Source organism: Legionella feeleii (genome assembly GCF_001467625.1).
GTDB lineage: Bacteria > Pseudomonadota > Gammaproteobacteria > Legionellales > Legionellaceae > Tatlockia > Tatlockia feeleii.
The window spans coordinates 1-51,813 of sequence record NZ_LNYB01000032.1; the positions used below are offsets into that span (position 1 = coordinate 1).

Here is a 51,813-nt window from a genome sequence, read left to right on the forward strand (position 1 = left end):
GCATTTGACTACTATTCCCTTGAAATTGTGAAAAATAACAGTTTACGGATTTTTTTATTGTATTCAATTTAAATGGTGATTGAGCCTAGCGTAGCCTGGTTGCTTGCACCCAGGATTAACCAGAGTATTGCGCCCAGATTTTTGCCCCCCGATGTAAAAATGTTAATTGATTGGGTGCAAGTATCCGCTGGCGAGCCGTTATTAAAAGAACAGCGAAATGAGTACAATTTATGGCAGCATCGTATACGAGATGAATCAGATTTTTGTACACATGTGAATTACATTCATTTTAACCCCGTGAAACACGGATTGGTAAAAGAGGTTATCGATTGGCCTTTCTTAATCCTGGTTGCAAGCAACCAGGATTTACCAAAAATCGCCGGGCGGCATGTATACGAGATGAATCAGATTTTTGTACTCATGTGAGTTACATTCATTTTAATCGGGTGAAGCACGGATTGGTAAAAGAAGTTATCGATTGGCCTTTCTTAATCCTGGTTGTAAGCAACCAGGCTACGCTAGCTTGCTGGTTAAATCTTATTTAATTGGTCTAGGATATCTTGTGCTGTGTTGATTGCATCAACACAATTCTGATGTGATATAGTTTTATTTAGATAATAGTCCGCATCTACCCTAGAATCCTTGAGTTGTCTTAATAAACCAGCAATTTGAAAATATGTTCTTGTTGCAGGAGTGGGTACACCAGTTGGAGCAGTATATTTCTGATCATTGAGAAAATTAATAACAGTTTTATGACTAAAATTATTATTGTTGTTAGGTACTATTCCCATTTCATCTATTATTTTTTTATTACACTGCAGATATGCACAATAGTATGCTGCTTAAGACTGGCAATGCGTTTTCACAAAAATGGTATCATAACAAGTATAATTATTTAATGCATAGCCATTTTAGAAGCAATGCTTTGATTAAACTATTCTTTTTTATCGTTCGTTCAATAGACAAACTGTAGCCTGGTTGCTTGCAACCAGGATTTACCAGAGTATTGTACTCATATGAGTTACATTCATTTTAATCCGGTGAAACACGGATTGGTAAAAGAAGCTATCGATTGGCCTCACTCAAGTTTCCATAGGTATGTCAGGGAAGGTTTGTTACCGAAAAATTGGAGTAGAACGTTCTCGGGGTGTGGTTTTGGTGAATGAGGTATAGGGAATTATGTTGAAATCCTGGTTGCAAGCAACCAGGCTACGCTTGCTGCGAGTTTTTAATTCATCATATGGTTCAATGATAATTGGAGAATAATTCGATTTTGTATATACTTTATGTATATACTTTTTGTGAAAGGGTACTAATATGACTGCTACAAAAGTGTTTAAATCAGGTAATTCTCAAGCAGTCAGAATTCCTAAAAAATACCATATCAACAGCGATAGGGTTGAAATCTTCAAAAGAAATAATGAGCTCATTATAAGAGAGGTGCCAGATAATCTTAAACAGGCATTTCAACTAATGACGCAAATGCCAGAAGATTTCTTTGCAGAAGGGCGTGTGGATGAAAAACCGCAGGATAGGGAGTTTTAGGAATGTCTTTAAAGTATCTTCTTGATACCAATATTTGCATCCATATCATGAAGCAAAAGCCTAAATCCGTGCTTGAAAAATTTGAGCAATTAGAAGTGGGGATGGTTGGCATGTCAGCAATTACTTATGGCGAGTTGATGTATGGTGCCCAAAAAAGTAATCAGGCAAAAAAAGCAATGGAGTTGGTTCATCAGGTGTGTAATTACATTCTACCTTTATCCCTCTCATTGAAAGTTCCAGAATATTACGCAGTTATTCGAGCAGGATTAGAAAAACAAGGTCGAGTGATAGGTAATAATGACTTGTGGATAGCTGCTCATTGTTTAGAGTTGGGCATTACTCTGGTGACTAATAATGAGAAAGAGTTTTCTCGGGTGGATAAGCTAAAAATTGAGAATTGGGTTTAACCTGAATATTAAGTTTTTATTATTTCTGCCCCACAAAATCCCCACAATGGATTTTAGGGTATTAGGAAAATCAATTGTAACTTATCGATTTAATTGGTGGGCCCACTAGGACTTGAACCTAGGACCAACGGATTATGAGTCCGCTGCTCTAACCAACTGAGCTATGGGCCCGAAGAGTTGCCATTGTAATGGTAATAACGCTTTAATACCACAAGATTTTTAATTTTTTAGCCTGATTGTTGAGGAATACAGGCGTATTCCCCAACAATCAGGATACCATTAGCTTTCATCACCCTCGAGGAAGCTACGGAGCTTCTCTGAGCGGGAGGGGTGGCGCAATTTACGTAAGGCTTTTGCTTCAATCTGGCGGATCCGCTCGCGGGTTACGTCAAATTGTTTACCAACTTCTTCCAGGGTATGATCCGTATTCATCTCGATACCAAAACGCATACGCAATACTTTCGCTTCGCGTGGAGTCAGGGTTTCCAGAATTTCGAGCGTCGCTTCGCGTAAGCCTTCAGCGGTTGCGCAATCAATCGGCGATTCAATATTATTATCCTCAATGAAATCACCCAAGTGCGAATCGTCATCGTCACCGACCGGGGTTTCCATTGAAATAGGTTCTTTCGCGATTTTTAATACTTTATGTATTTTATCTTCGCTCAGATCCATTTTTTCTGCCAGCTCTTCCGGTGTTGCCTCGCGCCCTGTTTCTTGCAAAATCTGGCGTGAAATGCGATTGAGCTTGTTAATCGTCTCAATCATATGTACTGGAATACGAATCGTACGTGCCTGGTCTGCAATCGAACGCGTAATGGCCTGACGAATCCACCAGGTCGCATAGGTTGAGAACTTATAGCCACGGCGGTATTCGAATTTATCAACGGCCTTCATCAAGCCAATGTTGCCTTCCTGAATCAAATCAAGGAACTGTAAGCCGCGGTTGGTGTACTTCTTGGCAATTGAAATAACCAGACGCAAGTTGGCTTCCACCATTTCTTTCTTGGCACGGCGGGCTTTTGCTTCGCCAATAGACATCTTGCGGTTAATATCTTTAATTTCAGCAATGGTTAAACCATATTCTTCTTCAAAGGCGACCAGTCTTGATTGGAGGCGTTTGATTTCTTCGCTATATTCTTCAATGCGCACTAAATCCAGCTTTTTCCCTTGCTTGCTAACCAGCGTTTCAAGCCAGCTCATATCCGTTTCCTGGCCAGGGAAGGTGTCAATAAAGAGTTTGCGGGGAATGCGCGCTTTTTCAATACAAAGCCGCATGATGCTGCGCTCAAACTCACGAATGTGATTACGTAATTGACGGAAATGACGAGTTAACCGATCAACTTGCCTTGACGTTAATTTTAACTTCAAGAACGATTCCGACATCACATCCAACAGTTCGATGGTTTTTTTAGCGGTACGGCCATTGGCTTGCAGCGCTACCATCGCTTTATCAAAATTCTCACGTAATTCATCGAAATAAATCTTGGCTTGCTCAGGATTGGGGCCATCGTCAGCTTCTGCCAGGCCGCCTTCACCTTCTTCATCTTCAACATCGACATCACCAACAATCAGCTCTTCCTGTTGCGATTCGTCGAGCATGGAACCGATACTGGCTGCCGGTGCTTCTTCATCGTCATCGGCAAAGCCACTAATCACTTCACTAAGGCGTATTTCTTCAACCAGAACCCGCTCATAATCTTCAAGGATGAGTTGTATCGTTTCTGGATAATGCGCCAACGATTTCAATACTTGATAGATGCCTTCCTCAATGCGCTTGGCAATCCGTATTTCACCTTCGCGGGTCAAGAGTTCGACAGTACCCATTTCACGCATATACATCCGTACGGGATCAGTGGTACGTCCTGTCTCTTTATCCACAGAAGCAAGAACAGCCGCAGCTTCTTCGACATCCTCGGGTATTTCTTCAGTGTTACCCAGCAGCGCCAACTCATCATCACTGGGAGGGAGTTCGAATACTTTAATATTCATGCCTTCCAACATAGAGATGATCACATCAAAATGTTCCGTATCAACGATATTGGGTAGCAGGTCGTTGATCTGGGCATAAGTTAGGTAATTCTGCTCTCTACCTAAGCTGATGACTTTAGTGATTTGCGAGCGCTGTTGTTCTTGGTCATTCATGGTCATAGGCACTTATCGGGTGAGTGATTACAAAAAGGTTTTGATTATAAACCCCAGAGGACAAACATGCCAGTATATTCTGCGTTAATTTTTGTCATGGGCTGTTTGATGCCGTTGTTGCAGCATCTCTTGTAAAGCTAACCTCTCAGAAATAGTTAAGCCCTGATTTCTGGATTTTGCAATGTATTGGTTAATTTTATTTTCTAAGTTCTGTTTTTGTAAGAATAGAATGATATCAATAAATTCTTTCGTTAAAGCTTTTTCAGGGACCTGGTGGTCCCAGGCCGCTAATTTGCTAATTGGCTCAAAAAAAGCGGTATCACGCCACAGTTCTACAAGAGAGGCTGTATTGCTTTCAGGATATTGCGCAACATGATGGATTAATTTTTGCAGAATTTCCTGTTCTTTGCTGTCGACCCATTCAAAGCTTATTTGCGATTGGCATGCGGCGAAAATCTCCGGGTGCTGGATAAGAAGTGCAATGGCCAGCCGAAGAGGCGAGCGGGTAATGGTCTTGATATCGTTTATTTTTTCACTGCCCTGATCCTGAGTAAGTTGGCTAATACGATGATTTTCGATACGCGTCATGCGTGCTATTTCATCCACCAATAATTGTTTATAGGGACCTTCTGGCATTTTGAGCAGATAAGGTTTGGCGGCATTGATGAGCTGACTTTTACCAGCCGCACTGTTGGTATCAATAGCAGCAGCGATGGTATCAAGGAAAAAACGGTTTAAAGGCGTGGCTTTTTCCAGGCGTTCCCTAAAGGCATTTTGGCCTTCGGCTCGAACCAGACTATCGGGATCCTGGCCGTCGGGTAAAAAAATAAAACTGGCATCAAGTCCATTATTTAAGTGCGGCAAGCAGCTTTCCAAGGCTCGCCATGCAGCTTGTCGACCTGCGGCATCACCGTCAAAACAAAAAATCAGCTGTTTGGTATGCCTGCTCAGGAGTTGGATGTGGTAGGTACTGGTTGCGGTCCCCAAGGCAGCGACCGCATTGGTTATACCGTATTGGGCCAGGGCGATGACATCCATATAGCCTTCAACAACCAGGATGGCATCAATGGTAACCTGTTGTTGCAGTATTTGATGTAAGCCATAGAGCTCGCGGCTTTTTTGAAAAATGGTTGTTTCGGGTGAATTCAAGTATTTGGGTTTCTGGCTGGCTTCAATTGCCCGTCCACCAAAACCAATAATCCGGCCATGCCGATCATGAATGGGAAACATAATACGATGGCGATAGCGATCATAGGTTTTGCCATCATCTTTTTGAATAAGCATGCCCGTCGTAATCAGTTCGGCTTTATTGTTTTTAAATTGAGTTTCTAAAGTTTGCCATCCGGGTGGTGCATAGCCTAATTGGTATAATTTGGCTATTTCGCCGCTAAGGCCCCGTTGGCGCAGGTAGTCAATAGCAACTTGTCCCTGATTTTTCAAGGTTTTCTGATAAAATTGACTCACACGATTTAATAATTGGTAGAGGCTTAGCGATTGCTGATTTTTTTCGGAATCGCCTTCCCGGGGTACTTGCATCCCGAGTCGTGAAGCCAGCGTTTCAACGGCGTTCGTGAAGCCTTGATTGAGATAACTCATCACAAAACTAATGGCATTACCACTCGCACCACAACCAAAGCAGTGATAAAACTGTTTTTTCGCAACAACATTGAAGGAAGGGGTTTTTTCGCTATGAAAGGGACAACAGGCTACAAAGCTATGGCCACTCTTTTTAAGTGGCACATAACCATCAATCAACTCGACGATATCTGTTCGATGGAGGAGTTCGTCAATGAATGGCCGCGGGATTAAGCCAGACATGATAGCAGGCTAACTCAATCTAGCCTTTATCATCGCACTGACCTTGCTCATATCAGCCCGCCCTTGCAATTGCGGTTTAAGCTGTGCCATTACTTTACCCATGTCACTCATTTTTTCAGCGCCTACATCAGCAAGCGCTTGGGCGAGAAGCGCTTCAATATCGGCTTCAGACAAGGGTTCAGGTAAATACTGACTGATAAGATCCAATTCAAATTGTTCCTGCGCGACTAAATCATCACGTCCCGCAGCTTGGAATTGAGCAATTGATTCCTTGCGTTGCTTGGCGAGTTTATCGAGGATGACAAGCATTCGCTCTTCATCAACAACAATTCGCTCATCAACTTCAACTTGCTTGACTGCAGCAGTAACAAGACGCAAGGTATCCAGCGTCTTTTTGTCTCTGGCACGCATGGCGTCTTTCAGATCGTTACTAAGGCGGTCTTTAATAGTCATAATTACTTGCGTCTATGCTTAACGTTGCGACGAGCAGACGTATCACGAGAAATTTTCTTAAGATGACGTTTGACTGCAGCAGCTTGCTTGCGTTTACGCTCAGCAGTAGGTTTTTCATAAAACTCGCGACGACGTAACTCAGTAAGAATTCCAGCTTTTTCACAAGATCGCTTGAAACGACGTAGTGCGTATTCAGGATTTTCGCCTTCTTTCACACGAACGGTAGGCATTAATTTAGTCCTCTGATTTAATTGAACACAATAGGCTGGCAATTCTAGTGCCAGTTGATGCAATCGTCAAGTTTATTGTCACTTAGATTTGCAGAGTTATTTGTGAATTCGCTTATAATGGCTCTAAAAACTTGTTTTTTCGATCGTTTATACAGGATTTCCTGGTCTGAATCGAGTTGTCGATAGCAGATAAAAGTGGAATTTTTTAAAACTTGCCGGTTTGGACGTCTATTCTATTTGTTTTTGGCGTTAGCTGCATCTTTCCGTATAATTGATGGGCATTATTGAATTGATAGAGGTGTTGATGCGAGTACTGGGAATTGAGTCATCCTGCGATGAAACAGGCGTGGCGATTTATGATTCTGAAAAAGGCTTGGTAGCGCATGCACTTCATTCTCAAATTGCGACTCACCAGAGTTACGGTGGTGTCGTACCGGAATTAGCCTCCCGTGATCATGTCAAATATTTAGTACCTCTGGTTAACGAGGTTTTGCAGCAGGCGAAGCTCGATAAAACTGCTATTGATGCGATTGCCTATACGGCAGGGCCTGGCTTGATTGGCGCTTTGCTAACAGGCGCCTGTTTTGCCAAGAGTTTAGCCTTGGGCCTCAAAAAGCCTGCTTTGGCAATTCATCATCTCGAGGCGCATTTATTGGCAGCAAAACTTGATTCCCCTCAGCTTGATTTTCCGTTTTTAGTGTTGTTGGTTTCAGGTGGCCATACCCAACTAATAGAAGCACGGGGTTTGGGGGATTATCATTTATTAGGGGATACGGTTGATGATGCAGTGGGTGAGGCCTTCGACAAAACGGCAAAACTGATGGGCATTCCTTACCCGGGAGGCGCTATTTTGGCAGGATTGGCTGATCAAGTGGTACCAGAAACGGTCAGTTCATTGCCTCCTTTTCCACGCCCCATGACGGATAGGCCCGGCCTGGACTTTAGTTTTAGCGGCCTTAAAACACATGCACTGACGACCTGGAACAATAGTGCCAAAGATGATATTGCCAGGGTCTTGATAGCAAAAGCCTTTCAACAGGCCGTGGTAGAAACATTATTGATTAAATGTAAGCGAGCGTTGCAACAGACTGCAAGTCGTCGCCTGGTTGTTGCTGGCGGTGTGGGTGCCAATCAGGCATTGAGAGCTTCATTAAAAGCATTAATGCAAGGATTGCAGGGCGAGGTTTATTTTCCCCGCACAGAATATTGTACTGACAATGGTGCTATGGTGGCTTATGCCGGGTATTTGCATTTGGCACGTGGTGAAAGGGATAGTAGCCAGGCCATCGACGTAAAAGCGCGTTGGCCTTTGGCTGAACAGTAAAACCTCTTTGCCAGGAGTAATTTTTCGCAAGAAGGTTTTAGGCCTTGGGCTTTTTGGTTACTTTCTTCCTGGGGCTTTTAGGTTTTGCTTTCGGTGCTGCAGCAGACGTCTCATTTTCCAGGGTAGCCTGCATGTGCTTTAATTCCTTCTTGTGCTCCAATTCTTCAGCGTGTTCTATTTTCTCTTCTTCAACCTGTTCTTTCAAAGCGGCGCTGATTTCCTCATTGAGCGAATGGCTTTCAAAACGAATTTTTGGTTCTTCGCCATCGATTAAACGAGTAATATTCTCACGATGTTTATAAAGGATAAACATGGCAATAAACAATAATGGAGGCAAAGTCTCCACGCCGCTCATGGTGACTATGGCATAAACAGGAGCTAACACGACGGCAGCCATGGAAGCCAGGGACGAATAACGGCTAAAGTTGGCAACCAGAAGCCAGGTAGCAATGACCATGACTCCGAGAATAAAATGGAATCCTAATAAAGCACCAATCGCGGTAGCGACGCCTTTGCCGCCTTGAAAATTAAAAAAGACGGGATACATATGTCCCATTACTGCAGCAAAACAGGTAAAACTGATGGTAGCAGGTCCTGCTCCCAGGGCTTTGGCTAACACGACCGGTAGAAGGCCCTTTAGCATATCGGCTATCAAAACAATGAGCGCATATTTTTTGCCTGCCAGGCGTAATACATTGGTTGCCCCTGGATTTTGCGAACCTGTAACGCGTGGATCAGGGAGAGAAAAAATACGGCTGACAATGACTGCAGAACATACCGAGCCAGCTAAATAAGCAATAACAACGACAAAAATAAATAGCAGGGCGCTTAACATGATGCCTCCTAGCAAAAGAAAGAATTCATTATCGAGGAAAGCAATATACTTGTGAAGTTCTTATCACAACCTAAAGAATGAAATTATAGGGAAAGTAAGCCAAAGGGAAGGCGTGATGTTTATCCATTAAACAGATTGATTGCAAAAAATATTTTCCCTATTAATTAAAGAGTTTTTTGCCGCGCAGGCAGCGTACAAAATAAAACCGGCTACCAAGCCAAGCAATGACAAAACTGAAATGAAATGGTGCATTTGTCCGTTATTAACAATTTTTAGGTACAAACATAGAATTAAACCCCTGTTAGTCGGGCAGAAATAAGGCTTGTAAATCATTAGTATAACGGCGCCCGAAAGGGGTAATTTGCCAAAAGCGCTCATCAAGGGTGATCAGTCCCTTACTGGCTGCATGGACCAGAAGAGGGTGCAAGCGGTCAAAAGGGAGTCCCGTACGTTCGCTAAAGAGAGCGTGGGGGATGGCCTGTTCCAGGCGCGTCGCATTGAGCATGAATTCGAATAGCAAGGAATCAGGGGCAACCGTTTCTCGCTCAACGAGAAAGGCTTTATCTGACGCGAGATAATCGGCGGGTTGCCGTTGTTTTCTTGTACGATAGATGGTTTGGCCAAGCGATATTTTTCCATGTGCACCGGCACCAATGCCATAATAATCCCCGAAAAGCCAGTAATTTAAATTATGTCTGGCAAATTTTTCCTGTTGGCAAAAGGCTGAAATTTCATAGCGTTTAAAATCGTGGGCAGCCAATAATGCCAATCCCTGTTCTTCCAGCGTACAGGCTTCTTCCTCGTTAGGCAAAGGAGGGCGTTTCTTATAGAAGACAGTATTGGGTTCAATCGTCAACTGATACCACGACAAATGCTCGGGTTGATGGGCAAGTGCTGTTTGTAAATCCTCTAACCCCTCTGCAACGGATTGTCTCGGCAAGCTGTACATGATGTCGATGTTGATATTATCAAAGCCTGCCTGGCGCGCTGCTTCGATGGCTTTATGGGCTTGCAGGGCATCATGAATACGTCCTAAGGCTTGTAGATGAATGGGGTTAAAACTTTGTATTCCCAGAGATAATCGGTTGATACCTAATCGCCGATAGTCATTAAATCGTTGCTGTTCGACTGTACCGGGATTTGCTTCAAGAGTAATTTCAATGTCACTTGAGAATTTTACTAATTGCTGTAATTGGTTAAATAAAGACTCATAGGCATGGGCTGAAAATAAGCTTGGTGTCCCGCCTCCAATAAAAATACTATGAATTTCCCGGGCAGGAAAATGGGTAAGATCCGCTTTAAAATCAGCAACCAAAGCCTGTACATAAGATTCTTCAGGTAAGGATGCGGGGCTCTTATGGGAGTTAAAATCACAATAAGGGCATTTACGGATACACCAGGGGATATGGATATATAAAGAGGTAGGAAACATCGTTTTAAAAATCAGACTGGCTTGTTGAGAAAGGCAATAGTATCATGACGGAAATTTTACCACAAAATCCTGAGCTTTTGATTCTTACAGTAAATTTAGACGATTAGCTTTGGGATGGCGTGCGAAAGGTAATAGGTGAGAATGCGGGAAAAACCAGTCTGCACAAAGAGAACAGTGATTGCCAAGTCATCACTGTTTACTATCGAAGAAATGCATCTTCGTTTTGCTAATGGTGCAAAACGGGTGTATGAGCGTATACGCAGCCATGGCCATGGAGCGGTGTTGATTGTGCCAATTACGGCAGGAGAATCCTTGCTGTTAGTGCAGGAATATGCTGCAGGTACTGATTCTTATGAATTAGCCTTTCCTAAAGGTTTAATTGAAAAAGGGGAGTCTTCCCTTGATGCGGCGCATCGCGAATTGCAGGAAGAAGTGGGTATGGGAGCCAGACAATTGGACTGGCTTAAATCCATGACCTTAGCGCCAGGCTATTTTGGGGCGCGTCTTGAGCTGGTTGTGGCACGTGAATTGTACACGGCTCCCTTGCCTGGTGACGAACCTGAACCGCCAGTGGTAGTGGAGTGGCCCTTAAGCGCCTGGAAAGAATTGTTGGCGCGGCCCGATTTTTCTGAAGCCCGCAGCATCGCGGCGCTTTTATTAGTAAAACAATGGTTAAACGAGGAAAAAAATCATGAACAATCGCGTTAGAGTTGCTGTAACCGGGGCTGCGGGGCAAATTGGTTATGCTTTGCTATTTCGAATTGCCTCCGGTCAAATGTTTGGTCCCCACACAGACGTGGAATTACATTTACTCGAACTGGAACAGGCTTTACCTGCGCTGGAAGGAGTCGCAATGGAGTTGGATGATTGCGCCTTTCCTTTGTTGAAACGTATTGTTTGCACGTCTGATCTGAATGAAGCGATGCAAAACGTTAACTGGGCTTTACTGGTTGGTTCAGTACCACGCAAGCAAGGCATGGAGCGTTCTGATTTATTGCAAATTAATGGCGGCATTTTTACTAAACAAGGCCAGGCTATTAACGATTATGCTGCTGATGATGTGCGTGTCTTTGTTGTTGGTAACCCCTGTAATACCAATTGCCTGATTGCCATGCATCATGCGAGGGATATACCTAATGATAGATTTTACGCAATGACAACCCTGGATGAGTTACGTGCACGCACCCAGCTTGCCCAAAAAGCCGGGGTCGATATCACTAAAGTGAGCCAAATGACGATTTGGGGTAACCATTCTTCAACGCAATACCCTGATTTTTATAACGCGAAAATTAATGGTTTACCGGTACCAACCGTGATTAAAGATGAGGCATGGCTAAAAGAGACCTTTGTGACTACTGTTCAGCAACGCGGTGCCGCAATTCTTAAAGCACGCGGATTGTCTTCGGCTGCCTCGGCTGCAAACGCGGTTATTCAGGGTGTTAATCATTTGGTAAATGATACAGTAGCCAATGAATCTTTCTCAGTTTGCCGTAGTTCTGAGGGGGAATATGGGGTGGATGAAGGATTGATCTTCTCATTCCCTTGCCGTCGCGAACACGGCGAAATTCGCGTGGTGGAAGGCTTACCCTTTAATGATTACAGTCAAGCCAAATTCGATGCAACACTGAATGAATTACGTCAGGAACGTGATACAGTGAAGGCACTTGGATTATTGGATGACTGATGTTTTTACCTGCCAGGAGTGCTTTCTGCACTCCTGATACGTTCTTCTGCAAACAACCAACGGTTGTAAAATAACTACAATTAAGCAGGTTTCTTGTCTTTGCTAATATTTGCTTAATTGTTTGTCATCTATACTAATCTTAAATCACCTACTGATTTCTCATTATGGCTACATTTACTGGATTTTGTTTTGGTACTGGTGAAAAAAGTACCATGAAGAAAAAGAACATTATTTCTCAATTTTCCGAGGCTATACCTCCTGAGGACAGATTTGTACGAGAGGGGCCAGGTATGTTGGGTAAAGAAGTCACACCCAATGCAAAAGAATCGGTAAACGACGTTGTAAAATGGTTACTTAAACAAGAAGATGATAAAAATACCCTGAATTTAAGCGGTTTTAGCCGTGGCTCCGTGACTTGTATCGAGATTGCCAATCGGTTGAAAAAATTGGAATTGGCATTAGAGGCAGAGGCAAAAAAAGATAACTTAAGTCCAAAAGGAGCTGAAGTTCTAAGAAAGTTAAAGAATTTAGAGATTAATATTTTTGCCATGGATCCTGTTGCCGGGATGAGTGACAAAGGGGTAATGGACAGGAGAGTTATTCCGGATAATGTAAAGAGTTATGTAGCCGTATTGCAAACGGATGAAATGCGTCGCGATTTCAAACCGCAAGATATGACACGGGCTATTATTGCTTCACCAAATACCCAGGTATCTATGCTCCCTATGTATGGTAACCATTCTGATACGACCAAGATTAAGAAGGATAGCATGCAGAGTGGTGCAAAAATTATGTGGCATTCTCTTTATTAGTTTTTAACCCAACATGGTACGACCTTTAAAGATGGCAAAATGCCGCAGATGGTTACCAGCGATCCAAAAAAAGCAGGGAATCCCTATTCTGACATATCGCAATTTCCTCCCGAAACACAAAGTAAAGAGATGTTGAAGTTATTTAATCAACATCATCAAGAACGGGAGGCTTATTTGAAGTCGGGTAAAACAGTGAAGCTTGTAGATGGGATACCCGTGCCTAGAGATGTGAGAAGCTTAAACAATCATCTTGATTTCTATGTAAAAAATTCTGATTTTTTTGTTAACCAACTCGAGCGGGAGTTGTTTAAAGTATCTTACCCTAAAGTCTTTAACTATTTATTTGAACAGAATCAGAAAGATCCACATTTTCCTGATGACAGTGCTTCCAAGACTGAAGACGTGATTAAGGAATTAAAGCAATTAAAAGATGAAGATCCAGCGCTTTTTGATCGTTTGAGTGCGCGTGGGGTTGGCTTGGATGGACAAGAGCCAACTGTGGGTGAGCCAGGTGGTGTGTATTGTACAGAACCTTGTTCTACGGTGAGACAAATGTTCCCTGGCATGTTGCCAGAGGGCGCGAAAACCCTTGATCCTGATGTCGCCAAGTTGGCAGCTCTTGAAAAAGATGTTCATCGTCTCACTTTTAAATATGAGCGAGAAAAATCGGAGTTACTCGCTTTTTCACAAAGAAGCCAGGCTGGTAAAGCGCAAGCGTTACGCGATGAAGTGAGAAACATCATTGAAAATGAACCTGGTTCACCGCAAGATAAATACGATAAAGTGTTAAATAAAGTTGAAGAACATTATAAACATTTGACGGAAGCATCAAGTGCTAGCCAGTTACCCCACATGTTACGAGGGTTATTGGCCCAACATGATCGCCATTTTCAAGTGAAAGATACCTCCGTGCCACGAGTAGTCATGGCGGAGTTCATTCACGCTGGGCTTAGTTTGCTTAAGGAAACCGTTGATTTGACTTTTAGTTTGGGTCATCTGGGTGGAGGGATTTTATCGGCTGTAGGTACTGCGTTGCAGGATTTTGGTAGACGTTGCAATGATGTGATAGGCAAAGTTGGTTGGAACCCGCTCAAGGGGCTTGCTTCAGCGGTGGCCTATGCGTTTGAGGGGATTGGTTTTGCTATAAAAAATAGCTTTGGTCTAAAACCTCTTGGCAATGTCATTACTTCTGCCATTAGTGATATTAGGGATGAGGCAGTCAAAGCAATCGGTCCAGTTAAAGTTGAAAAAGTTGATTCGACAGAAAAATGCAAGCAACTAAAGAAGGGCCTCCATGACCTCCAGGAAAAGCCCCAAGAGCCGGATATGGGTAACAAACTGGATGGCAGCAGCATAGCCTATAAAGGTTAAGGAAATTGTTAAGAATTCCTTAACCTTTCCCCTGTTAGACTGATTCGTTTGAATTTGAGCTAATTACAGGGGAAATAAATGCTTGAGTTTTATCAGACGCAACAGACGACACAACATTTCTTAGCTACTTTTCTTGCCCTAGATCCTCATGAGTTCGCCGCTAAAGGCGACTTGATTGCACTGACCAACTTACAAAGTTCTCTTTTGGAATTTCTGATAGGTGCGTTGAAAAATCCTTCTTCTACGCCAGCAGAAGTTTCAATGAAAGTATGGGAAGATTATTCCAGCAATTATCGTGAGCAACAACGGTTATTAGCCCCTGTTGTGTCAGCAGAATATGCAGAATTCTATTTGCCAGAGCTTGTATTACCTGCTACTCCAATTAAGAAGGAAGAGGCGGAAGAGGAGGAAGTATTACTGCAGGGGGCAATTGGATTTCAATTAGAAGAGCCGACGTTTATAAATACCAGCCTTTCCGGGTTTGAAACCGACTCTTCTTCACAGCAGCCCTCTATGACTTCAAAAATCAATAGAGTAAATCGCTCTATTTCACGCAATGATTTAGTAAGTCCTTACGCATTCTTCCCCTTACCAGATAAAACGGATAAAAATGGCAAAGAGATGGAAAAATATGGGCTTTATGAACAACAGGTTGAAAGTTTAAAAGCAAGGAAAAAGTCTCTTTCTGTAGAGGAGAAACGAGAGCTCAGGCGTTTGTCTAATCTCTTGTCTGCCCGCAAATCGCGATTTCATAAGAAAGAACATCTTCATGAGCTGGAAACCGCGTTAGCACAAAGTAAAGAGCAAAATGAAGCCTTGCAAGAGACTTACCATCGTCTCAGTAGCGAACAACAAATGCTAAAAAAAGAACTGGCTGAGCTGATGTCAATGGTTGTGCAGGCAGGGGTAGATCCAGAAAGTTGGCTTAAACAGGTTATGGTTTCTCCTGTAAAGAACAACGAAGAACAGATCCATCATACACCATTTCAGCCGGACTAAGCGGGGAGAGGGTATTCACTGATGGTAATCCCGGCTTAGGCCGTTATCTATTGAATACCCTAAGTACCCATGATCCTTAAAATATCAGGATTTATAAATCTTAATGCCAAAGGGAACAAATAATTCTTTACCGTTAATTTTTACCTGGGCGTATAGTTTGGTAAAACCGGCTTTTTCAGGAACAAGATGAAATTGTAATTCAGGTCCGCCACGATCGGAGCTTTTCTGTGGTTCGCTACCCATTGGATGGATGTGAACGATTGTTTTAAAATCATCATTAAAACCTACAATGTGTGCATAAGCCCCCATGACGGACTCCAGGGAGCGGACAGGATTGCCTTTGGTGTCCGTGATATGAATTGTGCCCAAGGCTGGCTTTCCTACTTTCAATTGCTTTTGATCAAAGGATAATTTGAACGTATAACCATCGACAGTGTTTTCCCTGGCAAGTTGGTGAGCGCTTCTTAAAGTATTTTGAGGGGCACTAAGCAAATTGCTAATGACATATTCTTGTCGGTTAGTTTTTGTGGGTACCAGATCGGCCCAAATGCGATAAGTGGCATTTTTTTGTGTGGGCTGCCATGTAAATTGATAAACGCCGGCTTTATTGGTGGCTTGCGGGTGAGTATGGGTATAATCACTCAGGTTATCATCGATAATCAATAGATGTATTTTTTGTGTATGCACCTCATTTAAATCCCTCAGATTAATCGGTTGATTCGTTTGAATATCAGTTAATTTAATAGTAACAAGCTGTTGTCCCCCCTTCGCCAGGATTTTTTGTACAGTGAGCTTCAGGGTAGAGGGATAATTCTGTTTGCCTGGGTGTGAGTGTTTTGTATGGTCCATCGTGCTATGTTGATGGTTAGCATCGGCAAATAAGGGATAAGCAGAACTCATTAGTGCCAGAATCGAAATTAAAGATTTATTGAAAATCTTATGGATAAAATTTTTCACTTTTAACGCTCCAAATAGACCGATCGTTATCGCCAGGATAAAACGGTGTTATTACAATCAATACCATCGAGCGTTCCTTGCAAGACAGCCCTTTTATGCTGTGGTTGTCATCAGTCATAATAGTTGAACAAAATAATACCATTCCGAGTGCTAATACCCAAATACGCGCGCCAAATTCTTTCTGGCCAGTGTCTTGGCGGGCAAGGATTTATTTTTCATAATTTTTCCCATCGCAAACGCAGTGCGTTAATAATGACGGATACTGAACTCAGTGACATGGCGGCTGCGGCAATCATGGGATTTAGGAGCAGCCCCATAACGGGATATAAAATACCTGCTGCTACTGGAACACCTAATGCGTTGTAAATAAAAGCAAAAAACAGATTTTGGCGTATATTGCGCATCGTTGCTTTGGATAAAAGACGTGCCTTGACGATTCCCTGTAAATCGCCGTGTAGCAAAGTAATGCCAGCACTTTCTATCGCCACATCCGTGCCGGTACCCATCGCAATACCAATATCCGCTTTTGCCAGTGCCGGGGCATCATTGACCCCATCACCCGCCATGGCAACGACTCTATTTTTCTGTTGCCATTGGGCTACAATTCGGCCTTTATCTTCAGGCATAATTTCAGCGACAACCTGAGTAATACCCAATTTGGCAGCGACAGCTTCTGCGGTTTTTTGGCTGTCACCCGTTAGCATGACCACTTCAATGCCCTCTTGCTGAAGAATACTAATTGCAGCCGGAGTTGTTGATTTAATGGGATCTGCAACTGCCAGAATGGCAGCAATTTGATGCTCTACTGCAATGAACATCACCGAAGCTCCTTCGCTACGCAGGGCCTCAGCCTGATCAAACAGAGATTGATTGGTACTTTCCGATGCAGGCATTAATTTCAAATTACCAATCGCAATAGGGCGGCCATTTACCAGGCCTTGAACCCCTTTACCAATCACTGCTTCAAAGTCAGTGACAGGTGAAAAAGACAGATTTTTTTCTTTTGCAGCGCTGACAATGGCATGCCCAAGGGGGTGTTCACTATAATTTTCAAGGGCTGCTGCTAAAGCCAACAGTTCATCCTCTGACCAGTCAGGGAGGGTAACGATTTGGGTTAACTTTGGACGACCTTCAGTGAGCGTACCGGTCTTGTCAACAATCAAAGTGTCTACTTTTTCCATACGTTCCAATGCGTCGGCATTTTTGATAAGTACACCATGGCTTGCGCCTTTACCAATGCCAACCATAATCGATATGGGAGTCGCTAGTCCCAAGGCACAAGGGCAAGCAATAATGAGTACGGAAACAGCAGCGATAAGAGCGTAACTGAAAGCAGGTTGAGGCCCCCACACTGCCCAGCAAATTGCAGCAATAATGGCAATCAAGATAACCAGGGGGACAAACCAGCCTGCGACAGCATCAGCAAGGCGTTGGATAGGAGCACGGCTGCGCTGTGCGTCGCTAACCAGTTGGACGATTCGAGCCAGCATGGTGTCATGGCCAACATGAATGGCTTTCATGGTAAAGCTGCCTGTCTGATTCAAGGTAGCACCAATAACCGGGGAACCCTTTTCTTTCGCTACGGGCATTGCCTCACCAGTAATCATCGATTCATCGATATAACTGTTGCCATTAACGATTTCACCGTCGACAGGTATTTTTTCTCCCGGGCGTACGCGCAATAAATCGCCTACCTGGATGTGGCCAAGATCTATCTCCGTTTCTTGTTCATTTTCGTCAAGACGATGTGCTGTGGCCGGAGATAATTGTAATAAGGCACGAATGGCTCCGCCGGTTTTGGCCCGGGCTTTTAATTCCAATACCTGGCCAAGTAAAACCAGGGTAGTAATAACGGCAGCTGCTTCAAAATAAACTGCAACCACTCCTTCTTCATTGTGGAAAGAAGAGGGAAAAATACCAGGGAATAGGGTGGCTATTACACTATAGCCCCAGGCTACCCCAGTACCTATGGCAATCAAGGTAAACATATTTAAATGACCCGTTTGAAGAGACTGCCAGCCGCGTTGAAAGAACGGCCAGCCACACCCTAGTACAACCGGTGTTGCCAGAATCATTTGGATCCAAATTGAGAGATGGATTGGTAACCATTGATTGAGTAAGTGCTCACTCATAGCCAGTATGAATACTGGCAGGCTAAGCACCAACGCTATCCACAATCGGCGATTCATATCCTGATATTCCGGGTTATGCTCTTCTTCTGCAGAAATGGTTTCAGGCTCTAAGGCCATACCACAAATAGGGCAGTTACCAGGATTGTCCTGACGGATTTCTGCATGCATTGGACAGGTGTAAATAACTGGACCCTTGCTTTGAGTCGGTTGTTGGGGTGCATGAGCAGGATGATGGCAGCAACTCTTTTTTTCTGTTGAGATTTTGTCTGGTTCTTTATGGTGGTTGTGGTTCATCGGTTCACCTATTCATACTTTTGCAACAGAGTAATAATCTCACGAATACGTTCGTCCTTATTGGCTTCATTACCACTACAACAGGCCTCAGTCACGCAATGTCCTATATGTGTTTCAAGTACGCCCAACTCAATTGTTTTAATCGCATTACGTGCTGCACGTAACTGAGACATAATTTCTACGCAATAGCGTTTGTCTTCAATCATGCGCTTAATGCCTTCCAGTTGACCAATAACCCGATTGAGACCGGAAATTTGTTTTTCATGTGAGGGGTAATTTGACATGGTAATTCTCCATTTTATTAGTTTTATATACCCCAATGGGTATGTTGTCAAATCTTGCGAATGGATAAAAATAGAGAAGTAATTCCCGATCTAACTGAATTTATAGATTTTTTTTACTAAAAAAATTATTCTACCCTTGATAGCTTTTTTATATTTAAGGCTAACAGTTGTCTTTATTTCTCTCTGAAGTACAAGGAATAGCCATGATTTTAAAAACCTGTGATGTTAGTAAGATTGACCACCTCATCACGCCTGATGAGATTTTTGAAATAACGCTGGATTCTCCTGCATTGGATATCTTTACTGATTTTAAAAAGACAGAACCCTTAGTCATTGATCAGTCACTTGATGTGGTTACCGCTGAAGATTTAATGAAAAAAACGCATGTTAAATTGAAATTGGTTTTGGAGGATGGCGAATTTATAGGGACGCTTGCCTATAGTGATTTAATTGGCGAAAAAGTCATGTCGCGTGTTCATCACCACACCCTGCGCCGTGATATCTATGTGAATGAAGTGATGACACCCCGCAGTCAATTGAAAGCGATTGATTTTAATGATGTACAAAGGGCAAAAGTCAAAGATATCGTAGAAACGCTAAAAAACGAAGGAAGCCAACATTTTCTGGTAATTGATAATACCCTACATCATATTCGCGGTATTATTTCTGCTAGTGATATTGCCCGTCGATTACATATTCCCATCAATATCAGTTCAGTTTCAACGTTTATGGACATCTACAAAGCACTCAACCATGACAGATACTGATGCTTTGCCCGGGGACTGTTTACAGTGAAATGTAAACAGTCTCGACGCCTGATCCCCTATAGCGACAGGGCAATTTTTTTATAACTCTTTGAAATCAATTTGTTAGCAAGAAAACAAAGTGATGATTATTTGCCTATAATTTATATAGTGGTTTGCTGTAGAGCTGTGTATGGAACTAAGGGTTTACTTTTTACCAAAAGGATTTGAACCCGTAATTAATAGGACATTAGACTTAAAATCGCAAGCCCTGGCCCTCTTGACTCAGGTGGCAGAGATCATCAAACAGGCTATGGAAGTCGTTCAACCTTCCACCGCATCTGATCATCTTGCACTGGTTATAGGCTTTGGGGATTTTTGGAAAAGTGGATGTGGGTTGCTAACTCATGGATGCCTGCCTCAATCACTTGCCTTGGATTATTTTGCGCGAGAAATGGTGGCACTCAGTGCACTATACCCCCAGGTTATTTTAATTCCAGGTAGCGTTTATCTTTCTGTGGATAAACTGGCTGCTGATGAGAAAAGCTATTTCCGATCCAATTCAGATCATTTTATCCCGTCAGTGTATGTGCAAAATATTGCTCCTGTATTTTATAGTGGCAAATGTTTAAGACTGATCAAAAAGGGAGGGTATCTATTGAGTGTCAATAAAAATGAACAACATAGTACGGTGAAAGAATTAACGTCTGAGAGTGAGTTCCTGAATGCCTTATCCTCGGTTCATTGTCAGTGTTTAGAGGTTCTCCCTTGTCCTGAAGATGAATCAGGGGCTCTTGCTATTCCTGACGTTGCTTTTTTTGGTAAAACGCCGCTACCAGGTGAAAATCTTTTACTAGAAACCCTGGACTTATGGTCAGATCGGTTATTTTCTCCTGTTTTTACTATTGAAAATGTTACCTTTGGCCTGGAGATTGGTACGGATCACGATTTTGCTGCCCAGCATCTTGCTGCCCGATTGGAAAATTTGGATCTCCATTTACTCATCTCCTCTGGCCAATCCAGGCGATATGACGGGACAAACGGCTGCGGTTTTTTTATTTGTGCCGATAAAGACAGGGCAACGATGTTGGATATGCAAGAAGGAAAACGTATGAATATCGATACGGTTCTTCAGGTCGATATCAAACATCTTTGCCGGAAAAGCGGTTTTGCGTCTTAAGACGTCTAATGTTTAAAATGCCTGTATCCTGTAAAGATCATGATGATTCCAGCTTCATCGGCCGTAGCAATCATTTCTTTATCCCTTATTGATCCGCCTGGTTGAATTAGGGCAGATATTCCGGCCTGGGCAGCGATTTCAATGCTGTCAGCAAAGGGGATAAATGCATCCGATGCCATGACTGAATCCAGAGTAGAAAAACCGGCTTGTTCTGCCTGCCATAAAGCGATACGCGTACTCATTACACGGCTGGTTTGGCCTGCTCCAATTCCTATGGTTGCGTTATTTTTGGCAAATACAATTGCATTTGATTTGACATGTTTTACTGCTAACCAGGCAAAGAGTAAGTCCTGTTTTTGCTGCTGGGAAGGCTTTTTCCGGGTGACGGTTATAAATTCATCACTGTTTACTGCAAAATCATCGTGTTCCTGGACTAATAAACCACCATCGACGCGACGCATATCTAACTTAAACTCATGGTTAGGTTGCCAGGTCCCTGTTATGAGTACGCGGATAGCGGGCTTGGATGCCAAAATCACCTTTGCTGCATCACTGATTGCTGGAGCGATGAGTACCTCAAGAAACTGTTTTTCAAGAATAGCTTGCACGGTTGCTTCATCCAGCAACTGATTGAAAGCCAAAATACCACCATAAGCGGATACCGGATCAGCCTGTTGAGCGCGTAAATAAGCGAGAAGAGGCGTGTCCCCTATTGCAATGCCACAAGGATTACCATGTTTGACGATGACACAGGTATTGGTTTCCGGTGGAAACGATTTAACACAATCAAAAGCGGCATCCGCGTCAAGCAAATTATTATAGGATAATTGTTTACCCTGGATTAACTCTGCGGTGGCTAATGATCCAGCTGGCGGGTTTTTATCCATATAAAAGACAGCTTGCTGGTGAGGGTTTTCTCCGTAACGTAATTCATATTGTTTATTAAATTGACAAGTTAATACAGCGGGAAAACCACTGGGATGTTTTTCATCATTCAGAGTACCAAGATAATTGGCAATTGCTGCATCATAGGCCGCAGTATGGGCGAAGGCTTTTTTCGCCAGGCTGAATCCCAAATTGGCTGAAACTTTCTTTGCCTGGACGCATTCTGCCAGCAATTCATAGTCGTCGGGCGTTACTACAACAAAAACATGGGCGTGATTTTTGGCCGCTGAGCGAATCATGGCTGGACCGCCGATGTCTATATTTTCAATCGCTTTGTGAAAATCGCAATCATGATTACTAATGACTTGTTCAAAGGGATATAAATTAACAATCAGGAGATCAAAACGCTGGATACCATGTTCATTTAGAGTGTGATCGTCTTGATTATCGCGAGCCAACAATCCTGCATGAATTGCTGGATGCAGGGTTTTAACTCGGCCATCAAGCATTTCTGGAAAGGTTGTACATGCACTGACTTCAGTAACCGGTAACTGATGTTCGGTCAGCAGGGCTGCTGTATTTCCGGTAGCAACAAGCTCGATTCCCTGTTGGTGTAAGACTTTGGCAAGCTCAACTAGCCCGCGTTTGTCAGAAACGCTTAATAAAGCTCGTTTGGGAGTAAAAGGAATCATTCGGGAGTTGGTTGTCATAGTAGGCTCTGCTCTATAAGATAAGAAGGCATTATATGCGTTTATATCACGAAACGAACGTTAAAATTACAGACTGGCCTCAGAAGAAGGCGGTGCTTTTCGCTAGCTTGAGTGACAAGCATCAAGATAGTAACTGCCTCTATCGACGTACAAAGGCTAACAAAGACCAGCCATCCAGGTTGTGCGTTAATAAATGGGTAAAATCAGCCTGATAAGTTTCAATTAATGAACTGGCTTGCTCCTCTAAAATTCCCGAAACGACCAGGAGACCATGAGGGTTCAGTAATTCCTTAAACGTATTGGTTAAACTCATAAGGGGTGCCAGCAGAATATTGGCGATCACCAAATCGGCTGGTGCTTGCAGGCTTTGTGGAAATCCAATATGCAATTGTTGCGGTTCTATAGTATTGGTAAGCGCATTATTTCGGGTGGCCTGTAAAGCTTGCTCATCAATATCAACTGCTTGCACGGTTGCTGCACCAAGTTTTAAGGCTGCAAGGGCAAGGATTCCTGAACCACAACCATAATCAATCACTTTTTTATTGCTTAAATCAGCTTGTTCAAGCCAAGTCAGGCACAAAGAGGTTGTTGGATGAGTTCCGGTACCGAAGGCCAGGCCAGGATCCAGAATTAAATTCACTGCCTGAGGCTCTGGCGGTTCAAGCCAAGAGGGGCAAATCCATAATTTTTCGCCAAAACGCCGGGGTTTAAAATCATCCATCCAGGCACGTTCCCAGTCTTGATCAGCGAGGTGTTGAATGCTGAAATGTAAATGGGTATGTTGAGGTGCCAGTAGCTGTTTTGCTTGTTCGGCATCTTGTTCATCGCTGTAAAGCGCATTAATCACAACATCTGGCCACAGTGGAGTGGTTCCAGGTTCTGGCTCCAGTACAGGGTCGTCATTTTTATCTGTCAAGGTGATAGATAAAGCGCCGGTTTCTTCCAACGCTTCACTCAGTAATTCCACCTCATTACGATGGCATTGTTCAATCTGTAGTTGATACCACACAAGCTTATTCCTTCAACATTTTTTCCAGATAGTGGATATTGGTACCCCCTTGTATGAAGGCTTTATCGCGCAAAATACGATGGTGTAACTCAATGTTGGTCTTAATACCATCAATGATAATTTCATCCAGTGCATTCCGCATTCTAGCGAATGCTTCTTCCCGCGTTTTACCGTAGCTAATCAACTTGCCTATCATGGAATCATAATTCGGTGGCACAGTATAGCTACTGTAGACATGAGAATCAAAGCGAATGCCGGGGCCGCCTGGTTGATGTAAAAGTCTTATGGTACCTGGTGATGGCATGAATGTTTTCGCATCTTCAGCATTAATACGGCATTCGACGGCATGACCTTGTAGCTTGATATCTTCTTGTTTGAGGGTAAAGGGGATATCACTCGCAATTTTTATTTGTTCTTTAATCAGATCAATACCCGTAATCATTTCGGTTACTGGATGTTCAACCTGGATACGTGTATTCATTTCAATAAAATAAAAACACCCGTCCTGATACAAGAATTCAAAGGTACCGGCGCCGCGATATTTTAATTCACGGCAAGCATTGACGACGCGTTCGCCAATTTCCTGACGTAAGGCAGGTGTTATTCCAGGTGCTGGCGCTTCTTCAATCACTTTTTGGTGACGGCGTTGCATTGAACAGTCACGTTCCCCCAAGTGGATCGCATTACCATGGCCGTCCCCTAAAACCTGGAATTCAACATGGCGAGGATTTTCCAGGAATTTTTCCATGTAAACCGTTGCATTGTTAAATGCAGCTTTTGCTTCACTGCGAGTTAAGGCAATGGCATTTAGAAGATTTGCTTCGGTGTGTACGACGCGCATACCACGACCACCGCCGCCGCCTGCAGCTTTAATGATGACTGGGTAGCCAATATCGCGGCCTAATTGCAAGTTGCGAGCATCATCGTCTAATAAAGGGCCATCAGAGCCGGGTACACAGGGAACCCCAGCCTTTTTCATGGCAGCAATGGCAGAGACTTTATCACCCATTAAGCGAATCGTATCACCGCGTGGACCGATAAAACGAAAGCCACTTTGTTCAACGATGTCAGCAAAATCAGCATTTTCTGCCAAAAAACCGTAACCGGGATGAATGGCAACAGCATCAGTAATTTCCGCAGCAGATATAATGCGCGGGATATTCAAGTAACTTTCTTTTGAGGGAGCAGGACCAATACAAACGGTCTCATCAGCAAGTCGCACATGTAATAAATCTTTATCAACGTCTGAATGAACGGCAACCGTTTGAATACCAAGTTCCTTACAAGCACGCAAAATACGAAGAGCAATTTCGCCACGATTGGCGATAACAATTTTACTGAGCATCCGGTTACCCCTTATTCTATAGTAAACAAGGGTTGGTCATATTCGACTGGTTCACCATTTTTTACAAGGATGGCAGTCACTACACCGGTTCGATCAGCTTCAATTTCGTTAAACATTTTCATGGCTTCAACAATACATAAGGTATCGCCTGTTTTCACTGTTTGGCCGACTGTAACGAAGGGTGCAGCCTCAGGGGATGGTGCGGTATATATGGTTCCCACCATCGGCGAACGAACTTTGTGACCTGAAACAGTGGTTTCAACTTTAGGTTCGCTGTTATTCGGTGCGTGGTGCGCAGCAGCAGGGGGCGCCGCTTGTTGTAAAGGCGGTGCGATATAACGTTGCTGTACGGGTGCTTCCATGGCGTAACTATGACGGCTCAGGCGTACTGATTCCTCGCCTTCCTTGATTTCAATTTCTGAAATGCCGGTCTCATCCAGCAATTCGATCAATTTTTTGATTTTACGAATATCCATCGATAATAACTCTCTATTAATTGAATTTTTCTATAATTGCTTGAAGAGCCAGGCAATAACCTCCAACTCCAAGCCCACTGATAACCCCTATGGCAATATCAGAAAAATAAGAATGATGACGAAATGTTTCGCGCGCATAGATATTACTGATATGGACTTCCACAAATGGAATTGCTGCGCCTATCAATGCATCACGAATTGCGATACTAGTGTGTGTGAAGGCTGCTGGATTGATAATAAGGTAATCAACCTTGTTATCGGCGGCCTGATGAATAATGTCAATCAACTCGGCTTCAGAGTTACTTTGTTTGCTGGTTAACTGAATGCCAGCCTCAGCTGCCTGCTTATTGAGCAACGCATCGAGTTTTGCCAGAGTCGTTGTGCCATAGATAGAAGGCTCGCGTACTCCCAGGCGGTTCAGATTTGGCCCATGCAAAACGAGTATTTTCTTCATTATGAGTTAATTTCACAAAATTGAAGCGATTCTGCCTGAACTTTATGATAATGTCCATATATTCGATGATATCGGCACGATATCGGCATGATGTCTTCCATTTTGCGGTTACATTTTTGAATGGATAGTCTAATATCGCTGCGTAGTCAATTATGTTATCTTTCTTAGATTATTCAGTATTAGATCGCTTTCCAAATTCGCTGTAGTGGGAACGTGCGAGGGGCACCAAACGCAGAACCGGAGTGTACGTGCAAGTACATGAGGATTCGAGCACTGTATCGACGAAGCAATTTCCCGCCATGGTAGAATGGAGAAAGCGGTCTATTAAGCAAGGGATTGAAAAAAGCTATGGTTACACATATCACAGATGTCACGCTGCGTGATGCGCATCAATGTTTAATTGCAACACGTATGCGCACCGAAGATATGTTGCCAATCTGCCATAAAATGGATCAGGTTGGTTTTTGGGCTATGGAAGTTTGGGGAGGCGCCACATTCGATGCCTGTTTGCGCTTTTTAAAGGAAGATCCCTGGCTGCGGCTTAAGTCATTGCGCCAGGCGCTACCCAATACGCAGTTATCAATGCTTTTGCGCGGGCAGAATTTATTGGGCTACCGGCACTATGCCGATGATGTAGTTCAGACTTTTGTACGTTTGGCAGCTAAAAATGGTGTGGATGTTTTCCGTGTTTTCGATGCTTTAAATGACGTACGTAATGTAAGAGTAGCGGTAGAAAGCATCAAGGCTCAAAAAAAGCATGCACAAGGGGCTATCTGTTATACAACGAGCCCGGTACATAATCTGGAAAGTTTTGTAACGATTGGTAAGGCTTTTGCTGATATTGGTTGTGACAGTATTGCTATCAAGGATATGGCGGGTCTGCTCACGCCAACCGCAACAATTACCCTATACCAAGCGTTAGCCGACGCAACACAACTGCCTATCCATTTACATACCCATGCTACGTCCGGGTTGGCTGGTATCTGTCACTTCCAGGCAGTATTAGCGGGTTGCCAGCACATTGATACCGCCATTTCATCTTTCTCCGGAGGCGCTTCTCATCCCGCAACGGAGCCTTTGGTTGCCGCATTGGCTGGTAGTGAATTCGATACAGGGCTTGATTTGAATTTATTGCTCGAAATTGCTGATTATTTTCAAGATATACGCAAAAAATACCAGCAATTTGAAAGTGAAGCGCGTGATATTGATCCACGAGTACAACTTTATCAAGTGCCAGGGGGAATGATTTCAAATCTCTATAGTCAGCTGAAAGAACAACATGCCTTGGACAAGATCAATGCAGTGCATGAAGAAATCCCGCGAGTACGTAAAGATCTGGGCTACCCCCCTTTAGTGACACCTACTTCGCAGATCGTTGGCACGCAGGCTGTTTTGAATGTATTGACTGGTATTCGTTACAAAACGATAACCAATGAAGTTAAATTGTATTGTCAAGGGAAATACGGTGCTGCACCGGGTAAAATCAACGCCAGTTTGCGTAAGAAAGCAATCGGGCATACAGAGGTAATTGAAGTCAGGCCTGCCGATTTGTTACCAAAAGAATTGAAGCGTCTACGGGAAGAAAGTGGTGAGTTCGCCAAAAGTGATGAAGATGTGCTTTCTTATGCGATGTTCCCTGAAATTGGTAAGCAATTTTTAGAGCAACGAAAAGCCAATACTCTGCAACCCGAACCTTTAATAATCAACAGATCCCCAGCACCAAGTGATCGATTATCGGAGTTTGATATTGCCTTGCACGGTGAAAACTACCATATCAAGATTGCGGGCTACGGAACTCGCGAGCAAGGCCAGCAAGCTTGTTTTTTATGGGTTGATGGTGTGCCAGAAGAAGTCCTCATCAGCCTTGAAGATACAGAGGAAACGAATTTAGCCCCCGCTGCTAAACGGCCGTCTGGGCCAGGTGATATTACTGTTGCCATGCCAGGTAACATTGTGAGCGTCAATGTTACAGTGGGAGACAAAGTGACTAAAGGGCAGACTTTATTAGTACTTGAAGCCATGAAAATGGAAACTGAAATTCAGGCTCCTTTTAACGGTACAGTAGCAGATGTTATGTGTCAGAAAGGTGATAAGGTAATGCCCACTCAGGTTTTGGTCTGTTTATTACCAAACAATAATTAAACAGCAAATAGCAGTGAGCGTGTTCTGTTTGTTACAAGCGAGTAGGCTAGGAAGGTTTCTGCCCAGCTTTTAAAATGCGTTCTTTAATGCCTTGCCAGCGTTCTTGTGCGGGTGGGAGTTCAATAGCAATACAAGAGGCTGGTGATTGATCCGCATAACGAAGTTGGTAATACAGCTCAAAGGCAGTGTCTTCGGGCGAGGTTGGAAACTGGTAAAACAGTTCGCGGGGCAGCTGCGGCAGGTTGGCAAAGGCAAGCACATAAACAGGCGTGGTGCTTTGCTGGCAGAAAGCAAGCAGGCTGGCACGGTCTGGAAAGCAATAGAGTGGTTTTTCAGGCTGGTAGTGGCTATCTAATTTTCCTGGCACTCGAATCGTGTCGCTGCATTTTAATTGCTTGTTTGGCAACATAGCGTTGAGTTCCAGTTCATCAATCAGTCCAGGACGCAGGATTTGATAACCATGGGGATCAATTGCTGCCACAATAGTCGATTCAATTCCAATTTGACAACGTCCCCCGTCCAAAATAAGTAAATCTTGTTGGTGAAAACTATGCTGAACATGCTCCGCTGTTGTAGGACTAATTTTACCGAAAGGGTTTGCTGAGGGGGCTACGAGCGGGGCACCAAGTTGTTTTAAAAGCGCTTGTGCAATTGGATGTTTAGGACAACGTAAGGCCACAGTATCTTGTCCCCCCGTGATTGAAGGACTCACTTGCCCTGGTTTGCTTTTCATGACCAGTGTTAAAGGGCCGGGCCAGAAATGTTCAATCAAGATCCGGGCGTAATCGGGGATAAACTGTACCCACTTCGATAAATCCCAATTTTCTGCAACATGCATAATAAGTGGGTGATTAAGAGGTCTATTTTTAAGCGCATAGATTTTCCTAATCGCCTCTTCATTCTCAGCGTTTCCTGCAAGCCCATAAACTGTTTCAGTCGGTATAGCAACGATCTCGCCCTGCTTTAGATAGGAGACAGCAAGTTCGAGATTAGTAGTGATAGTACTCATAGTAAATTAATACATCCTTTGGCCATAAGGGCAAGTGTGGAATTATTACCCAAAATTGCTGGCAGGCAAACCATTATTTAACGTGAGTTCGATAGAAAAAACAGGATTTTGTTTTTTCTATCGTAATAATTTGTGTAACAAAGATGATTTTACCAGAGGCCATGTTATTTATTTTGTTGGGGCAAAAAACTTTAATAATTTAAAAATAAAAAAACTATATTAGTTTGGCATTAATACCTGTAAGATATTGCCAACGGATTTTAGCGAAGGCCAACCTCAGGAAAATACGCTTAATCTGAAATCCGAAATTCAACTTGACGGGGATATTCCAACAATCCTTGTTAGAGCATTTAAAATTGCTTAATTTCTAAAAATTGGCAGGGAAAATGCTAGCAAAGATGGGTACTCCCGGACGAGTCCTCATGCATACTTTAAGGAGAAAGATTAATGCGTATAAATTTCCATTTATCCCCTGTAGCTGCTTGCTTGGCTTTAACCCTAGTCTCTTCTGCTAACGCGGCTGAGCCACTTCCATTAGATCAGGTTTCATTACAGCATTTACAACAGCAGTTTTATCTGTCATTACCGAATATAAAGACTGCCAATTCCAACCCTGCTGATGTTTTACAATTTGTAAAGCAACATAAAGACAAAAACAAGATAAGCCATATTCGTATGCAACAGTACTATGCTGGTTTCATGGTCTTTGGCGGTTATGCCATTATGCATAGTGATAGCTCAATAAATAACTTATTAAATACACAAAAAGATGTGCAAATGAATGGAACAGTCTATCGTGGCTTGCAGGTTGAATTAGGAGAGCCTCCAGAGGATTTTGTTAAAAATTCCAGCAAAATATTACAACAGTTTAAAGAAAAATTTCAAAACAAAGATGTGAGTGAAGAGCAGATAACTCCTATCATTTATATTGATGATAAACATCAAGCGCATTGGGCATATAAAGTTAGTGTTTTTGTGCGCTATGATCATCAAATTCCAGAAAGACCAACAGCTATCCTTGATGCGAAATCATCTAAACCTTTTGTGGAATGGAATGATATTAAAACAGTGGTTAGAGCCCCAGTGAAAGGAATTGGATTTGGTGGTAATACTAAAATTGGGGAGTATGTTTTTGGTAAAAATTATCCCTTTCTTGAAATGACTCGAGATAACAAAAAAGAACGCTGTTATATGGAAAATGAAAATGTAAAAGTAGTTGATATGGAGCATGATTATTTTTCTTCGAATGATCCGATGAAATTTAATTGCAAAACGTCCGGTAATACCGCCGCCAATACCTTCTGGACTGGCTATAAAGCGGATGGATATGATAGAGAAAATGGTGCCTTTTCACCTACCAATGATGCCCTCTATGCTGGCTATGTAATTAAGCATATGTACCATGATTGGTATGGCGTTGAGGTTTTAGTCAAACGGAATGGCGCGCCTATGCAAATAGTGATGCGTGTTCACTATGGTGAAGGCTATGAGAATGCCTATTGGGATGGCAGACAAATGACCTTTGGTGATGGCGATTCCACTATGTATCCTTTGGTTTCATTAGGCATTGGAGGTCATGAAATCAGTCATGGATTCACTGAGCAACATTCCGCACTAGAGTATTTTGGCCAGTCAGGGGGGATGAATGAAGCCTTTTCTGATATGGCCGCACAAGCTGCTGAATATTATTCCAGTGGAAAAAATAATTGGTTAATTGGTGCAGAAATTGTGAAAGAAAGCAGTGGACGTGATGTTTTACGGTATATGGATAAGCCAAGTCGTGATGGCCATTCCATTGATTCCGCTGACGAGTATTATGGAGGCCTGGATGTCCATCATTCAAGTGGCGTATTTAACCGTTTATTCTATTTGATGGCTAATCAAGCCGGTTGGAATACACGTAAAGCGTTTGATGTCATGATCAAAGCCAATATGGATTATTGGACCCCTTATTCCACTTTTGATGAAGGGGGGTGTGGTGTTTTGCGAGCGGCGAAGGATTTGGGTTACTCTGTAAGCGAGTTAAAGAAGGTACTGGACGAAGTTGCTATTAATTATCAACTCTGCGAGAACCCCAAACCAACTCCAACCCCTTCTACCTAATGTTATAGAACTCAACCAGACGCTGAGCTATCGCGTCTGGTTGCTCCATATGGATATGGTGACCACCTTGCATTTGATTTATCTGCAGGTCTTTAACGGCTTTTATACGTTCTTGCATGTCAAAATCTTTAAAGACAAAGCCATTATCAGCCAAAATCAAAAGACTTCTGGCAGTAATGCCTTGTAAACAGGATAATATTTGTCCTTCGGTCATGTATAAAGGCGTTGGATTTAACAAGCGTCGGTCATGTCGCCAATAAAATGACTCTTTTCTTTTAACGACACCCCGTTGACAAATGATTTTCGCATAGTCTAGTGATAAGTATCCTCGTTTGGCGCGTGCCTGCGCAGCTAAATCAAGAGATTGATAAGGTTTTGCCTCTTTATTTTCTCCTTTAAGATGATTGATATATTGTGCCAATTGTTTGCGACAAGTTTGTTCTGGTTGGGAAAAAGGTCCCAGGCCTTCTATCAAAATTAACGAAAGGACCTGTTCTGCCGCAACACCGGCAATCAGGCTGGCCAGGCAGGCTCCCATGGAATGTCCTAATAAATGAAAGTGCTTGAATCCTAAGGCATGAATAATTTGCAGGCAGGTAAAAATACCATCGCTGAAGTGATAATAACAGCCCTCGGGCAGGTGAGAGGAGTGGCCGTGGCCAGGTAAATCAATCGCGAGCAAATAAAATTCTTTTTCCAGATAAGGTGCCAGGAGATCAAAGGAATTGGCATTATCAAGCCAACCATGTAGAGCCAGCATAGGTGGGCGCTCTGGATTTCCCCAGGCTTTACCTGCAATGGTAAACCCAGGGATGGTAACAGTGAAGGTTTTCATAAACGGCTAATCAATAAATTTCTTAATAATTCATGTTACCTAAACCAGCAGAATGATAAAAGTAGGTGTTAGCTACCGCTTATTACGATAGTTAGTGTTATGCTTAGTTAATGGATTTTGAATCTCTAATGTGGCTATGCAAAAACAACAGCGAAGCCTGTCTCTAATAACCTACAACATCCATAAGGGTTTTAGTTTCAGTAAACGTTTTTTATTACCTCAAATGCGAGAGGCGCTATTAACCTTAAATCCTGACTTTGTTTTTCTGCAAGAGGTGCAGGGAGAGCATAGGCTACGGGAAAAACGCATTGGTGCTTGGCCCGATGCTCCCCAATTTGAATACATTGCAGAAAAAATATGGCCTCACTACCTGTATGCAAAAAATGCAATTTACCACTCAGGTCATCATGGGAATGCCATTTTAAGTAAATATCCTTTTGAACGATTTGAGAATATCAATTTATCTTCAATGAATCGTGCCTCACGCAGTATCTTGCACAGTCAGGTAAAAATAGGGGAGGGACTACAGCAAGTCAATGTCCATCTTCTTTGCGTTCATCTCGGTTTATTTAAGGCAGAGCGTTCTTCGCAGTGTAGTGCATTGATGCAGCGAATCAGTGAAGCGGTACCAGAACATGAGCCTTTGCTTATGGCAGGTGATTTTAATGATTGGCGCCGTCATTTATCAAAACCATTGGCAGAAGAGTTAGGTATTAATGAGGCTTTTTACAGCATGAGAGGCCATCATGCCCGTTCATTTCCGGCAATAAAACCGGCCTTTTGTGTGGATCGGATTTATTTTCGTGGGATGCGGGTTTCAGAGGCCTATTGTTTGAAAGGTAAACCCTGGCGGATGTTGTCGGATCATTTGCCTTTACTGGCTCGTTTTGAATTCATTTAACACAGGACTTACGCAACACGTCGATCTCTTCGTTAAAATTTCCTTTTAATTCGGTCATTTAGTTAGTCTAAACTCCCTCATTAAAAGCAAATTTTGCCTCGACCTCGACGTGTTGCGTAAGTCCTATTGCCAATATTTCGATCTCTTCGTTTAAATTTCATTTTAATTCGGGGTCATTTAGTTAGTCTAAACTCCCTCATTAAAAGCAAATTTTGCCTCGACCTCGACGTGTTGCGTAAGTCCTATTGTCAAAACTTCGATCAATAAGGAAGCGGCAGGTGCCGCTTCCTCTTGCCTTTATTCCATATTTTCCAGGTATTCACCAAAACAGGCTGCACTATTTAACCGTGCGCGCTTAAGTAAGGCTTCCTGGGCTGCTTTAATGTTATCAGGTTTACCACCCCAGGCTTGCAGGCAATCTTCTTGTAACGCTCTTCCATAAGAGAAACTTAGATTCCAGGGTTGATAGCCCGCACTATTGATTGCATTCAGATTGGCAGTAGCCTGTTGTGGTGATTGGCCGCCAGATAAGAAATTAATTGTTGGTACCGCAGCAGGTACATTATTACGGAATACACTAATGGTGTAATCAGCAACTTCTTCTGCTGAACTAAAAGGAACTGTCTCTTTACCAGAAGTGACCATACTTGGTTTAAGAACGATGTGTTCCAAATCAACCTGATGAATGAATAAAGCATGAAAGAGCTCATGCAATACCATTTCACAGGCTTCAGCACAATGTTCAATGGAGTGATTACCATCCATCAATACTTCCGGTTCAACAATCGGAACAATACCAATTGATTGGCAGGTTGCTGCATAACGAGCAAGCATCTCAGCACCAGCCTTGATAGCAGTCAAGCTAGGGGTGTATTCACCAATGGTGTAAACATTGCGCCATTTTGCAAATTTTGCACCTAACTTTTTAAAATGCTCCAGGCGCTCAGCCAAGCCATCCAAACCTTGGGTTACTTTTTCATTATCAGTATTGGCTAAAGTAACCAACCCCTTATCTACTTTAATGCCTGGAATAATGCCTTTTTGGGCAAACAAGTCAGGAATAGCTGTACCCTGATCATCTTTATGCTGAAACGTTTCTTCAAACAGGATGACCCCGTTAATGTATTGTTCCAAATCGGGCGTAGTGGCAAGCAAGTGGCGATACGCACGTCGATTTTCCTCTGTGTTTTCAAGACCAATTGTCTCAAATCGCTTACCTATAGTACCGCTGCTCTCATCAGCGGCTAAAATGCCTTTACCGTCTTGCAGCAGATGTTCCATCGTTGCTGATAATTCATCGTAATACATAATAGTTTATTCTCCTCTCGTTAAAACGGTTATTTACTTGGACTTGAAATGTATTTTTCTCGAATGATTTGTTGCAAAGCAAACCCTTTTTCTTTCAGATAATTGAACGCATCGTCGATCATACCGGGATTTCCACACAAATAAATCATATCTTCTGTGGGATTTAGGTTTAGATCCGGGAAGGCATGTTGTACATAGCCTTTGTATTCATGAGGGCCTAAGGCACTTTCTTGTTCCCGACTTAAATGAGCACGAAAAGTGACTTGCGGATGCTGGGCAGCAAAAGCAATGAATTCATCCGAATAAAGGAGGTCTTCATGTTTTTGCACGCCCTGCAGAATAACAATTTGAAGTTCCGGATTAACTTTTAAACGCTCTTTCAGCTCATTAATCATTGCCCGATAAGGAGTGACGCCGGTACTGGTTGCTACAAAAATGTAGCGTTTAGGCATCTCTTCTTTGAGGATTAGGCGTCCAAAGGGTCCATTAATATTGATTTTATCGCCTGGTTTTAAGTTAAACAATAAATCAGTACCTGGTCCATCAGCAACATAGCCTGCTGCAAATTCGATGTAATTGTTTTCTGTAGGAACATTAGCAATACTATAACTACGCTTGAGCATTTTACCATCCCGTTCAAAATGAATGGTTATAAATTGCCCCGGAAGGTAGGTGAATGGGGGGGATTGTTCTGTTTTGAAAATAAAATGCTTTACTTTAGGAGAGACCATAAACGCGTCTTCCAGGGTAATGGGAAAGGTATTGACTTGCATAATAATTACAACTTGGTTAGGAAACCCACTAATATAGGGGAAAAATTATGCATTGCAAGAGTTGATAGAAGAATTAAGTATATAATTAGAGTATGAATAGCACTGACCTAATCACAATGATTGGCAATTTGAGCCGATCTCTTTTTCCTGTGCAACATCTTCTTTCAGGGGGTGCTTATTTGCTCGGTATCGTATTTTTCATGACTGCAATAGCAAAACTCAGAAAAATAGGTGATCATCGGGCTAACTCCTCTTCTCAAGAAAAGATGTTTGTACCCTTCGCTTACATTGTGGGTGGTTCTGCGTTGTTATTTTTACCTAGCGCAGTACAAAATTTATCTAATACTACGTTTGGTACAGGCAATGTTTTGCAATATGCCAATTATAATCCCTATGATATTTATAGCTCTATGGGTTTAATCATTCAGACAGCGGGTTTGATTTGGTTTATTCGGGGTTGTGTACTATTGGTAACAGCCAGTGAACCAGGAGTTCAGCAGGGGGGGAAAGGCCTGGCTTTTCTTTTTGCGGGAGTTTTAGCGATGAATTTTGAAAATACTACCGCCTTTTTAGCTACGGTAATGGGTAAAATAGAAGCGTTTAGCATGCAATTTGTTAGTTAAAGCAAGCTAATTATTGGTATCTAAAGTATATTTAATAAGAAGATTGCTCATGTGAGCCCTTAAGGAGTAGCGATGAAAAGGAATTATCAATCTATCCTGGCCTGCTTAATTCTATTTCCTGTTTTGCTTTTTGCTGCTAATAAAGGCACTGAGCTAAAACCCAGTTTGATTTTAAAGCACATTAAAATGATTAAAACGGGTGAACCTGCCGGCGATGAACTTTATTTTGATATTAGTACCTATCGCACCGGGAAGCCTACGCACTATGCGCGCATTCCAGAGCTACCTGGTCATTGGATTTCCCAAATTATGGACAAAGTCAGGGGGATTACTTTGTGGTCTGAGCCATTGGCACCAGGAGAAGCTGTTACCGTCATTTTGTCTTTGAATGAAGCAGATGCTGCTCCCTGGAATAATGATGATATGATTGGTTCAGTAAAAATACAGTTAAAAAACGAAAGAGGAACCTTACAGACACGTTGGAGTCTTCCTAATCGCAGCGATAGTCTGATAACAACTTCTGGCCCAGCTGGTGATATTCATAGTTTTGAATTGATGAGTGGGAATGGTAATTATGAAATCTCTATTCGGTTGCAGTCACAATCGAAGTGAGTGCATTGATGTTGTTCACGCGTAGCGGGGCACCTGTTGGTTGCTGCAGGGTAATTTACTCACTCTCACCGCAAATCTTGAGGTTGTTGGCTTTAGCAAAATCCAAAATGGCTTGATAGACTTGTGGACTGGATTCCTTGAGTTTGGGATCAAGTAGAACGCATTTATAGCCTTCTGTATTCACGCTAGGTTGCAGGAGGGGGGAATAGTGAATACGTCTGTTTTTGAAGCTGGCCATTGTCCCACTCATTCTCTCTGCCCAATCACTGGGACGAAAAGGCTTACCTTGAGGAGTAACCCCTTCGATAACAATTTTTTTGTTCTCGGAGTCTTCGGCCATATTTGATACATATTAAAAACAGTATGCCTAGTATAGCATCATCTTGGCAAAACAACGAAGCAATGGCAGTAAGGACAATTATTATGTTAGCATGCTAACGATTTAATTTTAGATGAGCATTCACTGTGAATCAGAAAGAAAACCATTCAGGAATATATTTGTTACCCAATTTGTTTACTACGGCAAGCCTTTTTGCTGCTTTCTACTCGATTGTTGCTTCATTAAAGGCGCAATACGAAGTCGCTGTTATCGCTATTTTTATTGGTATGGTTGCTGATGGGCTTGATGGACGTATTGCTCGTTTGACGAATACGCAAACTGCATTTGGTGCTGAATACGATAGCTTGTCCGATATGGTTACCTTTGGAGTGGCACCCGCCTTACTGCTGTATAGTTGGAATCTGCAGCAATTAGGTAAAGTAGGCTGGTTAGTTGCATTCATTTATACCGCTGCAGTGGCTTTACGTCTTGCACGTTTCAATACCCAGGTTGAAACAGCGGATAAACGTTATTTTCAAGGTCTTGCCTGTCCTCCTGCAGCAGCAATTGTTTCGTCCTTTGTTTGGTTTTGTTACCAAAACGAATTGCAGCATTTTGCAATCGCTATACTGACAGCGTTTATTACTGTTGTTGCGGCGGTTCTTATGGTGAGTAATGTACGCTATTACAGTTTTAAAGAAATTGATTTTAAAGGAAAGGTTCCTTTTTTATATCTATTGGTTATGGTAATTTTGTTTGTCGCGATTGCAGCAAACCCGTCTGTGGTTCTGTTTGTTGGTTTTGTCATTTATGCTTTGTCTGGTCCTTTGCAAACCTTGCTTGCCTTGCATCGTGTGCGCAAACAGCGCAAACGCCAGTCGTCTGATGAATCGTAATATTTAAGACAATTATTCTATCTCACCAAAGCGATTATTGATGAGTTCAGTAATCGCTTTTTCCATCTCTACTTCATCCGGACCATCAATTTGTAAGGTTAACTCACTGCCTTTACTGGCAGCAAGCATCATAATACCCATAATGCTTTTGCCATTAACGGTCTGCGTGTTTTTGGTGACGTCAATATGACTTTGAAATCTCGATGTGGTAGAAACGAATTTCGCAGAAGCCCTTGCGTGCAATCCCAATTTATTGATGATGGTAATTTTAGTTTTTATCATGACGACTACAATTTAGCATGTGCAGCAATTTTCTACAATCACGATAGTTTTGAGAAGACCATAATTATTTTTTACTAATGACCCTCCCTACAAAAAAACCTTTGCATTCCTTGCTTTGCCACACACCGCGAGTAAGGCCGTATTCTGATAATTTATAGACATAATAGTGTAAGTGATCTTCCCAGTTTGTTTTTTGGGTATGGCCTCGCGCCCTTAAACTACCTTCCATAAATGAAATCCCGGCGATTTTTTTATTATTAAAGGTGAATTGATCTAACTTGATCCCGCGATCGGTGACGGCTCCAAATTGAAGTTGCTCATTGACCGTGCCCACAAAGGTACCAGGAGTATGCGCTTGGCAGTAATCCTGGCTAATTCCTTTTTTATTGGGTATGGCCTGGTAATATTTTGCTGACCAAATCACGTCTTTTTCATTAGCATAGGCAAAAGATGGAAGTAAGAAAACGGAAATTAACAGGATTTTTAACATTTTTTTCTTGGGAAATTATCAAGCTTGACACAGCTTATCGGGTTGAAAACTGAATATCCAGAGTTCAGAGTGAAGTAGCTATTGTAGACTAATTTTTCCCTATAGAAGCAGGAGGCTTTTAGTAGCCTATGTTCCTGGCCAAATGATTCCTACAATGCTGCTTTGAAAAATTCAGGGTCTGCTTTTCCGTGAAACAAGACAATCCAAGCAGTTGGCAGCTTATCATTAGGCACAAAACATGATAGGGGCAATGTAAATCAAAGGGCTTCTTCTGTTTGTACAGTCTCAGAGGTTAATAGATTGTAGAGCGCTTCGCTATTAGTCATTCGTCGGCAGGCATCTCTAAATGAGGGAATGCTGAATTGCTTGATAATTGACGCTAATAGTTGCAGGTGTTGATCAACCTGTTGATCCTGGGGAACGACCAACCCAATGACTAAATCGACCGGTTGCTTATCAGTAGCGCCAAAATCAACTGGATTGAGCAATCTAATGACGCAAGCGTGTGGTTGCGTAATACCAGGCACACGTATATGGGGAATAGTGATCCCTTGTCCAATAGCGGTACTTCCCATGCATTCTCTTTTCCAATAGGCATCAAAGAGGTCTTGTGCGTCAAGTTGAGGTTGCTCTCGACTGACTAGTTGACTGATTTTAAGAAGTACTGCTGTTTTGCTTTGTGAGGTTGAATCGATATAAACACTATTTGGATTGATAACATGGCAAAGTTGCATGATTACAGACCGGAAGAAAAACTAGGTCTATTTTAACGCTACCTGTACACAACAAACAACCTTTTGGAGATATTGTTTTTTTGCATAAGTTGTAACCAATTGATTTTATCTTTTTATTTTTATTGGTAGTCAAAATCAAAAGATTACAACCTGATTAAGAGTAAAAACAGAATTAAAGATTATTCACGGTGCTCACGAATTTTTTCTTTATGCTCTATTAGCTGTCTGTCCAGTTTATCGACCAAGGTGTTAATCGCTACATACATATCCTCTGATTCAGCACGGGCATGTAATTTGGCTTTTGAAATTAAGATGGATGCCTCAGCAATCTGGCTTAATTTTTGTACATCAAAGACGACATGAATAGAAGTAATTCTGTCGAAATGGCGTTCCAGTTTGGTGAATTTATCTTCCGTAAAAGCCTTTAAGGCAGGGGTAACTTCGACATTATGACCAGTGAAGTTGATCTGCATAATCCTCTCCTTCAGTTGAAATAAAACTAACTACGAATTGTTTTGCGTTCATTGGATGGCGCAATCCCCATGGCTTCGCGATATTTAGCCACGGTGCGTCGGGCAACTTGAATGCCTTGTTCGCCAATCAATTGGGCAATTTTACTATCACTCAACGGCTTTTTACGGTTTTCCGCAGCAATTAATTTCTTGATGACTGCTCGAATAGCTGTTGATGAACATTCTCCTCCACTACTTGTTGTCACGTGGCTGGAGAAAAAGTATTTTAACTCAAACACACCGCGCGGGGTATGCATAAATTTTTGTGTAGTAACTCGTGAAATGGTTGATTCATGCATATCTAAAGCAAGAGCAACATCGTTGAGAATGAGCGGTTTCATCGCTTCATCACCGTGCTCAAGAAATTCCTGTTGATATTCCACGATGCACTGGGCAACTTTTAATAACGTTTCCTGTCTGCTTTGAATGCTTTTTAAAAACCAGCGTGCTTCCTGCAAGTTATTCTTTAAAAACTGGTTATCAGCACTATTGTCAGCCCGCTGAATGAGAGAGGCATAGTGATTGTTGATACTCAGGCGCGGCAATGTATTTTGGTTTAAAGAAACCTGCCATTCACCATCGACTTTTTTTACGATGATATCTGGAATAATGTATTCAGTGGCGCCTTGATGGATGAGACTGCCTGGTTTCGGGTTTAAACGCTGAATGATTTGCAATACTTTATCCAGATTGGCTTCATTAACCTGGTAATTCTTCATTAATTGACGATAGTTATGATGGCCAAGCAGCTCAATATCGTCACGTACAATTCGTTTTGCCAGGTCGAGATCCCCATTTGGATCGGGTAATTGTTCAAGCTGGACCAGTAAGGCTTCTGCCAGAGTATTTGAAGCACAGCCAACTGGATCAAAATGTTGCACGCGATGACGGACTGCTTCAATTTCTTCGATATCCAAAGGATGGGCTTCACTATCCAGGCTGGTATGCAATTCGAGCATTGTCTGGGTAAGAAAGCCATCATCATCAATTGCATCAATAATAGCCGTCGCGATGACTCTATCTATATCGCTCATTGGTGTTAAATCCAATTGCCAACGCAAATGGTCTTGCAAGTTGGTCGTAGTGCAATAAAGATTCTCATAATTGAAATCGATATCGTCAAAATTTGTGCGTTTGTTTTGACTGGTATAAAGCTGTGACCATTGAAAATCGGAAAACTCTTCCTGGGATTGTTTTTCGTTTTCCAGATGTGACTCTTCCTTTTCTTCATTGGGCGTGGCTTCTAGCATCGGATTGGATTCAACGATCTGTTGGATCTCTTGTTGCAAATCGAGTGTAGAGAGTTGTAGAAGACGAATCGCTTGTTGAAGTTGCGGGGTAAGCGTTAGTTGCTGACTTATACTGAGTTGCAACGATGGTTTCATGCAAATCCTCTTTGTTTCATCGCTTTTATTCTTAAGTTTAACTGATTCAGGGCGATTATCCAGTAGAGAATAAGGGCATTTTTAACCCAAAAAGACCTTAAGATGGTCAATAAGAATATAAAAAAAACTTAACGATTACAATTAAATCGATTAGTGGGCAAAAAGGGGGAAAAAAAAGCCTCCAAATGGAGGCAATTATTGATTTATTTAACTTTTTTCTCTTTGAAGATAACATGCTTACGAACGACAGGATCGTATTTCTTCAATTCCATCTTTTCAGGATGGTTACGCGGATTCTTGGTTGTTGTTACGTAGTAACCAGTACCTGCGGTTGATTCCATCTTAACTTTGATAGTGACAGCTGCCATGGTAGTTTCCTCTCAATTAAACCTTTTCGCCGTTTGCTCGGAGCTTATCCAAAACAGCTTTGATTCCTAATTTATCAATAATTCGCATACCTTTCGTACTTACTCGAAGAGAGACGAAACGGTTTTCTTCTTCAACCCAAAAACGATGTCTTTTCAGATTGGGTAGAAAGCGTCTTCTTGTTTTGTTGTTGGCGTGCGACACATTGTTACCTGTAGTAGGTCGCTTGCCAGTAACCTGACATACTCTTGACATGTTGTTACTCCGAAGTGTTCGATAGATTTAATTCTGTTTTGTATAAATTCGGGGCCTTCGCCGAGCGAATTAGCCGGGTGTGAAATACAAGAGGCGTTTTATAGCAAAAAATGGCCCATTATGCAATGTATTCAGGTTATTTTTCCAACAAAGCATCTGCTTGTTTTTAAAAACCGAGAGCACCAATGATTGTAAACCCTTCTCTGGCAAGTCTATATCGTGTTATTCGCGACATAGGAAACTTATTCGTTAAATCTGCTTTTATCGATAAGGTATGTTTTGCGGTGAGTTGCAACTGAAAAATTTAATAATTTCAGGGCTCACTGCAGCTGTTTGCATCTGCTCTACAATTGAATAAGAAGTAAAAGACATGCACAGATGCTTCCCTCATGTTAAACTAGTGCCAACTTATACCCCGTAATTTAAGATGATGTATTACTATGAAAGAATATACCAAAGCCAAAATTGCCTCCGATTTGGAGCAAGATCTCCTTCAGTTTCTGGATGATGACCAACTTAAAGCAGATGTCCTGGACTATTTACTGGATCCGCTCATCGAATTGAAAAACAAGATACTCATCGAATATGGTGAGTATCTTCCTGTCAGTGACGATAAAAGAAGCCAACAAATAAGGAAACTGCTTGCGGATGATTTCCGACAAAAATACCCGCATCATAGTGAGAAATTAGAGGGTATCCTTGAGGCAACATGGATGGTTATTGAAGAGCAAATAGCCCACGTCATAGCCTATCGCATGGAAGGGTATACTCGAACAGTGTATGAAGCACAGATTCCAGGTTCCGGTGCAACCTATAATGAGGAGAGAACCTACTTGCAAGCACTGGCAAGTGCTGTTGCGGGTACCCCCAACGCCGAGCAACTAGAACAGCATGACATTGAGGTAGTCATTTGTGAAATCGCGCAAGCGCATTTGGATGACTTGGCAAGAAAAGGCATATACCCAAGCTCCTCGAAAATTGCCCGGACCGGCGCTTTAATGCAGTATAAGTATGAGCCTGGGGAAGATAATAACCACGCCTTTCTTTTCAACACAACAGCGACTCTTAGCGGTATTTTGAGCGCGGGTGCTTTTACAGCGACGCTGCTGGCTTTGAAGACAATTATTACGATTTCCACAGCAGGGGTGGGATTGCTAGCTTCCGTTGGTGTGGTTGCTGGATTAGTGAGTTTTGGTCTTTATAGTTCCAATAAAGAGCCGAAAGAGCATACTGGTGATCCGCTAATACATGTACCTGCAGCGCAATAACAGTAATGATGACATCGTTGTGCCGCTTTGAATTTGGAAACACTTCTTTTCATCAGTGATTAATAGCCCGTAAATACTCACAAATCTTTCTTTAGAGGGTATAATCCGCGCATTAAAGCAAATTGAGTAAATTTTATGCATCGTACAATTAAGAGTTTTGTCTTGAGGGCTGGAAGATTAAGTAACAGGCAAGAGCAGGGTTTAATGCATTATTTGCCGGCTTACGAATTAGCTTTAGATGAAAAGCCGTTTGATTTTCAGGCAATTTTTGGCAGGGAAGCGGAGACTGTTGTCGAGATTGGTTTTGGTATGGGCGCGTCGCTAACGACTATGGCCCAGCACTATCCCGAGCGTAATTTCATTGGCATAGAGGTTCACCGTGCTGGAGTTGGGAGTTTAGCGGCTGACTTACATGAGTATGCCATTAAAAATGTACGGATTATTTCCCATGATGCTGTGGAGGTGTTAAAGCGTCATATTGCTGAAAACTCGTTGTCAGGGGTGCAAATTTTCTTTCCCGATCCCTGGCCTAAGAAACGTCATCATAAACGACGCTTGATTCAAGCTGATTTTATAAAATTATTAGTACGTTGCTTGAAACCGGGAGGATTTATTCATTGCGCAACAGATTGGCAAGAGTATGCCGAGCATATGCAGGCTATTTTATCGGTTGAGCCAGCTTTAACGAATAGTGAGCCCAAAGGTGGTTTTTCGCCGCGGCCGGAAACCAGACCCTTAACCAAATTCGAGCAGCGTGGAAACCGTCTTGGACATGGTGTTTGGGATCTTATCTATTTAAAGAGATAGATAGACAGAATGTTAGGAGAATAACGAGTAATTTTTGTGATACTAGTGTTATTGCAGAGCATTTCGCAGGGAAAGGGAGCGTTTCTTAACTAATTATTTTGATCTTCATTTTTCCACTGTGTAATATGAATTTTCTATGAGCCTGTCAATTGTCTAAAAATATAAAATAGGAAAAGGGATATGCACTTATTGGATAAGATCGATCAGATCCTTGCTAGAAAAGATGAAGGCGGCCTGGCGGCCTTTAAAGAGCTTATTCTTGAAGAATTAAAAACCAAACCCAAAATCTTACGACACATTTTTTGTTTAAGAAATGGTGCGCAAACCACTATTTTAAATCATCTGATTCGTGCCCATGATGCTGTCGAGCATAATTTGACGGAGTACATCAGATTCCTTTTCGAGCAGGGGGCAAGCGCCCATGTTGAAGAGCCCGTTCATTTAGCCTTTCAATTGGGAAAACCTGATTTAGCGACTCTTGTACTTGAACAGGCAAAAAAATTTGTTGAAGAGCCAACTCCACAACAACTGTTGGCAGATAGCTATGACCCGGAGCGAAAAACATTGTTAGCCAGGGTAATTGATACTGGGAACATTGATAATTTACGTGTTGTTTTGGACAATCATCCCAATGTTAATAAACCGAGTGAAATTCAAGTCGGTAAAGATAAAAAGATTTCTATTCCCCCTCTGCATCAGGCCATTATTAAGAATTTTACTGGAGCAGTTGACGCCTTAATTAAAGCAGGGGCAGACGTTGATAATACTTATGGCGCATTGCAGGAAACGCCTCTTTTATTAGCCGCTCGGTTAGGGCGGGTGGACGCTTTAAAGACTATTCTTGAATCAAAAGCACCCAGACTGGATTTGGAAGCAACGAATGAGGAGTCCAATCGGGCAATCGATTTGTTATGTGCTCGCCTGGATGCAAGGGAAGATCCACAGGGGGCTTTACGGGGTATCGCTATGCTTCTTTGTCATGGAGCGGCTGTTCCTCAAGAGCAAGCCTTCTGTACCTTATTACAAGATAGTCGCTATGCTTTACTGGATGAAGTTTCAACATACACAGAGAAGCTGCCAGAGCTTGCAGCCAGTTTCGTTCGCCGCTGCCATATTAGTGGCCCCTTCACTCAATTATCTATGCGGAAAATTCCTGGTGGCAATCACTCTGGTACCTTTTTGCCCGCCCTAGCCATGTCGCTTTACAATTGGAGTCCCTGGTTTTAAGAGGGCAACCAGCCGCCAAGAAAAAGGAAGCAGAGGTGGAGGCAATTGATGAGGCCCCTGGTCCTTTTACCAAAGAGGAAGTTCAGTTCGCCACTTTTGTGAAAAAGTATGAGGAAGCGCTTTCTATTAAAAAATTTTTAGGGATAACTATTTTTAATCCCTGGAGTTCAATGCGTTGGGCGATAGATAGTGGGAAATTTACCAGTCTGGAGCAGGTAAAGAAGTATAGGGCGGATTATCCGGGTACACGAACAGAAAGGGTTCTGGAGAAGATGGAGAAGCGTCGAGAATCGCTTCACGAAGATCTTGATGGTGTCAATCAGGTAAAGCAGGTATAAACCCTTGCCATTTGCTTGCTTAAACAGATTATACACCCTAGAATTCTACTTTTGTGTGAAGGCGGAGAGATACAGATGGGATGGAATGAGCCGGATAAGGATAAAGATAAAGATCCGTGGAGCGGTAAAAATCAGCCGCCAGATTTGGACGAAGCATTGAAACGTTTTCAAGATAAATTGAAGAAAACCTTTTTTGGTGGTTCTGGCCAATCCGGTAATGAAGCGCCTTCTTCCAATAATGGCGGCGTGCTCGCTGTGATGGTCGCTTTGGTTGTGGTTATTCTCTGGGCTATCTCTGGCATTTTCATCGTTGATCCTGCCGAGCAGGCAGCGATTCTACGTTTTGGCAAGTATGTGGAAACCGTCGGTCCTGGACCTCATTGGATTCCACGTATTATTTCGTCAAAGATTGTGCAAAATGTCGAGCGTCTCTCTGACTATTCCTATTCAGCACAGATGTTAACGAAAGATGAGAATCTGGTATCAGTGTCGTTGGCTGTACAGTATCGAATCAACGATTTGCAGGCTTATCTCTTTAACGTAGCTGATCCGCAAGAAAGCTTACAGCAAGCCACTTCAAGTGCTTTGCGACAAGTAGTGGGTACAACAACCCTTGATCAGATCATTACAGAAGGCCGTGAAGCCTGGGGAAGTAATGTCCAGGATTCTTTAATCAAGATTCTGGAAAAATATAAAACCGGAATTGTTATCGTGAATGTTTCACCACAACCTGCCCGTGCACCTGAAAATGTACAGGATGCCTTTGATGATGCAATTAAGGCTCAGGAAGACGAAAAACGCTTTAAAGAACAAGCCCTTGCCTATCAAGCCCGAGTAGTTCCTATTGCAGAAGGGGGAGCAAAGCGGGTGTTTGAGGAAGCACAAGCCTTTGCCAAACAAGCAGTATTGCGTGCGAAGGGGGAAGTCGCAGAGTTTTTAGCCCTTTTACCGGGCTATACCCAAGCTCCGATAGTGACTTCTGAACGGATGTATTTAGATACGATGCAACAAGTCTTAAGCAAGAGCAGCAAGATTATTGTCGATGGCAAATCAGGCAACCTTTTGTATTTACCCTTAGACAAATTAGCAGCGAATCCAGTGTCCGCATCTCTTCCAGCCACCCCTGAGGCTGCGACCAAGATAGATCATTCTGCAGTCGCTAATGATATACAGAATACACTAGTCAGTGACCGGAATATCACCAGACGCACTTACCGTCAGGAGGGGAATAACTAAATGAATACGACTAAAGCAACTTTAGGCATTCTATTGTTCATTATATTGATGGTATTGCTTGCCAGTGTTTTTACTATTACTCAGGGCCAACAGGGTATTTTACTTCGTCTTGGGCGTTTGGTAAGCGATGCTGATACCAATAAAGCAAAAATATTATTGCCTGGCTTACATCTAAAAACACCCTTTATTGAGAGTGTCCGCATTTTTGATACACGCATTCAGACTTTGGATATCAAATCCTCAAGGATTGTAACCAAGGAGAAGAAGGATGTGATTGTGGATTATTATGTGAAATGGCGAATTAATGATTTAGCTCGTTATTTTAAATCCACAGGTGGTAATGAATTCAAGGCAGAAACCTTGCTTGAGCAACAGTTAAACACCTCATTGCGTGCGGAATTTGGGAAACGCAGTATTTCTGATCTGGTGTCTGGCGGGCGCGATGATGTGATGGAAGTTTTACGTGGTAAAGCAGAACAGCAAGCTGCTGAACTAGGTATCGATGTCGTTGACGTGCGTATTAAAGGCATAGAATTACCCGAGAATACTTCCAATGCTATTTATCAACGTATGCGTGCCGATATGCAGAAAATAGCTAGCCGCCATCGTGCTGATGGTCATGCAGCAGCAGAAGCAATCCAGGCGGCAGCCGATGCGCAAGTGACTATATTGCTTGCCAAAGCACAAAGCGAAGGTCAAATAGTCAGGGCTCGTGGTTTGGCTGAAGCGGCTACTATCTATGCCGAAGCCTTTAGTAAGAATAAGGATTTCTTCACTTTTTATCGGAGCTTAAAAGCTTACGAAGGTAGTTTTAACAGCAGACAAGATATTCTGGTATTGGATCAAAGCAGTGCGTTTTTTGATTACTTTAGACATTCCTTGTCAAAAGGTGATGGTGTTAACGCCAAAAACTGATTATAATCGTCAATTTTGCTGAAATCGGGTTAAGCATGCTTAACCCTTTTTTATTTATTGGAGATACGGTTTGCTCATTAATTTTCTCTCGGCCATTGCGTTAGTATTTGTATTCGAGGGATTAATGCCATTTACTTCTCCTGAGCGATGGAAGCAATTATTGCGCAAGATTATTGGACAGGATGAGAAAATATTGCGTTTAACTGGTTTTTTTAGCATGCTGGTGGGAGTTGTTCTACTCACCGTTGTTCATCAATTTGCAGAGTAAGAGTCCATTATGGGTAAAAATGTTGTTGTGATAGGTACGCAGTGGGGTGACGAAGGCAAGGGTAAAATTGTCGATCTGTTAACACATGACGTACAAGTAGTTGTTCGTTATCAAGGTGGACATAATGCAGGACATACACTGAAAATCAAAGGTGAAAAAACGGTCTTGCGTTTAATTCCTTCCGGCATATTACGTCCTCATGTGCAGTGTTATATTGGTAATGGAGTCGTATTATCGCCTAAGGCATTGCTTGATGAAATTAAAGAGCTGGAAAATAAAGGTGTTAATGTTCGTAGCCGCTTACATATCAGTCAAGCCTGTCCTTTGATTTTGCCTTGTCACATCGCGTTGGATAATGCGCGAGAAAAACACAAAGGCGATGCAGCGATTGGTACCACTGGTCGCGGTATTGGGCCTGCCTATGAAGATAAAATTGCCCGACGAGCACTCAAGGTAAGCGATTTATTGCATCCAGAGCGTTTTAAAACAAAACTCACCGAGTTATTGCAATATCATAATTTTGTATTGAAACATTATTACCACCAGGAGGAAATTGCTCTTGAGCCTTTATTAGCAGAAGCGGCCGAGTGGACAGACGCTTTGCAAAATATGATTTGTGACGTGACAACCTCTTTGCATGAGCATCGGGAAAAAGGGGAGTCTATCTTATTTGAAGGAGCGCAAGGCGTATACCTTGATATTGATCACGGGACTTATCCATTTGTGACCTCATCGAATACCTGTGTAGGCAGTGTCGTCAACGGGGCAGGTTTTGGTCCGCGTTATCTTGATTATATCCTGGGTATCACTAAGGCCTATACTACTCGTGTTGGCGGTGGTCCGTTTCCTACCGAGCTGAAAGATGAAATAGGTAAGGGATTGGCTACCCGTGGTTTTGAGTTTGGTGCGGTAACTGGTCGCCCTCGCCGTTGTGGTTGGTTTGATGCCGTATTGCTGCGACGTTCCATAGAGCTTAATAGCATCACGGGTTTATGCATGACCAAGCTTGATGTATTGGATGGCATTGATACGTTGCGCATTGCTGTTGCCTATCGAAATGCAAAGGGGCACTTGTTATCCCGGCCACCGCAAGCAGCAGAAGACTTTGAAGGGTTAGAACCTGTGTATGAAGAGCTGCCAGGATGGAGTGAATCAACCGCTGATGTAACAGAGCTTAAGCAATTGCCTGCCAATGCCCTGGCTTACGTTAAGCGTATTGAAGAGTTGTTGGGTGTACCTGTTGATATGCTGTCGACTGGTCCAGAGCGCGACTCTACGATTATATTGCGCAATCCTTTAGCAGATTAGTTGGTCTTATTGACAGTTCGCTAGCTTGAGTGGAAAAGCGCTAATAGTAGAAATGTCAGCAGACCTCGCCTCTTTTCTTCAGGGTTTTATTGATTAAAACCCTGTCTACGCTTTGGTTCCTGATTCTTTAGGTGTGGCCCAGAAGCATTATACAAACTACTCACGGATTTGGTTGTGCGCTACTAAGGAAGAGACTTTTACAAGGAGTTAGGATGTATTCTTTTTTTGAGCAAATTTTCAGGAAGATTAAGGAAATACAACCGGTTAGCACAACTGGTGCGCTTGCCCATACCTATTATTGGCTTACTTCCTTTGGTTCCGGTGATCTCGTATTCCATAATCCAAATTTTAAAGTACCCAAGGATATTGCCCCTGATTTAAGTGAAGGCGTCGCGATTTATTGTACTCATGGTACGGCTGATCAGGCCGGCGCTTTTGACAGAATTGCTCAGCGTCTAATTGCAGCAGGTCTTCCCGAGCTTGTTTCTTCCATTCATCTTGTGTCCTTTGATAGTCGCTATCAAGGCCAAGGGATCAACTATTTTTCCTCACAATTAGCTGAAAAAATAAAAAAGAATGGGCACAAACATGTTATTTTAATAGGCCACTCAAGAGGTTGTTTAGTGAATACTTATGCAGCCGAGCAATACCTTTCCGAGGAAGGGATTCATGTCGAGCGAGTAATAAATTTATGTGGTCCTTTTGGTGGTTCCGATTTAGCAATTGATCCTATTTCACGAGTATCTATTTCAGTAGAGCAAATGCAGGTAAACAGCACCTTTCTCAAAAAATTGGGTGCTAAAGTGATGCAGTCGAAAGCAATCTATAATTTTTTTGCTGCTGCACAAGATTGGATTGTGCGGCCAGCCTTGTCTTATGTAGTTGATTATGTAAAGAAAAATCCAAAGTCGCTGGTTGAGCTTGATCGTCACGGACATCTTTCCATTATGTCTTCCCATCGGGTAGTCGATTTTATTCGTGATTACATTATTGAAAGTTGTGCCGCTTTGGTGTCATCCGTTCGTGGAACTCACAAGAAAGAAGTTGAGCAAAATGCGGATGAAGAGGTTGTAGCAATGGTTGATAAAGAACTGGATGATAGTGATTTTATTTTTGTCGGCAAGGATGAAGTTGAGGATGAGCTGTTAAAAGGAAGCCATCGGATTGTAGAAAAGTCAGAAGACGAAGAGGGCTATGTTTTGATTGATGACAAGGAAATTGACGAAGCGTCATCATCAACCAGCCCTAGATTCTAAAATGACTAATGTTAATGCCGCCGCATACAACAACCAGTATTGATTCGAAGTCGTGAATGATAGGGTGATTTTCGTAGACTACCGCTAACGATGCGCCGCTCGACAGTTCAACCAGCAAGCGCTGATCCCTGGCAAAAAAACGGCTTCCCTGCTCTGCGGATTCATCACTCACTACAATACTCTGGATGGGATGTTCTTCTGACCATTGCATCAGTCGCTGTGTTACAGACTTTGCCCCAAGACTGGTCGCTTTAGAGGTAATGGAAGGTAAGACAATGCGGCCAGAGGCTTTTAACGATTGGGAAAAGGCGTCTGCGCCCACTGTTTCAACTGCAATTAGAGGCACGTGATTCCAACCTTGCTGCCGCATACCTGCAAGAACACCACAGGCAAGTCCGCCTCCTCCTACAGAAACTATCACTGCGTCTGGTGCCTTCAGTCCTTGTGTGGCTACCTCTTCAATCATCGTTGCATGGCCGTCCCACAGCATGGGGTGATCAAAAGGGGGAATATAGGCTGCTGTGTTCTCGTTGGCAAAAAGCTCTGCTGCTTGATGGGCTTCATCCCACACCGAACCTGCAACAACTACTTCAGCCCCGTAGGATTTAATAGCATCAATGTAGAGTGGATGGCTGCTACTTGGAATAAACACGGTGGTAGGGACATTCAGTTTCATGCCGCAATAAGCCACTGCAACGCCGGCATTACCGCCTGAGGAGGCAACAAAGGCGCGGACTCCTTTTTTCCACTCATGTTGGCATAAATGCCCGATACCACGCAGTTTAAATGAACCAGGTGGCTGAAGTAACTCTAACTTAAAATAAATGGATTTACCGCATTTATTTTTCAGGTATTGTGACGAAATGAGTGGGGTTTTGCTATGGAGTGGCTGCACCGAATTTCTCCAAACTATTAATATAAGAGTAGCTTCTTTCACTTTAACCGAGAGAGAAGGAGCTACCTAGATTATTTTTTAACGCATTTTGGTAAACGACTTCAGCGACACTTAAATCCTGAATTGCAAGCCCGACCGATTTGAATACGGTTAATTGATCGCTATAGTTTTTTTCCTTGTGTAACAGGTATTGACCGAACTCAATGATTGCCTCCTTTTTTAGTTGATTTTGCTCAATAGCACTGATGATTTCCCCCGACTCGGACAACACCGCCTCTAACTGATCAGCGATAACAACAGCTTGACTCAAGACGTCATTGGCAATTTCTTTCATCGCAGGGGAGTGCGAACCTATGGCATTAATATGTGTATGGGGTTGTAGGGAGTTGAAATGAATTAAAGGTTCAATACTACTGGTCGCGGTGCAGATAATATCGGCGTCGCGAATCGCTTTTGGTACGGAATCATGCACTTTAACCTCGTATTGAGAGGCAATTTTTTTTGCCAATTTTTCTGCGTTTTCTTGATTGCGTGACCAGAGAGAAACACGTTTGATGTTGCGCACTGCGGCAACCGCTTCAAGTTGAGTGAACGCTTGCGGGCCTGACCCAATAATAGCCACATGGCTGGCATCGTCACGGGCAAAGTATTTGGTTGCCAGTCCTGAGACCGCTCCTGTTCTTAAGGCAGTTAAATAAGCGGCATCCATTAACACCTTCGGTTCCCCGGTGGTCGCATCAAGTAACATAATAAATCCGGTAATTGAGGGCTTATTTTTGGCAGGATTATTGGGAAAAATAGAGGCTACTTTTAAACCTAAGGTTTTATCACTGGCAAGGTAGGCTGGCATGGTTAAGGTCAAGGCGTTTTCCTCGGCAACAGGAATACCTGTTCTCAAGGGTAATTTGACTTCCTGTTTTGCTAGCTGAATAAAAGCACGTTCCATAGCGGCAATTGCTTGCTCCATCGTGATACTTTGTTTTACTTCGGCTAAGGACAATAATCGAAGACTCATTTCTTTCTCCTGGTGATACCCTTCGAATCACATTATAATAGTTTGCTAATAAATAGCAAGCTATATAAATTATTCCTTGGTTTTTCGTTTATAGTGGGCTCATTGTATAATGGGGAAAATTTGGGGCTCTCCCCCAAATGTAGGGGCACTTTAATCGGATTAAAGTAATCTAACTCTTTGATTCCGCAATCAAAAGAGGGTTAAAGTGCCAAGA

The 51,813-nt window shown here is 42.6% G+C and carries 55 protein-coding genes and 1 tRNA gene; 26 read left to right on the forward strand and 30 right to left on the reverse strand.

What is annotated here, in order from left to right:
• The first annotated feature begins 72 nt into the window (after nt 1–72).
• Complete coding sequence (locus Lfee_RS17865; RefSeq protein WP_058444810.1) at nt 73–426, forward strand: hypothetical protein; 354 nt, start codon at nt 73–75, stop codon at nt 424–426.
• Nucleotides 427–530: 104 nt separating this feature from the next.
• Here Lfee_RS17865 and Lfee_RS05790 read toward each other — a convergent pair whose 3' ends face one another.
• On the reverse strand, nt 531–791 hold the full coding sequence (locus tag Lfee_RS05790) for a hypothetical protein (protein WP_058444811.1): 261 nt from the start codon (nt 789–791) through the stop codon (nt 531–533).
• A 526-nt stretch (nt 792–1,317) separates the two neighbouring features.
• On the opposite strand from Lfee_RS05790, the gene Lfee_RS05795 reads away from it, so the two are divergent.
• Nucleotides 1,318–1,545 (forward strand): antitoxin, encoded by a 228-nt coding sequence (locus Lfee_RS05795; protein ID WP_058444813.1) that lies wholly within the window; start codon nt 1,318–1,320, stop codon nt 1,543–1,545.
• A gap of 2 nt (nt 1,546–1,547) precedes the next feature.
• On the forward strand, nt 1,548–1,952 hold the full coding sequence (gene vapC, locus Lfee_RS05800; RefSeq protein ID WP_058444815.1) for a type II toxin-antitoxin system tRNA(fMet)-specific endonuclease VapC: 405 nt from the start codon (nt 1,548–1,550) through the stop codon (nt 1,950–1,952).
• Between the two features lie 94 nt (nt 1,953–2,046).
• On the opposite strand, the gene Lfee_RS05805 is transcribed toward vapC, so the two are convergent.
• From Lfee_RS05805 to rpsU, 5 genes are all read right to left on the reverse strand, one after another.
• Nucleotides 2,047–2,123, reverse strand: a tRNA-Ile gene (locus Lfee_RS05805).
• Nucleotides 2,124–2,231: 108 nt separating this feature from the next.
• Complete coding sequence (rpoD, locus tag Lfee_RS05810) at nt 2,232–4,100, reverse strand: RNA polymerase sigma factor RpoD (protein ID WP_058444816.1); 1,869 nt, start codon at nt 4,098–4,100, stop codon at nt 2,232–2,234.
• Between the two features lie 78 nt (nt 4,101–4,178).
• The gene (gene dnaG / locus Lfee_RS05815; RefSeq protein ID WP_058444818.1) at nt 4,179–5,912 is read right to left on the reverse strand and encodes a DNA primase; all 1,734 of its coding nucleotides are present in this window, start codon (nt 5,910–5,912) and stop codon (nt 4,179–4,181) included.
• Nucleotides 5,913–5,921: 9 nt separating this feature from the next.
• On the reverse strand, nt 5,922–6,365 hold the full coding sequence (locus Lfee_RS05820) for a GatB/YqeY domain-containing protein (protein WP_058444820.1): 444 nt from the start codon (nt 6,363–6,365) through the stop codon (nt 5,922–5,924).
• Between the two features lie 2 nt (nt 6,366–6,367).
• The gene (rpsU, locus tag Lfee_RS05825; protein WP_026069641.1) at nt 6,368–6,595 is read right to left on the reverse strand and encodes a 30S ribosomal protein S21; all 228 of its coding nucleotides are present in this window, start codon (nt 6,593–6,595) and stop codon (nt 6,368–6,370) included.
• Nucleotides 6,596–6,899: 304 nt separating this feature from the next.
• Between rpsU and tsaD the strand changes: the two genes are divergently transcribed.
• On the forward strand, nt 6,900–7,919 hold the full coding sequence (gene tsaD / locus Lfee_RS05830) for a tRNA (adenosine(37)-N6)-threonylcarbamoyltransferase complex transferase subunit TsaD (protein ID WP_058444926.1): 1,020 nt from the start codon (nt 6,900–6,902) through the stop codon (nt 7,917–7,919).
• A gap of 37 nt (nt 7,920–7,956) precedes the next feature.
• Here the strand turns inward: tsaD and plsY are convergent, their stop codons facing one another.
• Entirely contained in the window at nt 7,957–8,754 is a 798-nt protein-coding gene (gene plsY / locus Lfee_RS05835) for a glycerol-3-phosphate 1-O-acyltransferase PlsY (protein ID WP_058444822.1), read from the reverse strand.
• A gap of 301 nt (nt 8,755–9,055) precedes the next feature.
• Nucleotides 9,056–10,186: a radical SAM family heme chaperone HemW gene (hemW, locus tag Lfee_RS05840; RefSeq protein ID WP_058444824.1), complete on the reverse strand. Its 1,131-nt coding sequence runs from the start codon at nt 10,184–10,186 to the stop codon at nt 9,056–9,058.
• 141 nt (nt 10,187–10,327) lie between these two features.
• On the opposite strand from hemW, the gene nudE reads away from it, so the two are divergent.
• The 5 genes from nudE (at nt 10,328) to Lfee_RS05865 (ending at nt 15,052) form a co-directional block, all read left to right on the forward strand.
• Nucleotides 10,328–10,894, forward strand: a complete 567-nt coding sequence (gene nudE / locus Lfee_RS05845) for an ADP compounds hydrolase NudE (RefSeq protein ID WP_058444826.1) — start codon at nt 10,328–10,330, stop codon at nt 10,892–10,894.
• The gene (locus tag Lfee_RS05850; protein ID WP_058444828.1) at nt 10,878–11,870 is read left to right on the forward strand and encodes a malate dehydrogenase; all 993 of its coding nucleotides are present in this window, start codon (nt 10,878–10,880) and stop codon (nt 11,868–11,870) included. Before nudE ends, Lfee_RS05850 begins: the two co-directional genes overlap by 17 nt.
• 164 nt (nt 11,871–12,034) lie before the next feature.
• Nucleotides 12,035–12,682 carry a hypothetical protein gene (locus Lfee_RS05855; RefSeq protein ID WP_058444830.1) on the forward strand — a complete coding sequence of 216 codons (648 nt, stop codon included), beginning with the start codon at nt 12,035–12,037 and terminating at the stop codon, nt 12,680–12,682.
• A gap of 39 nt (nt 12,683–12,721) precedes the next feature.
• A complete protein-coding gene (locus tag Lfee_RS05860) occupies nt 12,722–14,053 on the forward strand; it encodes a DUF5621 domain-containing protein (RefSeq protein ID WP_058444832.1) in 1,332 nt (443 codons plus the stop codon).
• 78 nt (nt 14,054–14,131) lie between these two features.
• Nucleotides 14,132–15,052, forward strand: a complete 921-nt coding sequence (locus Lfee_RS05865; protein ID WP_058444834.1) for a bZIP transcription factor — start codon at nt 14,132–14,134, stop codon at nt 15,050–15,052.
• 84 nt (nt 15,053–15,136) lie between these two features.
• Here the strand turns inward: Lfee_RS05865 and Lfee_RS05870 are convergent, their stop codons facing one another.
• From Lfee_RS05870 to Lfee_RS05880, 3 genes are all read right to left on the reverse strand, one after another.
• Nucleotides 15,137–16,009: a hypothetical protein gene (locus Lfee_RS05870; protein WP_238584873.1), complete on the reverse strand. Its 873-nt coding sequence runs from the start codon at nt 16,007–16,009 to the stop codon at nt 15,137–15,139.
• Between the two features lie 215 nt (nt 16,010–16,224).
• Nucleotides 16,225–18,435: a copper-transporting P-type ATPase gene (locus tag Lfee_RS05875; protein ID WP_058444836.1), complete on the reverse strand. Its 2,211-nt coding sequence runs from the start codon at nt 18,433–18,435 to the stop codon at nt 16,225–16,227.
• 8 nt (nt 18,436–18,443) lie between these two features.
• The gene (locus Lfee_RS05880; protein ID WP_058444838.1) at nt 18,444–18,719 is read right to left on the reverse strand and encodes a metal-sensitive transcriptional regulator; all 276 of its coding nucleotides are present in this window, start codon (nt 18,717–18,719) and stop codon (nt 18,444–18,446) included.
• Nucleotides 18,720–18,922: 203 nt separating this feature from the next.
• On the opposite strand from Lfee_RS05880, the gene Lfee_RS05885 reads away from it, so the two are divergent.
• On the forward strand, nt 18,923–19,486 hold the full coding sequence (locus Lfee_RS05885; RefSeq protein ID WP_058444840.1) for a CBS domain-containing protein: 564 nt from the start codon (nt 18,923–18,925) through the stop codon (nt 19,484–19,486).
• Nucleotides 19,487–19,655: 169 nt separating this feature from the next.
• A complete protein-coding gene (locus Lfee_RS05890) occupies nt 19,656–20,642 on the forward strand; it encodes a hypothetical protein (RefSeq protein ID WP_058444842.1) in 987 nt (328 codons plus the stop codon).
• 5 nt (nt 20,643–20,647) lie between these two features.
• Here the strand turns inward: Lfee_RS05890 and purH are convergent, their stop codons facing one another.
• The 5 genes from purH to aroQ all read right to left on the reverse strand — a co-directional run bounded on the left by purH (nt 20,648) and on the right by aroQ (nt 25,521).
• Entirely contained in the window at nt 20,648–22,237 is a 1,590-nt protein-coding gene (gene purH, locus Lfee_RS05895; RefSeq protein WP_058444844.1) for a bifunctional phosphoribosylaminoimidazolecarboxamide formyltransferase/IMP cyclohydrolase, read from the reverse strand.
• Nucleotides 22,238–22,376: 139 nt separating this feature from the next.
• On the reverse strand, nt 22,377–23,246 hold the full coding sequence (gene prmA / locus Lfee_RS05900) for a 50S ribosomal protein L11 methyltransferase (protein ID WP_058444846.1): 870 nt from the start codon (nt 23,244–23,246) through the stop codon (nt 22,377–22,379).
• A 4-nt stretch (nt 23,247–23,250) separates the two neighbouring features.
• Nucleotides 23,251–24,591, reverse strand: a complete 1,341-nt coding sequence (accC, locus tag Lfee_RS05905; RefSeq protein WP_058444848.1) for an acetyl-CoA carboxylase biotin carboxylase subunit — start codon at nt 24,589–24,591, stop codon at nt 23,251–23,253.
• A gap of 11 nt (nt 24,592–24,602) precedes the next feature.
• On the reverse strand, nt 24,603–25,067 hold the full coding sequence (accB, locus tag Lfee_RS05910) for an acetyl-CoA carboxylase biotin carboxyl carrier protein (RefSeq protein ID WP_058444849.1): 465 nt from the start codon (nt 25,065–25,067) through the stop codon (nt 24,603–24,605).
• A 16-nt stretch (nt 25,068–25,083) separates the two neighbouring features.
• On the reverse strand, nt 25,084–25,521 hold the full coding sequence (gene aroQ / locus Lfee_RS05915; protein ID WP_058444851.1) for a type II 3-dehydroquinate dehydratase: 438 nt from the start codon (nt 25,519–25,521) through the stop codon (nt 25,084–25,086).
• A gap of 348 nt (nt 25,522–25,869) precedes the next feature.
• Between aroQ and oadA the strand changes: the two genes are divergently transcribed.
• Nucleotides 25,870–27,663: a sodium-extruding oxaloacetate decarboxylase subunit alpha gene (gene oadA / locus Lfee_RS05920; RefSeq protein WP_058444853.1), complete on the forward strand. Its 1,794-nt coding sequence runs from the start codon at nt 25,870–25,872 to the stop codon at nt 27,661–27,663.
• 46 nt (nt 27,664–27,709) lie between these two features.
• Here oadA and Lfee_RS05925 read toward each other — a convergent pair whose 3' ends face one another.
• Nucleotides 27,710–28,672 (reverse strand): L-threonylcarbamoyladenylate synthase, encoded by a 963-nt coding sequence (locus Lfee_RS05925; protein ID WP_058444855.1) that lies wholly within the window; start codon nt 28,670–28,672, stop codon nt 27,710–27,712.
• Between the two features lie 447 nt (nt 28,673–29,119).
• Between Lfee_RS05925 and proA the strand changes: the two genes are divergently transcribed.
• Nucleotides 29,120–30,775 (forward strand): zinc metalloprotease ProA, encoded by a 1,656-nt coding sequence (gene proA / locus Lfee_RS05930; RefSeq protein WP_058444857.1) that lies wholly within the window; start codon nt 29,120–29,122, stop codon nt 30,773–30,775.
• Here the strand turns inward: proA and Lfee_RS05935 are convergent.
• On the reverse strand, nt 30,768–31,610 hold the full coding sequence (locus Lfee_RS05935; protein WP_058444859.1) for an alpha/beta fold hydrolase: 843 nt from the start codon (nt 31,608–31,610) through the stop codon (nt 30,768–30,770). The genes proA and Lfee_RS05935 overlap by 8 nt on opposite strands.
• Nucleotides 31,611–31,746: 136 nt before the next feature.
• On the opposite strand from Lfee_RS05935, the gene Lfee_RS05940 reads away from it, so the two are divergent.
• Nucleotides 31,747–32,511 (forward strand): endonuclease/exonuclease/phosphatase family protein, encoded by a 765-nt coding sequence (locus Lfee_RS05940; protein ID WP_058444862.1) that lies wholly within the window; start codon nt 31,747–31,749, stop codon nt 32,509–32,511.
• 297 nt (nt 32,512–32,808) lie between these two features.
• Here the strand turns inward: Lfee_RS05940 and Lfee_RS05945 are convergent, their stop codons facing one another.
• On the reverse strand, nt 32,809–33,819 hold the full coding sequence (locus tag Lfee_RS05945) for a class I fructose-bisphosphate aldolase (protein ID WP_058444864.1): 1,011 nt from the start codon (nt 33,817–33,819) through the stop codon (nt 32,809–32,811).
• A 29-nt stretch (nt 33,820–33,848) separates the two neighbouring features.
• A complete protein-coding gene (locus Lfee_RS05950) occupies nt 33,849–34,592 on the reverse strand; it encodes a ferredoxin--NADP reductase (RefSeq protein ID WP_058444866.1) in 744 nt (247 codons plus the stop codon).
• A 92-nt stretch (nt 34,593–34,684) separates the two neighbouring features.
• Between Lfee_RS05950 and Lfee_RS05955 the strand changes: the two genes are divergently transcribed.
• Both Lfee_RS05955 and Lfee_RS05960 read left to right on the forward strand, forming a co-directional pair.
• Nucleotides 34,685–35,215 (forward strand): hypothetical protein, encoded by a 531-nt coding sequence (locus Lfee_RS05955; protein ID WP_058444867.1) that lies wholly within the window; start codon nt 34,685–34,687, stop codon nt 35,213–35,215.
• Nucleotides 35,216–35,287: 72 nt separating this feature from the next.
• Nucleotides 35,288–35,827, forward strand: a complete 540-nt coding sequence (locus Lfee_RS05960; protein ID WP_058444869.1) for a hypothetical protein — start codon at nt 35,288–35,290, stop codon at nt 35,825–35,827.
• 55 nt (nt 35,828–35,882) lie between these two features.
• Here Lfee_RS05960 and Lfee_RS05965 read toward each other — a convergent pair whose 3' ends face one another.
• On the reverse strand, nt 35,883–36,167 hold the full coding sequence (locus Lfee_RS05965; RefSeq protein ID WP_058444870.1) for a DUF3579 domain-containing protein: 285 nt from the start codon (nt 36,165–36,167) through the stop codon (nt 35,883–35,885).
• A gap of 125 nt (nt 36,168–36,292) precedes the next feature.
• On the opposite strand from Lfee_RS05965, the gene pssA reads away from it, so the two are divergent.
• Nucleotides 36,293–37,042, forward strand: coding sequence for a CDP-diacylglycerol--serine O-phosphatidyltransferase (pssA, locus tag Lfee_RS05970; protein ID WP_058444872.1), 750 nt, complete (start codon nt 36,293–36,295; stop codon nt 37,040–37,042).
• Between the two features lie 12 nt (nt 37,043–37,054).
• Here pssA and Lfee_RS05975 read toward each other — a convergent pair whose 3' ends face one another.
• The 7 genes from Lfee_RS05975 to rpmB form a co-directional block, all read right to left on the reverse strand.
• Entirely contained in the window at nt 37,055–37,324 is a 270-nt protein-coding gene (locus tag Lfee_RS05975) for an HPr family phosphocarrier protein (RefSeq protein WP_058444874.1), read from the reverse strand.
• A 64-nt stretch (nt 37,325–37,388) separates the two neighbouring features.
• Entirely contained in the window at nt 37,389–37,814 is a 426-nt protein-coding gene (locus Lfee_RS05980) for a hypothetical protein (RefSeq protein WP_058444876.1), read from the reverse strand.
• Between the two features lie 257 nt (nt 37,815–38,071).
• Nucleotides 38,072–38,548: a PTS sugar transporter subunit IIA gene (locus tag Lfee_RS05985; protein WP_058444878.1), complete on the reverse strand. Its 477-nt coding sequence runs from the start codon at nt 38,546–38,548 to the stop codon at nt 38,072–38,074.
• 179 nt (nt 38,549–38,727) lie between these two features.
• Nucleotides 38,728–39,021, reverse strand: coding sequence for a ribosome hibernation-promoting factor, HPF/YfiA family (gene hpf / locus Lfee_RS05990; RefSeq protein WP_058444880.1), 294 nt, complete (start codon nt 39,019–39,021; stop codon nt 38,728–38,730).
• Between the two features lie 26 nt (nt 39,022–39,047).
• Entirely contained in the window at nt 39,048–40,445 is a 1,398-nt protein-coding gene (locus Lfee_RS05995; protein WP_058444881.1) for an RNA polymerase factor sigma-54, read from the reverse strand.
• 203 nt (nt 40,446–40,648) lie between these two features.
• The gene (gene rpmG / locus Lfee_RS06000) at nt 40,649–40,813 is read right to left on the reverse strand and encodes a 50S ribosomal protein L33 (protein WP_019216095.1); all 165 of its coding nucleotides are present in this window, start codon (nt 40,811–40,813) and stop codon (nt 40,649–40,651) included.
• 16 nt (nt 40,814–40,829) lie between these two features.
• Entirely contained in the window at nt 40,830–41,066 is a 237-nt protein-coding gene (gene rpmB / locus Lfee_RS06005; RefSeq protein WP_058444883.1) for a 50S ribosomal protein L28, read from the reverse strand.
• A 440-nt stretch (nt 41,067–41,506) separates the two neighbouring features.
• Between rpmB and Lfee_RS06010 the strand changes: the two genes are divergently transcribed.
• From Lfee_RS06010 to Lfee_RS06050, 9 genes are all read left to right on the forward strand, one after another.
• Nucleotides 41,507–42,334 (forward strand): hypothetical protein, encoded by an 828-nt coding sequence (locus Lfee_RS06010; RefSeq protein WP_058444885.1) that lies wholly within the window; start codon nt 41,507–41,509, stop codon nt 42,332–42,334.
• A gap of 135 nt (nt 42,335–42,469) precedes the next feature.
• Nucleotides 42,470–43,141 carry a tRNA (guanosine(46)-N7)-methyltransferase TrmB gene (gene trmB, locus Lfee_RS06015; RefSeq protein WP_058444887.1) on the forward strand — a complete coding sequence of 224 codons (672 nt, stop codon included), beginning with the start codon at nt 42,470–42,472 and terminating at the stop codon, nt 43,139–43,141.
• A gap of 180 nt (nt 43,142–43,321) precedes the next feature.
• Nucleotides 43,322–44,368 carry an ankyrin repeat domain-containing protein gene (locus tag Lfee_RS06020; RefSeq protein ID WP_058444889.1) on the forward strand — a complete coding sequence of 349 codons (1,047 nt, stop codon included), beginning with the start codon at nt 43,322–43,324 and terminating at the stop codon, nt 44,366–44,368.
• Nucleotides 44,369–44,403: 35 nt separating this feature from the next.
• Nucleotides 44,404–44,706, forward strand: coding sequence for a hypothetical protein (locus tag Lfee_RS06025; RefSeq protein ID WP_058444891.1), 303 nt, complete (start codon nt 44,404–44,406; stop codon nt 44,704–44,706).
• Between the two features lie 75 nt (nt 44,707–44,781).
• Nucleotides 44,782–45,942 carry an FtsH protease activity modulator HflK gene (hflK, locus tag Lfee_RS06030; RefSeq protein WP_058444893.1) on the forward strand — a complete coding sequence of 387 codons (1,161 nt, stop codon included), beginning with the start codon at nt 44,782–44,784 and terminating at the stop codon, nt 45,940–45,942.
• Nucleotides 45,943–46,857: a protease modulator HflC gene (gene hflC, locus Lfee_RS06035; RefSeq protein ID WP_058444895.1), complete on the forward strand. Its 915-nt coding sequence runs from the start codon at nt 45,943–45,945 to the stop codon at nt 46,855–46,857. It begins immediately after the preceding gene.
• 70 nt (nt 46,858–46,927) lie between these two features.
• Complete coding sequence (locus Lfee_RS06040; protein ID WP_058444897.1) at nt 46,928–47,125, forward strand: DUF2065 domain-containing protein; 198 nt, start codon at nt 46,928–46,930, stop codon at nt 47,123–47,125.
• Between the two features lie 9 nt (nt 47,126–47,134).
• Complete coding sequence (locus tag Lfee_RS06045; protein ID WP_058444899.1) at nt 47,135–48,433, forward strand: adenylosuccinate synthase; 1,299 nt, start codon at nt 47,135–47,137, stop codon at nt 48,431–48,433.
• Between the two features lie 212 nt (nt 48,434–48,645).
• Nucleotides 48,646–49,689, forward strand: coding sequence for an alpha/beta hydrolase (locus tag Lfee_RS06050; RefSeq protein WP_058444901.1), 1,044 nt, complete (start codon nt 48,646–48,648; stop codon nt 49,687–49,689).
• Here Lfee_RS06050 and Lfee_RS06055 read toward each other — a convergent pair.
• Nucleotides 49,679–50,584: a pyridoxal-phosphate dependent enzyme gene (locus tag Lfee_RS06055; RefSeq protein WP_058444903.1), complete on the reverse strand. Its 906-nt coding sequence runs from the start codon at nt 50,582–50,584 to the stop codon at nt 49,679–49,681. The genes Lfee_RS06050 and Lfee_RS06055 overlap by 11 nt on opposite strands.
• A 43-nt stretch (nt 50,585–50,627) precedes the next feature.
• Nucleotides 50,628–51,599 (reverse strand): ornithine cyclodeaminase family protein, encoded by a 972-nt coding sequence (locus Lfee_RS06060; RefSeq protein WP_058444907.1) that lies wholly within the window; start codon nt 51,597–51,599, stop codon nt 50,628–50,630.
• Nucleotides 51,600–51,813 lie beyond the last annotated feature (214 nt).

Coding starts and splice junctions, on each gene's coding strand:
- Lfee_RS17865 (WP_058444810.1), top strand. CDS start 73: ATGGTGATTGAGCCTAGCGTAGCCTGGTTGCTTGCACCCAGGATTAAC.
- rpmB (WP_058444883.1), bottom strand. CDS start 41,066: ATGTCAAGAGTATGTCAGGTTACTGGCAAGCGACCTACTACAGGTAAC.
- Lfee_RS05885 (WP_058444840.1), top strand. CDS start 18,923: ATGATTTTAAAAACCTGTGATGTTAGTAAGATTGACCACCTCATCACG.
- Lfee_RS05965 (WP_058444870.1), bottom strand. CDS start 36,167: ATGGCCGAAGACTCCGAGAACAAAAAAATTGTTATCGAAGGGGTTACT.
- Lfee_RS05860 (WP_058444832.1), top strand. CDS start 12,722: ATGCCGCAGATGGTTACCAGCGATCCAAAAAAAGCAGGGAATCCCTAT.
- Lfee_RS05950 (WP_058444866.1), bottom strand. CDS start 34,592: ATGCAAGTCAATACCTTTCCCATTACCCTGGAAGACGCGTTTATGGTC.
- proA (WP_058444857.1), top strand. CDS start 29,120: ATGCGTATAAATTTCCATTTATCCCCTGTAGCTGCTTGCTTGGCTTTA.
- trmB (WP_058444887.1), top strand. CDS start 42,470: ATGCATCGTACAATTAAGAGTTTTGTCTTGAGGGCTGGAAGATTAAGT.
- rpsU (WP_026069641.1), bottom strand. CDS start 6,595: ATGCCTACCGTTCGTGTGAAAGAAGGCGAAAATCCTGAATACGCACTA.
- hflK (WP_058444893.1), top strand. CDS start 44,782: ATGGGATGGAATGAGCCGGATAAGGATAAAGATAAAGATCCGTGGAGC.
- Lfee_RS06020 (WP_058444889.1), top strand. CDS start 43,322: ATGCACTTATTGGATAAGATCGATCAGATCCTTGCTAGAAAAGATGAA.
- Lfee_RS06010 (WP_058444885.1), top strand. CDS start 41,507: ATGAAAGAATATACCAAAGCCAAAATTGCCTCCGATTTGGAGCAAGAT.
- accC (WP_058444848.1), bottom strand. CDS start 24,591: ATGCTCAGTAAAATTGTTATCGCCAATCGTGGCGAAATTGCTCTTCGT.
- Lfee_RS06045 (WP_058444899.1), top strand. CDS start 47,135: ATGGGTAAAAATGTTGTTGTGATAGGTACGCAGTGGGGTGACGAAGGC.
- Lfee_RS05865 (WP_058444834.1), top strand. CDS start 14,132: ATGCTTGAGTTTTATCAGACGCAACAGACGACACAACATTTCTTAGCT.
- Lfee_RS05985 (WP_058444878.1), bottom strand. CDS start 38,548: ATGCAACTTTGCCATGTTATCAATCCAAATAGTGTTTATATCGATTCA.
- Lfee_RS05875 (WP_058444836.1), bottom strand. CDS start 18,435: ATGAACCACAACCACCATAAAGAACCAGACAAAATCTCAACAGAAAAA.
- rpoD (WP_058444816.1), bottom strand. CDS start 4,100: ATGACCATGAATGACCAAGAACAACAGCGCTCGCAAATCACTAAAGTC.
- Lfee_RS05855 (WP_058444830.1), top strand. CDS start 12,035: ATGGCTACATTTACTGGATTTTGTTTTGGTACTGGTGAAAAAAGTACC.
- Lfee_RS05880 (WP_058444838.1), bottom strand. CDS start 18,719: ATGTCAAATTACCCCTCACATGAAAAACAAATTTCCGGTCTCAATCGG.
- Lfee_RS06060 (WP_058444907.1), bottom strand. CDS start 51,599: ATGAGTCTTCGATTATTGTCCTTAGCCGAAGTAAAACAAAGTATCACG.
- nudE (WP_058444826.1), top strand. CDS start 10,328: ATGCGGGAAAAACCAGTCTGCACAAAGAGAACAGTGATTGCCAAGTCA.
- Lfee_RS05980 (WP_058444876.1), bottom strand. CDS start 37,814: ATGTTAAAAATCCTGTTAATTTCCGTTTTCTTACTTCCATCTTTTGCC.
- Lfee_RS05945 (WP_058444864.1), bottom strand. CDS start 33,819: ATGTATTACGATGAATTATCAGCAACGATGGAACATCTGCTGCAAGAC.
- Lfee_RS06050 (WP_058444901.1), top strand. CDS start 48,646: ATGTATTCTTTTTTTGAGCAAATTTTCAGGAAGATTAAGGAAATACAA.
- Lfee_RS05890 (WP_058444842.1), top strand. CDS start 19,656: ATGGAACTAAGGGTTTACTTTTTACCAAAAGGATTTGAACCCGTAATT.
- Lfee_RS05925 (WP_058444855.1), bottom strand. CDS start 28,672: ATGAGTACTATCACTACTAATCTCGAACTTGCTGTCTCCTATCTAAAG.
- Lfee_RS05975 (WP_058444874.1), bottom strand. CDS start 37,324: ATGATAAAAACTAAAATTACCATCATCAATAAATTGGGATTGCACGCA.
- Lfee_RS05995 (WP_058444881.1), bottom strand. CDS start 40,445: ATGAAACCATCGTTGCAACTCAGTATAAGTCAGCAACTAACGCTTACC.
- dnaG (WP_058444818.1), bottom strand. CDS start 5,912: ATGTCTGGCTTAATCCCGCGGCCATTCATTGACGAACTCCTCCATCGA.
- purH (WP_058444844.1), bottom strand. CDS start 22,237: ATGACAACCAACTCCCGAATGATTCCTTTTACTCCCAAACGAGCTTTA.
- Lfee_RS05850 (WP_058444828.1), top strand. CDS start 10,878: ATGAACAATCGCGTTAGAGTTGCTGTAACCGGGGCTGCGGGGCAAATT.
- tsaD (WP_058444926.1), top strand. CDS start 6,900: ATGCGAGTACTGGGAATTGAGTCATCCTGCGATGAAACAGGCGTGGCG.
- Lfee_RS05960 (WP_058444869.1), top strand. CDS start 35,288: ATGAAAAGGAATTATCAATCTATCCTGGCCTGCTTAATTCTATTTCCT.
- plsY (WP_058444822.1), bottom strand. CDS start 8,754: ATGTTAAGCGCCCTGCTATTTATTTTTGTCGTTGTTATTGCTTATTTA.
- rpmG (WP_019216095.1), bottom strand. CDS start 40,813: ATGGCAGCTGTCACTATCAAAGTTAAGATGGAATCAACCGCAGGTACT.
- Lfee_RS05955 (WP_058444867.1), top strand. CDS start 34,685: ATGAATAGCACTGACCTAATCACAATGATTGGCAATTTGAGCCGATCT.
- oadA (WP_058444853.1), top strand. CDS start 25,870: ATGGTTACACATATCACAGATGTCACGCTGCGTGATGCGCATCAATGT.
- aroQ (WP_058444851.1), bottom strand. CDS start 25,521: ATGAAGAAAATACTCGTTTTGCATGGGCCAAATCTGAACCGCCTGGGA.
- accB (WP_058444849.1), bottom strand. CDS start 25,067: ATGGATATTCGTAAAATCAAAAAATTGATCGAATTGCTGGATGAGACC.
- Lfee_RS05795 (WP_058444813.1), top strand. CDS start 1,318: ATGACTGCTACAAAAGTGTTTAAATCAGGTAATTCTCAAGCAGTCAGA.
- hemW (WP_058444824.1), bottom strand. CDS start 10,186: ATGTTTCCTACCTCTTTATATATCCATATCCCCTGGTGTATCCGTAAA.
- Lfee_RS05820 (WP_058444820.1), bottom strand. CDS start 6,365: ATGACTATTAAAGACCGCCTTAGTAACGATCTGAAAGACGCCATGCGT.
- hflC (WP_058444895.1), top strand. CDS start 45,943: ATGAATACGACTAAAGCAACTTTAGGCATTCTATTGTTCATTATATTG.
- hpf (WP_058444880.1), bottom strand. CDS start 39,021: ATGCAGATCAACTTCACTGGTCATAATGTCGAAGTTACCCCTGCCTTA.
- Lfee_RS05940 (WP_058444862.1), top strand. CDS start 31,747: ATGCAAAAACAACAGCGAAGCCTGTCTCTAATAACCTACAACATCCAT.
- vapC (WP_058444815.1), top strand. CDS start 1,548: ATGTCTTTAAAGTATCTTCTTGATACCAATATTTGCATCCATATCATG.
- Lfee_RS05935 (WP_058444859.1), bottom strand. CDS start 31,610: ATGAAAACCTTCACTGTTACCATCCCTGGGTTTACCATTGCAGGTAAA.
- Lfee_RS05790 (WP_058444811.1), bottom strand. CDS start 791: ATGGGAATAGTACCTAACAACAATAATAATTTTAGTCATAAAACTGTT.